Source organism: Nonomuraea rosea, from assembly GCF_039539705.1.
In the GTDB taxonomy this organism is placed as follows: domain Bacteria; phylum Actinomycetota; class Actinomycetes; order Streptosporangiales; family Streptosporangiaceae; genus Nonomuraea; species Nonomuraea rosea.
In genome coordinates this window covers 1-56811 of the sequence record NZ_BAABDQ010000038.1, presented here as the reverse complement: position 1 = coordinate 56811, position 56811 = coordinate 1, and the positions used below count along the sequence as shown (strand labels likewise).

At 69.0% G+C, this 56811-nt stretch carries 52 protein-coding genes and 1 pseudogene (1 of these 53 only partly in view); 29 read left to right on the top strand and 24 right to left on the bottom strand.

Annotated features, from left to right (window positions below; genetic code table 11):
• Positions 1-975 carry the 3' portion of an ArsR/SmtB family transcription factor gene (locus tag ABEA43_RS51630; protein WP_345573700.1) on the top strand. Its footprint begins 117 nt before the window's first position, so 975 of the gene's 1092 nt are visible here — the last part of the coding sequence; its start codon lies beyond the left edge, outside the window; the stop codon is at positions 973-975.
• Positions 976-985: 10 nt separating this feature from the next.
• Here ABEA43_RS51630 and ABEA43_RS51625 read toward each other — a convergent pair whose 3' ends face one another.
• Positions 986-1468, bottom strand: a complete 483-nt coding sequence (locus tag ABEA43_RS51625) for a ferritin-like domain-containing protein (protein WP_345573698.1) — start codon at positions 1466-1468, stop codon at positions 986-988.
• Positions 1465-1929, bottom strand: coding sequence for a hypothetical protein (locus ABEA43_RS51620; protein WP_345573695.1), 465 nt, complete (start codon positions 1927-1929; stop codon positions 1465-1467). Before ABEA43_RS51620 ends, ABEA43_RS51625 begins: the two co-directional genes overlap by 4 nt.
• A gap of 221 nt (positions 1930-2150) precedes the next feature.
• On the opposite strand from ABEA43_RS51620, the gene rimP reads away from it, so the two are divergent.
• From rimP to truB, 8 genes are all read left to right on the top strand, one after another.
• Positions 2151-2636: a ribosome maturation factor RimP gene (gene rimP, locus ABEA43_RS51615; protein ID WP_345573693.1), complete on the top strand. Its 486-nt coding sequence runs from the start codon at positions 2151-2153 to the stop codon at positions 2634-2636.
• A gap of 12 nt (positions 2637-2648) precedes the next feature.
• Complete coding sequence (gene nusA / locus ABEA43_RS51610) at positions 2649-3653, top strand: transcription termination factor NusA (protein WP_345573691.1); 1005 nt, start codon at positions 2649-2651, stop codon at positions 3651-3653.
• Positions 3637-3936: a YlxR family protein gene (locus ABEA43_RS51605; RefSeq protein ID WP_345573689.1), complete on the top strand. Its 300-nt coding sequence runs from the start codon at positions 3637-3639 to the stop codon at positions 3934-3936. Before nusA ends, ABEA43_RS51605 begins: the two co-directional genes overlap by 17 nt.
• Positions 3937-4061: 125 nt before the next feature.
• Positions 4062-7301 carry a translation initiation factor IF-2 gene (gene infB / locus ABEA43_RS51600; RefSeq protein WP_345573687.1) on the top strand — a complete coding sequence of 1080 codons (3240 nt, stop codon included), beginning with the start codon at positions 4062-4064 and terminating at the stop codon, positions 7299-7301.
• Between the two features lie 120 nt (positions 7302-7421).
• The gene (locus ABEA43_RS51595; protein ID WP_345573871.1) at positions 7422-7718 is read left to right on the top strand and encodes a DUF503 domain-containing protein; all 297 of its coding nucleotides are present in this window, start codon (positions 7422-7424) and stop codon (positions 7716-7718) included.
• 39 nt (positions 7719-7757) lie between these two features.
• Entirely contained in the window at positions 7758-8240 is a 483-nt protein-coding gene (gene rbfA / locus ABEA43_RS51590; protein WP_345573685.1) for a 30S ribosome-binding factor RbfA, read from the top strand.
• Positions 8237-9274: a DHH family phosphoesterase gene (locus ABEA43_RS51585; protein ID WP_345573683.1), complete on the top strand. Its 1038-nt coding sequence runs from the start codon at positions 8237-8239 to the stop codon at positions 9272-9274. Before rbfA ends, ABEA43_RS51585 begins: the two co-directional genes overlap by 4 nt.
• Positions 9274-10146: a tRNA pseudouridine(55) synthase TruB gene (gene truB / locus ABEA43_RS51580; protein WP_345573681.1), complete on the top strand. Its 873-nt coding sequence runs from the start codon at positions 9274-9276 to the stop codon at positions 10144-10146. The genes ABEA43_RS51585 and truB overlap by 1 nt, the downstream gene beginning before the upstream one ends.
• Before the next feature lie 16 nt (positions 10147-10162).
• On the opposite strand, the gene ABEA43_RS51575 is transcribed toward truB, so the two are convergent.
• Positions 10163-11182 carry a TRM11 family SAM-dependent methyltransferase gene (locus tag ABEA43_RS51575; RefSeq protein WP_345573679.1) on the bottom strand — a complete coding sequence of 340 codons (1020 nt, stop codon included), beginning with the start codon at positions 11180-11182 and terminating at the stop codon, positions 10163-10165.
• 138 nt (positions 11183-11320) lie between these two features.
• Between ABEA43_RS51575 and ABEA43_RS51570 the strand changes: the two genes are divergently transcribed.
• The 6 genes from ABEA43_RS51570 (at position 11321) to ABEA43_RS51545 (ending at position 18278) form a co-directional block, all read left to right on the top strand.
• The gene (locus ABEA43_RS51570; RefSeq protein WP_345573677.1) at positions 11321-12247 is read left to right on the top strand and encodes a bifunctional riboflavin kinase/FAD synthetase; all 927 of its coding nucleotides are present in this window, start codon (positions 11321-11323) and stop codon (positions 12245-12247) included.
• Positions 12248-12605: 358 nt separating this feature from the next.
• Positions 12606-12875 carry a 30S ribosomal protein S15 gene (gene rpsO / locus ABEA43_RS51565; RefSeq protein WP_345573675.1) on the top strand — a complete coding sequence of 90 codons (270 nt, stop codon included), beginning with the start codon at positions 12606-12608 and terminating at the stop codon, positions 12873-12875.
• Positions 12876-13174: 299 nt separating this feature from the next.
• Positions 13175-15514 carry a polyribonucleotide nucleotidyltransferase gene (locus ABEA43_RS51560; RefSeq protein WP_345573673.1) on the top strand — a complete coding sequence of 780 codons (2340 nt, stop codon included), beginning with the start codon at positions 13175-13177 and terminating at the stop codon, positions 15512-15514.
• Positions 15511-16821, top strand: coding sequence for a M16 family metallopeptidase (locus tag ABEA43_RS51555; RefSeq protein ID WP_345573671.1), 1311 nt, complete (start codon positions 15511-15513; stop codon positions 16819-16821). Before ABEA43_RS51560 ends, ABEA43_RS51555 begins: the two co-directional genes overlap by 4 nt.
• Before the next feature lie 89 nt (positions 16822-16910).
• On the top strand, positions 16911-17648 hold the full coding sequence (gene dapB / locus ABEA43_RS51550) for a 4-hydroxy-tetrahydrodipicolinate reductase (RefSeq protein ID WP_345573669.1): 738 nt from the start codon (positions 16911-16913) through the stop codon (positions 17646-17648).
• A gap of 156 nt (positions 17649-17804) precedes the next feature.
• Positions 17805-18278 (top strand): GNAT family N-acetyltransferase, encoded by a 474-nt coding sequence (locus ABEA43_RS51545; RefSeq protein ID WP_345573667.1) that lies wholly within the window; start codon positions 17805-17807, stop codon positions 18276-18278.
• 29 nt (positions 18279-18307) lie between these two features.
• Here the strand turns inward: ABEA43_RS51545 and ABEA43_RS51540 are convergent, their stop codons facing one another.
• Complete coding sequence (locus tag ABEA43_RS51540) at positions 18308-19057, bottom strand: AAC(3) family N-acetyltransferase (RefSeq protein WP_345573665.1); 750 nt, start codon at positions 19055-19057, stop codon at positions 18308-18310.
• A 386-nt stretch (positions 19058-19443) separates the two neighbouring features.
• Here ABEA43_RS51540 and ABEA43_RS51535 point away from each other — a divergent pair, with 386 nt between their 5' ends.
• From ABEA43_RS51535 to ABEA43_RS51515, 5 genes are read left to right on the top strand one after another with little or no spacing between them, the layout of a single operon-like run.
• Positions 19444-21057, top strand: a complete 1614-nt coding sequence (locus ABEA43_RS51535; protein WP_345573663.1) for an ABC transporter substrate-binding protein — start codon at positions 19444-19446, stop codon at positions 21055-21057.
• Positions 21057-22955, top strand: coding sequence for an alpha/beta hydrolase family protein (locus ABEA43_RS51530; protein WP_345573661.1), 1899 nt, complete (start codon positions 21057-21059; stop codon positions 22953-22955). The genes ABEA43_RS51535 and ABEA43_RS51530 overlap by 1 nt, the downstream gene beginning before the upstream one ends.
• A complete protein-coding gene (locus ABEA43_RS51525; RefSeq protein WP_345573659.1) occupies positions 22955-23908 on the top strand; it encodes an ABC transporter permease in 954 nt (317 codons plus the stop codon). Before ABEA43_RS51530 ends, ABEA43_RS51525 begins: the two co-directional genes overlap by 1 nt.
• Entirely contained in the window at positions 23905-24723 is an 819-nt protein-coding gene (locus ABEA43_RS51520) for an ABC transporter permease (protein ID WP_345573657.1), read from the top strand. Before ABEA43_RS51525 ends, ABEA43_RS51520 begins: the two co-directional genes overlap by 4 nt.
• 1 nt (position 24724) lies before the next feature.
• Positions 24725-26512 (top strand): ABC transporter ATP-binding protein, encoded by a 1788-nt coding sequence (locus ABEA43_RS51515; RefSeq protein WP_345573655.1) that lies wholly within the window; start codon positions 24725-24727, stop codon positions 26510-26512.
• 9 nt (positions 26513-26521) lie between these two features.
• Here ABEA43_RS51515 and ABEA43_RS51510 read toward each other — a convergent pair whose 3' ends face one another.
• From ABEA43_RS51510 to ABEA43_RS51480, 7 genes are all read right to left on the bottom strand, one after another.
• Entirely contained in the window at positions 26522-27115 is a 594-nt protein-coding gene (locus ABEA43_RS51510) for a helix-turn-helix domain-containing protein (RefSeq protein ID WP_345573653.1), read from the bottom strand.
• Between the two features lie 67 nt (positions 27116-27182).
• Positions 27183-27890, bottom strand: a complete 708-nt coding sequence (locus ABEA43_RS51505; protein WP_345573651.1) for a GAF and ANTAR domain-containing protein — start codon at positions 27888-27890, stop codon at positions 27183-27185.
• Between the two features lie 115 nt (positions 27891-28005).
• Positions 28006-29004, bottom strand: a complete 999-nt coding sequence (locus ABEA43_RS51500) for an adenosine deaminase (RefSeq protein ID WP_345573649.1) — start codon at positions 29002-29004, stop codon at positions 28006-28008.
• 9 nt (positions 29005-29013) lie between these two features.
• The gene (locus ABEA43_RS51495) at positions 29014-29889 is read right to left on the bottom strand and encodes a 1,4-dihydroxy-2-naphthoate polyprenyltransferase (protein WP_345573647.1); all 876 of its coding nucleotides are present in this window, start codon (positions 29887-29889) and stop codon (positions 29014-29016) included.
• Between the two features lie 12 nt (positions 29890-29901).
• Positions 29902-30510 carry a GNAT family N-acetyltransferase gene (locus ABEA43_RS51490; protein WP_345573644.1) on the bottom strand — a complete coding sequence of 203 codons (609 nt, stop codon included), beginning with the start codon at positions 30508-30510 and terminating at the stop codon, positions 29902-29904.
• A gap of 44 nt (positions 30511-30554) precedes the next feature.
• Positions 30555-31109, bottom strand: coding sequence for a CGNR zinc finger domain-containing protein (locus ABEA43_RS51485; protein WP_345573642.1), 555 nt, complete (start codon positions 31107-31109; stop codon positions 30555-30557).
• A gap of 31 nt (positions 31110-31140) precedes the next feature.
• Positions 31141-32544, bottom strand: coding sequence for an aminotransferase-like domain-containing protein (locus ABEA43_RS51480; protein ID WP_345573640.1), 1404 nt, complete (start codon positions 32542-32544; stop codon positions 31141-31143).
• Here ABEA43_RS51480 and ABEA43_RS51475 point away from each other — a divergent pair.
• Both ABEA43_RS51475 and ABEA43_RS51470 read left to right on the top strand, forming a co-directional pair.
• Positions 32543-33487, top strand: a complete 945-nt coding sequence (locus ABEA43_RS51475; protein ID WP_345573638.1) for a DMT family transporter — start codon at positions 32543-32545, stop codon at positions 33485-33487. The genes ABEA43_RS51480 and ABEA43_RS51475 overlap by 2 nt on opposite strands.
• A 43-nt stretch (positions 33488-33530) precedes the next feature.
• On the top strand, positions 33531-34553 hold the full coding sequence (locus ABEA43_RS51470) for a hypothetical protein (protein ID WP_345573635.1): 1023 nt from the start codon (positions 33531-33533) through the stop codon (positions 34551-34553).
• A gap of 140 nt (positions 34554-34693) precedes the next feature.
• On the opposite strand, the gene ABEA43_RS51465 is transcribed toward ABEA43_RS51470, so the two are convergent.
• On the bottom strand, positions 34694-35176 hold the full coding sequence (locus tag ABEA43_RS51465; RefSeq protein WP_345573633.1) for a GntR family transcriptional regulator: 483 nt from the start codon (positions 35174-35176) through the stop codon (positions 34694-34696).
• A gap of 40 nt (positions 35177-35216) precedes the next feature.
• Positions 35217-35705, bottom strand: a complete 489-nt coding sequence (locus ABEA43_RS51460; RefSeq protein ID WP_345573631.1) for a GntR family transcriptional regulator — start codon at positions 35703-35705, stop codon at positions 35217-35219.
• A gap of 107 nt (positions 35706-35812) precedes the next feature.
• Between ABEA43_RS51460 and ABEA43_RS51455 the strand changes: the two genes are divergently transcribed.
• Positions 35813-36094 (top strand): hypothetical protein, encoded by a 282-nt coding sequence (locus tag ABEA43_RS51455; RefSeq protein WP_345573629.1) that lies wholly within the window; start codon positions 35813-35815, stop codon positions 36092-36094.
• Between the two features lie 2001 nt (positions 36095-38095).
• On the opposite strand, the gene ABEA43_RS51450 is transcribed toward ABEA43_RS51455, so the two are convergent.
• The 6 genes from ABEA43_RS51450 to istA all read right to left on the bottom strand — a co-directional run bounded on the left by ABEA43_RS51450 (position 38096) and on the right by istA (position 45514).
• Positions 38096-38494, bottom strand: coding sequence for a hypothetical protein (locus ABEA43_RS51450; RefSeq protein WP_345573627.1), 399 nt, complete (start codon positions 38492-38494; stop codon positions 38096-38098).
• Between the two features lie 450 nt (positions 38495-38944).
• Positions 38945-39454, bottom strand: a complete 510-nt coding sequence (locus tag ABEA43_RS51445) for a hypothetical protein (protein ID WP_345573625.1) — start codon at positions 39452-39454, stop codon at positions 38945-38947.
• Positions 39455-39853: 399 nt separating this feature from the next.
• Complete coding sequence (radC, locus tag ABEA43_RS51440) at positions 39854-40570, bottom strand: RadC family protein (RefSeq protein ID WP_345573623.1); 717 nt, start codon at positions 40568-40570, stop codon at positions 39854-39856.
• Positions 40571-41912: 1342 nt separating this feature from the next.
• Complete coding sequence (locus tag ABEA43_RS51435) at positions 41913-42629, bottom strand: GntR family transcriptional regulator (RefSeq protein WP_345573620.1); 717 nt, start codon at positions 42627-42629, stop codon at positions 41913-41915.
• Positions 42630-43259: 630 nt separating this feature from the next.
• A complete protein-coding gene (gene istB, locus ABEA43_RS51430) occupies positions 43260-44039 on the bottom strand; it encodes an IS21-like element helper ATPase IstB (RefSeq protein ID WP_345573618.1) in 780 nt (259 codons plus the stop codon).
• The gene (gene istA, locus ABEA43_RS51425; protein ID WP_345573616.1) at positions 44036-45514 is read right to left on the bottom strand and encodes an IS21 family transposase; all 1479 of its coding nucleotides are present in this window, start codon (positions 45512-45514) and stop codon (positions 44036-44038) included. Before istA ends, istB begins: the two co-directional genes overlap by 4 nt.
• A gap of 412 nt (positions 45515-45926) precedes the next feature.
• On the opposite strand from istA, the gene ABEA43_RS51420 reads away from it, so the two are divergent.
• From ABEA43_RS51420 to ABEA43_RS51410, 3 genes are all read left to right on the top strand, one after another.
• On the top strand, positions 45927-46370 hold the full coding sequence (locus ABEA43_RS51420; protein ID WP_345573614.1) for a GNAT family N-acetyltransferase: 444 nt from the start codon (positions 45927-45929) through the stop codon (positions 46368-46370).
• A 1235-nt stretch (positions 46371-47605) separates the two neighbouring features.
• Positions 47606-48523 carry a 4-hydroxy-tetrahydrodipicolinate synthase gene (gene dapA, locus ABEA43_RS51415; protein WP_345573612.1) on the top strand — a complete coding sequence of 306 codons (918 nt, stop codon included), beginning with the start codon at positions 47606-47608 and terminating at the stop codon, positions 48521-48523.
• A gap of 54 nt (positions 48524-48577) precedes the next feature.
• Positions 48578-50263: a ribonuclease J gene (locus ABEA43_RS51410; protein WP_345573610.1), complete on the top strand. Its 1686-nt coding sequence runs from the start codon at positions 48578-48580 to the stop codon at positions 50261-50263.
• Positions 50264-50465: 202 nt separating this feature from the next.
• Here ABEA43_RS51410 and ABEA43_RS51405 read toward each other — a convergent pair whose 3' ends face one another.
• The gene (locus ABEA43_RS51405) at positions 50466-50603 is read right to left on the bottom strand and encodes a hypothetical protein (protein WP_345573608.1); all 138 of its coding nucleotides are present in this window, start codon (positions 50601-50603) and stop codon (positions 50466-50468) included.
• Positions 50604-50633: 30 nt separating this feature from the next.
• Between ABEA43_RS51405 and ABEA43_RS51400 the strand changes: the two genes are divergently transcribed.
• The gene (locus tag ABEA43_RS51400) at positions 50634-50756 is read left to right on the top strand and encodes a hypothetical protein (protein WP_345573606.1); all 123 of its coding nucleotides are present in this window, start codon (positions 50634-50636) and stop codon (positions 50754-50756) included.
• Positions 50757-51040: 284 nt separating this feature from the next.
• Here the strand turns inward: ABEA43_RS51400 and ABEA43_RS51395 are convergent, their stop codons facing one another.
• The 3 genes and pseudogenes from ABEA43_RS51395 to ABEA43_RS51385 form a co-directional block, all read right to left on the bottom strand.
• Positions 51041-51817: an ABC transporter permease gene (locus ABEA43_RS51395; RefSeq protein ID WP_345573603.1), complete on the bottom strand. Its 777-nt coding sequence runs from the start codon at positions 51815-51817 to the stop codon at positions 51041-51043.
• Positions 51814-52578, bottom strand: coding sequence for an ABC transporter permease subunit (locus ABEA43_RS51390; protein WP_345573601.1), 765 nt, complete (start codon positions 52576-52578; stop codon positions 51814-51816). The genes ABEA43_RS51395 and ABEA43_RS51390 overlap by 4 nt, the downstream gene beginning before the upstream one ends.
• A 62-nt stretch (positions 52579-52640) precedes the next feature.
• Positions 52641-53294, bottom strand: a pseudogene (locus ABEA43_RS51385) (ABC transporter ATP-binding protein); the annotation flags it as partial.
• A gap of 113 nt (positions 53295-53407) precedes the next feature.
• Here ABEA43_RS51385 and ABEA43_RS51380 point away from each other — a divergent pair.
• A complete protein-coding gene (locus tag ABEA43_RS51380; RefSeq protein ID WP_345573597.1) occupies positions 53408-55156 on the top strand; it encodes a sensor histidine kinase in 1749 nt (582 codons plus the stop codon).
• Positions 55153-55794 (top strand): response regulator, encoded by a 642-nt coding sequence (locus ABEA43_RS51375; RefSeq protein ID WP_345573595.1) that lies wholly within the window; start codon positions 55153-55155, stop codon positions 55792-55794. The genes ABEA43_RS51380 and ABEA43_RS51375 overlap by 4 nt, the downstream gene beginning before the upstream one ends.
• 84 nt (positions 55795-55878) lie before the next feature.
• On the opposite strand, the gene ABEA43_RS51370 is transcribed toward ABEA43_RS51375, so the two are convergent.
• Entirely contained in the window at positions 55879-56424 is a 546-nt protein-coding gene (locus ABEA43_RS51370; RefSeq protein WP_345573593.1) for a DUF402 domain-containing protein, read from the bottom strand.
• Positions 56425-56811 lie beyond the last annotated feature (387 nt).

Genomic DNA, 56811 nt, shown 5'->3' with positions numbered 1-56811 from the left:
GCCAGCGCCGGCTACGTCGCCAGGACGCACGCCGCCCTGGACAGCGGGCTGCTGGCCACCGCCGCGGCCTGGGCGCCGCTCTGGGGCGCCTTCCGCGCCCGCTACCTGCTCCCGGTGTCGGCCGGGCCCAGGCGGACGCTGGCCGGCGAGCTGGGCGAGGTGGCCGAGTTGCCCATCGGCGACTTCACGGCGATGACCGTGCAGGCCCTGATCGGCAAGAACGACACCGAGGTCGGCCCCGAGCTCAACGACGAGGTGCTGCACCGGCTGCGGCTGATCTCCACCAGCCGGATGGAGATCGGGGCCCGGCTGCGGGCCGACCCGGAGGGTTTCCGCGGCGAGCTGCTCGGCTTCCTCGCCGATTTCGCGGCCGTGGCCTTCGACGAGGAGTGGCCCGCGCTGCGCCCGGTGCTCGACCGCGACGCGGCGGCGCGCGAGCGCGAGCTGCGCCGGCATGGCGCCATGGCGCTCGCCGGCCTCCCCACGGCCTCCGCGCCGCCGGGCCTGGTGAGCGGCAGGTCGTTGCGCATCGTGTTCGACAAGCTGTACAACGCCACCGCCCGGGTCGACGCCGCCCGCCCCTGCCTGATCGTGCCGACCGTCCACGGCCGCCCGCACTTCGTGATCAAGCACTTCCCCGGCTACCCGGTGGTCATCCAGTACGGCGCCGACCACCGGTCCGACGACGGGAGCACGCCGACGCCGTCCCTGGAGACCGCCAGGCGCCGGCTCGCCGCCCTGCAGGACCCCACCAGGCTGCGGCTCTGCTACGCGATCCTGCGCAACCCGGTCGCCACCGCCGAGCTGGCCACGCAGCTCGGCATGACCGCGCCCCAGGTGTCCAGGCATCTGCGCAGGCTGCGGGAGGCCCAGCTCGTGCACACGCACAGGCGTGGGTCGGTCGTCTACTACCAGCTCGACGCCGAGGCCGTCGAACGCCTCGGGCCCGACCTGCTGTCCGTCCTGTACCGCTGAACGGCCTGGCCTACTCGCCGTCCCGCGTCGGGGTGGGGACGGCGGCCGACGGCGCCGCCGCCGCGACGGGCATCCCGGGGAAGGCCGCGGGCTGCGCGGGACGGAAGGCGTACGAACGGGTCACCGCCTCCTGCATCGCCAGCGCGGCATAGCGGCGCAGCGCCGCCTCCTCCGCGGCGGCCAGCTCCAGATAGGCGGCCGTCACACCGTTCTCCAGGTGCAGGGCCAGCTTGACGGCCAGCGTGGCGTTGGAGGGAAAGAACGGCAGCGCGTACGACGCGTCCGCCTCGGCCGGCTTGCCGCCCCGCGTCGTGATGAACGAGCGCAACTGGTCGCGCCGGGCCCGGTGGGCGTCGAACGCCGCGCTGATCCTGGTCCGCAGCGTTCCCGACGTCCGCGCGCCGAGCAGCCCGTACGCGAACAGCGCCGCGTGCTCGGCCGCCAGCGCCTTACGCAGCTTCTCGGCGTCCCCGTCGTTCGCCGCTTCGTTCATGAGGACCTCGGCAGGGCGACGACGTGAGCGGCCTCGCAGGCCCCGATGCTGGCGATGAGCTGTGCCACGCCGGGCGAGACGCCGGCGAGCTGGCGTGGCCGCAGCGCCGCGGCCTTGCGCTCCAGCTCCCGCAGCTTCGACACCGAGACCTTGGACGGGGAAGCGGACGCGGACGGGGATCCTGACGACGGAGCGGGCTTGGTGACGTGCTTGCGCAATTCGGCCAGATGGGCCTGGTGCCGATCCCGGAAGGGCACGAGATCATCCACGCCGGCCGAGATCAGGGAAGAATAGAGCGCGATCGTGCGTTCCTTCTCCGCGATCAGGTCTTTCAGCAGCACCGTCTCAGGGGAGTCCGCAGGCTGGGCCGGCGGTTGCGCGGGCCCGGTCCCGCTGCAGGCGGTGAGGGCCGCCGCGCTGCCCGCCAGCACGGCTCGCCGAGACAGTTGACGCGGGCGCACGGGCTCAGACCTCCAGTGACTACGGACGCAGATAGCATCGTACGGGCTAGTGTTCGCGATCGCCGTCAGGCGACGCCCGCCATTCGACCACGACGAGTGGCGCTCTTCCCGTGCCCTCGTACGGATAGGGTGTCAACTGTCGTCGCTGGCTGAGCGGTCAGACGGCGCAAGGCCAGTGGCGAGGTCCGCCCGGCTGAGACATGACAATAGGGGAGGTCGATATGGGCAGCGCATCACCCCGCGACCACCTGATGAAGCTCCTTGAGCCTGTGGTCAGCGCGGAGGGCCTCGATCTGGAGGACGTCACGGTCACCCAGGCGGGCAAGAGACGGCTGCTGCGCGTGATCGTCGATCGCGACGGCGGCGTGAGTCTCGACGACGTGGCCGACGTGAGCCAGGCCGTCTCCACGGCGCTGGACGACGACGACGTGATGGGTCAGGCGGCTTACACGCTCGAGGTCTCCTCGCCGGGTGTCGATCGTCCGCTCACCGAGCCGCGTCACTGGCGCCGTGCGGCCAAGCGGCTGGTCAAGGCAGAGATGAGAGACGGCACCGTGATCGAGGGCCGGATCGTGGCCGCGGACGAGGGCGGCGTCGACCTCGACGTCGCCGGCGCCGCGCGCAGGCTTGGTTTCGAAGACCTGACCCGGGGACGGGTGCAGGTGGAGTTCCGCCGGCTCGACGACGTCGACGGCGACGAAGGCTAAGGGGGAGCCGTCGTGGACATCGACATGAGCGTCCTGCGCAGCCTGGAGCGGGAGAAGGACATTTCCTTCGACCTGGTCGTCAAGGCGATCGAGGACGCACTGCTGATCGCGTACTTCCGCACCGACGGCGCGGCCTCCAAGGCGCGGGCCCAGCTCGACAGGAGCAGCGGCCACGTCACGATCTGGGCGGCGGAGCTGGACGAGGAGGGCGAAATCGAGCGGGAGTTCGACGACACGCCCAACAACTTCAGCCGGATCGCCGCCACCACCGCCAAGCAGGTCATCCTGCAGCAGCTGCGCGACGCCGAAGATGAGATCAACTTCGGCGAATACGCCAGCCGCGAGGGTGAGCTGGTCTCCGGCGTCATCCAGCAGGGCAAGGACCCGCGCGTGGTGCTGGTCGACCTCGGCAAGATCGAGGCCGTCCTACCGCACGCCGAGCAGGTCCCCGGCGAGGAATACGTGCACGGCGAGCGCATCCGCGCCTACGTGGTGCAGGTGAAGAAGGGTCACAAGGGCCCCTCCGTCAGCCTGTCGCGCACGCATCCCGGGCTGGTGAAGAAGCTCTTCGCGCTGGAGGTGCCCGAGATCGCCGACGGCACCGTGGAGATCGCCGCGGTGGCCCGCGAGGCGGGACACCGTACGAAGATCGCGGTCCGGTCGCGCAAGCCCGGCGTCAACGCCAAGGGCGCCTGCATCGGCCCGATGGGCTCGCGCGTGCGCAGCGTGATGGCCGAGCTGCACGGCGAGAAGATCGACATCATCGACTGGTCCGATGACCCGGGCGAGTTCGTGGGGAATGCCCTGTCTCCCGCCCGTGTTTCGCATGTTGAGGTTCTCGATCTCGACGGGCGCGTGGCGCGGGTGACCGTGCCCGACTACCAGCTCTCGCTGGCCATCGGGAAAGAAGGACAGAACGCCCGGCTCGCCGCGCGACTCACCGGATGGCGGATCGACATCCGGCCCGATACCCAAGCCGAGGATGCCGCCGGTTCCGTAGATGCGTCAACGCGGTAAGCTGGAATATGGTGGCCACGCCGCCCCACAGCGCACCTGTGTGGGCTGCAGGGTTCGCACGGCTAAGTCCGAGCTGCTCCGCCTGGTGCAGGTCGAGGATCAAGTGGTCCCTGACCTGCGAGGACGGCTTTCTGGTCGCGGTGCATCGCTGCATCCGTCCGTGAGCTGTCTGGAGCTTGCCGAGCGTCGCCGAGCTTTCCCTCGCGCGTTCCGCGTGCAGGGACCGCTTGACGTCTCGCGCGTGCGGGCGCACTTGGAAGGAGAACCACGAAATGTCATGTAGGACGCCGAGTTGATGGGCGGAGTCAGATTGCTATGAGCGCCTGATGAGCACGCGGCGATGAAGACGTCAAGGTAGCGACGGTCCGGACGGCATAGCCAGCCTCCCGGGCCGAGTAAGGGAGTGCAGTGGCGAAGGTCCGGGTATACGAGCTCGCTAAGGAGTTCGGCGTAGAGAGCAAGGTCGTCATGGCCAAGCTCCAAGAGATGGGGGAGTTCGTCCGTTCGGCGTCCTCAACCATCGAAGCGCCGGTGGTCCGCAGGCTCACCGAAGCTCTGGGCGCATCGAAGGGTGGGCCCTCTAGGGGCGGCGGTTCGTCGTCCAACAAGCCGCAGCCACCAAGGGCTGCTCCCCGGCCGGCGGAAAGCCAGGCCGGTAATGGCGCAGCGGAGGCGCCTGTCTCCTCCGCCCCACGTCCGGGTCCAGGTCCCAAGCCTGGCCCGCGTCCTGGTCCGGCAAGTCCGGCAAGTCCGGCAAGTCCGGCAAGTCCCGCGGGCGGCGGTCAGCCGCGGCCCCCGGTGGCCATGCCTCATCAGCCGCAACAGCAGCCTGAGGCCGCTCGCGGCGAGACGTCCGGGGCTCCGCAGGCGCGGTTCGAAAGCGCTGCGCCCGCACGTCCGGCTCAGGCTCCGGCTCCGGCTCAAACTCCGGCTCCGGGCCCGCGTCCCGGTCCTGCCGCTCGTCCGGGTCCCAAGCCCGGCCCCGCCGCGCCCCGTCCGGGCGCCGGTGGCGGAGAGCGCGGCGGTGACCGTGGCGAGCGTCCTGAGCGTGGCGGGGAGCGCGGCGGCGACCGTCCCGACCGCGGTGCCCAGCAGGCGCCGCGTCCCGGTGGCGGCCCGCGTCCCGGTCCCGGCCCCAAGCCGGGCCCGCGTGGTCCGCGTCCCGGTAACAACCCGTTCTCGTCCAACGCCAGCGGCATGGGCCAGTCCCGTCCGCCGCGTCCCGGCGGCAACCGCGAAGGCGGCAGCGGCCCGGGTCAGCGCGAGCGTCGCGACGGTCCGCCGCGTGACGGCGCGGCTCCGCGTCCGCCGCAGGGCAGGGGCGGCGACGCCGGTCCCCGTCCCGGTGGCCCGCGTCCGGGTCCGCCCGGTGCGGGTGGTCCTCGTCCCGGTCCTGGTGCCGGCGGTCCCCGTCCTGGTGGCCCGCGGCCCAACCCGATGATGATGCCGCAGGGTCGTCCCGCCGGTCCCGGTGGTGGCGGTGGCGGCGGTGGCGGTCGTCCTGGTGGCGGTGGCGGCGGTGGCGGTCGTCCTGGTGGCGGTGGCGGCGGTGGCCGTCCCGGTGGCGGTGGCGGCGGCGGTCGTCCCGGTGGTGGCGGCGGCGGTTTCGCCGGTCGTCCCGGCGGTGGCGGCACCGGTCAGCGCACCGGCACGGGTGGTCCCGGTGGCGGCGGCGGTTTCGCCGGTCGTCCCGGTGGCGGCGGTCGTGGTCGCGGCGGTGGCACCGCGGGAGCCTTCGGGCGTCCCGGAGGCCGTCCCGCGCGTGGCCGTAAGTCGAAGCGTCAGAGGCGCCAGGAGTTCGACAACATGTCGGCGCCGGCGATCGGCGGTGTGCAGGTCGCTCGCGGCAACGGCGCGACGATCCGTCTTCCGCGCGGTGCGTCGCTGTCCGACTTCGCCGACCGCATCGGCGCGAACCCCGCCTCGCTCGTGCAGATCATGCTGCACCTCGGCGAGATGGTGACCGCGACCCAGTCGGTCAACGAGGAGACGTTGCAGCTCCTCGGCCAGGAGCTCGACTACGACATCCAGGTCGTCAGCCCGGAGGAGGAGGACCGCGAGCTTCTCGAGGCCTTCGACATCGAGTTCGGCGAGGACGAGGGCGACGAGGGCGACCTTGCCGCGCGTCCGCCGGTCGTGACCGTCATGGGTCACGTCGACCACGGTAAGACCAAGCTGCTCGACGCCATCCGCAAGACCAACGTGGTGGCGCGCGAGGCGGGTGGCATCACCCAGCACATCGGTGCTTACCAGGTCTCCGCCGAGCACGACGGCATTGAGCGGAAGATCACCTTCATCGACACCCCGGGTCACGAGGCGTTCACCGCCATGCGTGCCCGTGGCGCCAAGTCCACCGACATCGCAGTGCTGGTGGTCGCGGCCGACGACGGTGTGAAGCCGCAGACGATCGAGGCTCTCAACCACGCCCAGGCGGCCGACGTGCCGATCGTGGTCGCGGTCAACAAGGTCGACAAGGAGGGCGCGGACCCGAACAAGGTTCGGGCCCAGCTCACCGAGTACGGCCTGGTGGCGGAGGAGTTCGGAGGTTCGACCCTCTTCGTCGACATCTCGGCGAAGAACGCCACGGGCATCGACCAGCTCCTCGAGGCGATCGTCCTGACCGCCGACGCCGAGCTCGACCTGCGGGCCAACCCGTCGATGGGCGCCCAGGGCATCGCGATCGAGGCGCACCTCGACAAGGGCCGCGGCCCTGTCGCGACCGTCCTGGTCCAGCGCGGCACGCTGCGCGTCGGCGACTCCATCGTGTGTGGCGAGGCCTACGGCCGCGTCCGCGCGATGCTCGACGACAACGGCGACGCGGTCGAAGAGGCCACGCCGTCCCGTCCGGTCCGCGTGATGGGCCTGACGGCGGTGCCGGGTGCCGGTGACAACTTCATCGTCGTCACCGACGACCGGATGGCCAGGCAGATCGCCGAGCAGCGGGCGGCGCGCAAGCGCAGCGCCGACATGGCGAGGTCGAGCCGTCGTCTCACCCTTGAGGAGCTGTTCAGCAACCTCGAGAAGGGTCGCGTCGACGAGCTCAAGCTCATCATCAAGGGCGACGTGTCCGGTTCGGTGGAGGCCCTGGAAGACGCTCTGCTCAAGATTGACGTCGGCGACGAGGTCAGGCTTCGTGTCCTGCACCGCGCGGTCGGCGCGATCACCGAGTACGACGTCAACCTGGCCGTCGCCGACGACAACGCGGTCATCATCGGCTTCAACGTCCGCCCCGAGCCTCGGGCGCGCGACCTGGCCGAGCGCGAAGGCGTCGACATCCGCTACTACTCGGTCATCTACCAGGCGATCGAGGAAATCGAAGCGGCGCTCAAGGGCATGCTCAAGCCCGAGTTCGAAGAGGTCCAGATGGGCACCGCCGAAGTCCGCGAGGTCTTCAAGGTGCCGAAGATCGGCAACGTCGCCGGTTCGCTGGTCCGCTCCGGTCTCATCGTCCGCAACAGCAAGGCCAGGATCATCCGCGATGGCGTCGTCATCGCCGACAACCTGACCGTCTCGTCCCTGCGTCGCTTCAAGGATGACGCGACCGAGGTCCGTGAGGGCTTCGAGTGCGGCATCGGGGTCGGTTACAACGACATCCGGATCGACGACGTGGTCGAGACCTTCGAGATGCGGGAGAAGCCGCGCGTGTAACACGCGGCCGGGCGCCCGGCGGGACATCCGCCGGGCGCCTCTCGCACGTCCTGGTCTGGTCCCCACCGCAGCAGACCGGCCGTGCATTCACCACACCAGGTCAAGCGGTGGTCATCAACGATGTATGTGGGTGCTCTGACCCTGGACATCCTGCTCGGCGACGTTCGATCGCTGAAGCAGAAGCGCTCTGTCGTCCGGCCGCTGATCGCCGAATTGCAGCGCCGTTATCCCAGCATCGCGGTGGCCGAGACCGGCCATCTCGACCTGCATCGCAGAGCTGAGATCGGCGTCGCGGTGGTTTCCGCCTCCGCGGGTAACTGCAAAGAGGTGCTGGACGCCTGCGAGCGGATGGTGGCGTTCCGCCCCGAGATCGAGCTGCTGTCGGCCCGGCACCGGCTCTACAACGACGAAGATTGAACGACTGCACGGCCAGGTCGTGCGTGAGGGGGAGCGAACATGGTGGATGCTGCACGAGCGCGCAAGCTCGCCGACCGCATCCAGCAGATCGTCGCCGAGATGCTGGAGCGCCGGATCAAGGACCCGCGCCTGGGCTTCGTCACCGTGACCGACACGCGGATCACGGCGGACCTGCGCGAGGCGACGGTGTTCTACACGGTGTTCGGCTCCGACGCCGAGCGGGCCGACAGCGCGGCCGCCCTGGAGAGCGCCACGGGGATCATTCGCTCCGAGGTCGGCCGCCAGACCGGCGTGCGTTTCACCCCGACGCTGACGTTCAAGCACGACCCGCTGCCCGACAGCGCGCGTCAGCTCGACGACCTGATCAACGCCGCCAGGGCGCGGGACGCCGAGGTGGCGCGCAAGGCCGAAGGCGCCGCGTACGCCGGCGAGGCCGACCCCTACAGGAAGCCCGAAGACGATCTGGACGGGGGTCCCGAGCCTGAGATCGCCGTCGAGTCCGGCAAGGACGACCAGGCGTGACGCCCGACGTACGCGACAGGGCCGAGCGCCCGTCCCGCGCGGACGCGCGTACGGCCGGGAGCCGCGCGATCCCTGAGGCGGCCTGGGATCGGGCGGTGCAGCTGATCGGCCAGGCCGACGAGATCGCGCTGTCCTGCCACGTGACGCCCGACGGCGACGCGCTCGGCTCGATGCTGGCCGTGGGCTTCGTGCTGCGGTCGATGGGCAAGCGGGTCGTGGCGTCGTTCGGCGACAGCCACTTCGCGGTGCCGCGGCTGCTGCGGTTCCTGCCCGGTCAGGAGATGCTGGTGCCGCCGGCGGACTACCCGGCGGCGCCGGACCTGATGATCACGTTCGACGCCTCGACGTTCGAGCGGCTGGGGCTGCTGCGTGAGAGCACCGCCAGGGCGCGTGAGGTCATCGTGGTCGACCATCACCCCTCCAACGAGGGGTTCGGCACGCTGAGCCTCATCGACTCCACGGCGGCGGCCACGGCCATGCTGGCCGAGCAGCTCGTCTACCGGCTCGGCGGCCGGCTCGACCGGGACATCGCCACCTGCCTGTACGCGGGCCTGGTGACCGACACGGGCTCGTTCAAGTACTCCTCGACCACGCCTGCCGTGCACCAGATGGCGGCCAGGCTCGTGGCGACGGGGCTGCGCACCGACGAGATCGCCAGGGAGCTGTGGGACCGCTCGCCGTTCGGCTACCTCAAGGTGCTGGCCGGGGCGCTCGACCGGGTGACGCTGGAGGGCGAGCTGGTGTGGACGTACGTGACGCGGGTCGACCGGGCCGCGTACGGGCTGCCGTACGCGGAGCTTGAAGGGCTCATCGACATCGTGCGGCGCACCGACGAGGCGCAGGTCGCGGTCGTGCTCAAGGAGGACGACCAGGGCGCCTGGCAGGTGTCGACCAGGTCCAAGGGCGCCGTGGACGTGGGCGCCGTGTGCGCGGCCCTGGGCGGCGGCGGCCACCACAACGCGGCCGGCTACACCTCGCACGACAGTGTGGAGGAGACCATGGCGAAGTTCAGGCGAGAGCTGGGGAAGGCTTGATGGCCGAGAGCGGTCTGATCATCGTCGACAAGGCGGGCGAGTGGACCTCCCACGACGTGGTGGCCAAGATGCGGCGCATCGCGGGGACCCGCCGCGTCGGGCACGCGGGCACGCTCGACCCGATGGCCACCGGTGTGCTGGTGGTCGGCGTGGAGAAGGCGACCCGGCTGCTCGGGCACCTGACGCTGACGGAGAAGGTCTACGAGGCCACGATCAGGCTCGGCGCGACCACGAACACCGACGACGCCGAGGGTGAGATCATCGCCACGGCGTCGGCCGCGGACGTGACGGCGGCCGAGATCCACAAGGGTGTCGCGGCGCTGACCGGGGAGATCATGCAGATCCCGCCGCAGGTGAGCGCCATCAAGGTGAACGGCGAGCGGGCCTACAAGAAGGCGCGGGCGGGCGAGGAGGTCGAGCTGGCGGCCCGGCCCGTCACCGTGCGGGTGTTCGACGTGCTCGACATCAGGGCGGCCGGCGACGTCGTGGACGTGGACGCGGTCGTGACCTGCTCCAGCGGCACCTACATCCGCGCGCTGGCCCGTGACCTGGGGGCCGGCCTCGGGGTCGGCGGGCATCTGACGCGGCTGCGGCGTACCCGGGTGGGGCCTTACGACCTGTCGCTGGCGCGCAGCGTGGAGCAGCTCGCCGAGGAGTGCGTGATCCTGCCGATCGCGGAGGCGGTGGCGGCGGCGTTCCCGCGCAGGGACGTCACGGCCGAGGAGGCCCGCGTCATCGGGCACGGCGGGCGGCTGCCCGCGGCCGGGCTCGGGAAGGGGCCGATCGGCGTGTTCGGGCCTGAGGGTGAGCTGCTGGCGCTGGTGGAGGAGCAGGGCGACACGGCCAGGCCGCTGGCCGTCTTCGTGTCCTAGCCCCCGTGATCTGGCCCTATGAGGGCTTGCGGGCGACGATGATGTCGCGGACGATCGCCTGGTCCACCCAGTGCTCGAAGTCGGGGTAGTCGAGCACCTCCAGGCCGGCGGCCGTGAGGATCTGGGCCAGCTCGGAGCTCTTGCCGCCGTAGGTGTTCCAGGCGATGCCCATCGCGCCGCCCGGCCGCAGCAGCTCGGCCCAGCCGGGGACGGCCTGCCTGAGCAGCTCCAGCGGGCTGCGTGACAGCCCCGCGCCGCCCTTGCTGCCGTGCTGGACGCCGTAGGGGGCGTCGGTCACCAGGACGTCGAACGAGCGCGGCTTGAAGAACTCCCTGCTCTTGAGCGTGTCGGCGCTGACCACGGTCAGGTGCTGGACGTCGCCTGACTTGACCGACTCCTTCGACAGGCCGAACGTGACGTTCAGCCGCCGCCCGACCAGGGCCCGCTCGCGGCGTATCGGCACGGTCTCGGCGGTGTGCTTGAAGCGTTTGTTGCGCAGCCACGTCTTGATGAAGGTGCTGTAGGCGTCGAAGTCCTTGCCGTCGACGTCGAGCCCGTAGGCGTCGTAGCCGTACATGAGGGCCTGGTTGAGTGTCGTGCCGCGCCCGCACAGCGGGTCGAACACCGACAGCCGCTCGCCCAGCCCTTTTCCGCCCGCCAGCACCGTGACGTTGAGCAGCAGCTTGGTGAAGTGCTCGTTCGTCTTGCCGGCGTATTTCTGGATGGTGATCAGGTCGCTGCTCAGCCGGTCGAGTGACGTCATGGTCAACGGCCGGAGCAGGTCGCCTTCCACCCCAAAGATTGCATAAACGGAGGAAAGGTTGGACAAAAGCGAAATATCGGGCTGGGCGAGGGGCTCCGGCGTCTCGAACGTCACGTACGGCACCCCGCCGATGACCGTCTCCTCGCTGTCCAGCGCCTTCTGGCCGAGGGCCCGCGCGCTGAAGACGGCCAGCTCGCTCTTCGTCAGGCGCACGGAGCTCTCCCCGTAGACGCGGTTGAAGGCAGGCAGGATCAGGAGCGCGTATCGAGGCATGATGACCGATCCTATCCGGCGGCGCGCGGCGGCCCGGCAGGCGCCGGTTGGAAGGAAACTCAAGTTGAGGGGAATCTCGGTTGGGGGGAATACGGAGGAGCATGGCAGGCTTGTGTCCGATTGATCCGCCACGAGCGAATGGGGCCTAGCGTGCAGGGTTCGGGAAGGTCTGTCGTCACCATCGGTGTGTACGACGGGGTCCACCGCGGACACCAGCGGGTGGTCGAGCGCGCCGTCGGCATCGCCCGCGAGCGGGATCTGCGCAGCGTGGCCGTCACGTTCGAGCCGCATCCTGACGAGGTCGTGCGCCCCGGGGCGCACCCGCATCGGCTCACGAACCCGCGGCGCAGGTCCGAGCTGCTGGCCGGGCTGGGCGTGGCCGAGATCGACGTGGTGGAGTTCACGCTGGAGCTGTCGCGGACCAGCCCGGAGGACTTCGTCCAGAGCGTGCTGGGCGAACGGCTGCGGGCGGCGGTCGTCGTGGTGGGGGAGGACTTCAGGTTCGGGCGGGACGCCGGAGGCGACGTCGACACCTTGCGGACGCTGGGCGAAAAATACGATTTCGAGGTCGAGACCGTGCCCATTCTGGACGCCATCTCCTCGACGGCGATCCGCGAGCTCCTGGTGACGGGCGACGTCGAGGGGGCAGCGGCCCGGCTCGGCCGACCGCACCGCGTGGAGGGTGTGGTCGTCCGCGGCTACCAGCGCGGCCGTCAGCTCGGTTTCCCGACCGCGAACGTCGAGACGCCGCAGCACACGGCGATCCCGGCGGACGGGGTCTACGCGGGGTGGCTGGAATGCGTGCCCGTGGCCAACCTGCCCGCTCTCTACCAGGGCGAGCGGTGGCCGGCGGCGATCTCGGTCGGCACGAACCCGACGTTCGAGGGGGTGCCGCGCACGGTCGAGGCCTACGCGCTGGACCGGGATGATCTGGAGCTGTACGGGGTGCACGTCGCGGTCGAGTTCGGGGCGCGGCTGCGCGGCAACACCCGGTTCGACTCGATCGAGGCCCTCATCGCCCAGATCCACGCCGACGTGGACGCCACCCGGCGCCTGACGAGCTGAGCCGGTGACCGGTTCTCACCACCCAGGCGGCCCAGGGGGCGCGGCGTCGCGGTGGCGCGCCACTGACCGGTCAGCGGGCGTTTCCTGGACGGAGCCGCGCCCGCGTCGGCGGGTGGCCTGCCTTGGCAGCGCGTAAAGGATGAATGGCTTTGGGGTCGCGTAAAGGATGATTTTGGGTTGGGGTGCGGCGTCAGCCGCGGGGTCCGAACACGCCACGCCGGGTGGTAGCCTTGCATGTCGGCTCTGTAGCGGCGGTGCTGCGCGCTGCCCATGACGGCCTTCACGCGGCGACTGTAGGCACGCACGGTCGTTCGCACTCTCATCTCATTCGCGCGTGTCCGTAGATTGAAGGAGAGCCGTGTCCCTCGACACCGCTGCCAAGAAGACCATCATCGGTGAATATGCGACGGCCGACGGCGACACCGGGTCGCCCGAGGTGCAGATCGCACTTCTGAGCAAGCGCATCAGCGAGCTCACCGAGCACCTGAAGACGCACAAGCACGACCACCACAGCCGTCGTGGCCTGCTTCTGCTCGTCGGTCGCCGGCGCCGCCTGCTGAAGTACCTGCAGAAGGTCGACATCCAGCGCTACCGCTCGCTGATCGAGCGGCTCGGCCTGCGCCGATAGCATGAAGGGAGCGGCGTCCGCGCCGCTCCCTTCTCATATGGGTAGAGCCATACGGGTCGGCGCGTGGCGACGTGAAACGGCCGCGCGCCTGACGTACAACTGAATATCCGAGACACACAGCCCCCGCGTCCGCTCAGCACCATGCGACCCGCGACGCCTGCGGGCCGGTCCTCGGTAGTGGCTTCCGGTAGGAATGAAAGTGATCCTCGACCGGGCGCTTCGATCGAAGACCGGCGCTGCACCTAACGAGGGTGCCGGTGAGAAAAGGGCGCGGGAGACCGACCACAAGGAGGTCCCCCGTGGAGGGTGTCCACACCGCTGAAGCCGTCATTGACAACGGCTCATTCGGCACGCGCACGATCCGGTTCGAGACCGGTCGTTTCGCGCGCCAGGCGGCCGGTTCGGCCGTCGCCTACCTCGACAGCGACACGATGGTCCTTTCTGCGACCACCGCGTCCAAGTCGCCGAAGGAAAACCTCGACTTCTTCCCGCTCACGGTCGACGTCGAGGAGCGCATGTACGCCGCGGGCCGCATCCCCGGCTCGTTCTTCCGCCGTGAGGGCCGTCCCTCCGAGGACGCCATCCTCACCTGCCGCTTGATCGACCGGCCGCTGCGCCCGTCCTTCGTCAAGGGCCTGCGCAACGAGATCCAGGTCGTCGCCACCATCATGGCGCTCAACCCCGACCACCTCTACGACGTGGTGGCCATCAACGCCGCGTCCCTGTCCACCCAGCTCGCCGGCCTGCCGTTCTCCGGCCCGATCGGCGGCGTGCGCGTCGCGCTGATCGAGGGCCAGTGGGTGGCGTTCCCGACGCACCACGAGCTGGAGCGGGCCACGTTCGACATGGTCGTCGCGGGCCGCGTGCTCGCCGACGGCGACGTCGCCATCATGATGGTCGAGGCCGAGTCCACCAAGGACACGCTCAAGCTGGTCGCCGAGGGCGCCGTCGCGCCCACCGAGGAGACCGTGGCGCAGGGCCTCGAGGCCGCCAAGCCCTTCATCAAGGTGCTGTGCGAGGCGCAGTCGCGCATCGCGCAGGTCGCCGCGAAGGACACGGCCGAATACCCGATCTTCCTGGACTACCAGGAGGACGTCTACAACGCGGTCGAGGCCGCGGTGAAGAAGGAGCTCTCCGCCGCGCTGACCATCGCGGGCAAGCAGGAGCGCGAGGGCGAGCTCGACAAGGTCAAGGCCATGGCCGCGGAGAAGGTCGTGCCCGAGTTCGAGGGGCGCGAGAAGGAGATCTCCGCCGCGTTCCGCTCGGTGATGAAGAAGCTCATGCGCGAGCGGGTCGTCAACGAGGGCCTGCGCATCGACGGCCGCGGCACCAAGGACATCCGCGCCCTGTCCGCCGAGGTCCACGTGGTGCCCCGGGTGCACGGCTCGGCGCTGTTCGAGCGCGGCGAGACCCAGATCATGGGCATCACCACCCTCAACATGCTGCGCATGGAGCAGGTCATCGACACGCTCAACCCCGAGCGGACCAAGCGCTACATGCACAACTACAACTTCCCCCCCTACTCCACCGGTGAGACCGGCCGGGTGGGCTCGCCCAAGCGCCGCGAGATCGGTCACGGCGCGCTGGCCGAGCGGGCGCTGATCCCGGTGCTGCCCGCGCGCGAGGAGTTCCCGTACGCCATCCGCCAGGTCTCCGAGGCGCTCGGCTCCAACGGCTCCACCTCGATGGGCTCGGTCTGCGCCTCCACGATGGCGCTGCTCGACGCCGGTGTGCCGCTCAAGGAGATGGTCGCGGGCATCGCGATGGGCCTGATCGGCGAGGGTGACACCTATGTCACGCTGACCGACATCCTGGGTGCCGAGGACGCCATGGGCGACATGGACTTCAAGGTCGCCGGCACGAAGGACGTCATCACCGCCCTGCAGCTCGACACCAAGCTCGACGGCATCCCCGCCTCCGTGCTGGCCGGCGCGCTCAAGCAGGCCAAGGGCGCCCGCCTGGCGATCCTCGACGTGATGCAGGAGGCGATCGACTCTCCGGCGGAGATGAACCCGACCGCGCCGCGCATCATCACCATCAAGGTCCCCGTAGACAAGATCGGCGAGGTCATCGGCCCGAAGGGCAAGATGATCAACCAGATCCAGGACGACACGGGCGCCGAGATCACCATCGAGGACGACGGCACGATCTACATCGGCGCCACCGACGGCCCGTCCGCCGAGGCGGCCCGTACGGCGATCAACGGCATCGCGAACCCGCACATGCCGGAGGTCGGCGAGCGCTACCTGGGCACGGTCGTCAAGATCGCGGCCTTCGGAGCGTTCATCTCGCTCATGCCGGGCAAGGACGGCCTGCTGCACGTCTCCCAGATCCGCAAGCTGCACGGCGGCAAGCGGATCGAGAACGTCGAGGACGTGATGAGCGTCGGCGAGAAGGTCCAGGTCGAGATCGCCGAGATCGACGGCCGCGGCAAGCTCTCCCTGGTGCCCGTCGAGGTCATCGAGAAGGAGGCCGCGGAGAAGGAGGCCAAGGGCGACGGTTCCGCCGAGGGCGGCGACGACGCTCCGCAGCAGGACGACGACGCGTCCGCCGCCTCCGAGGAGCGGTCCGAGCGGCCGCGCCGCACCCGTACCCGCGTGCGCACCACGCGCAACGAGGGGGACGAAAGGAACTCGTGACCACCACCACGCTGCACCCCGGCAAGGACGGAGCCGGGGTGGTAAGGCGCACCGTCCTCCCGGGTGGGCTGCGTGTGGTGACCGAAACCATGCCGACCGTGCGCAGCGTCGCGGTCGGCATGTGGGTCGGCATCGGTTCGCGTGACGAGGCCCCCGAGCACATGGGGGCCACGCACTTCCTCGAACACCTGCTGTTCAAGGGCACCCCCACGCGTGACGCGATGGAGATCTCCGCCTCCATCGAGGGCATCGGCGGTGAGATCAACGCCTTCACCGCCAAGGAGTACACCTGCTACTACGCGCGGGTGCTCGACGAGGACCTGCCGATCGCGGTCGACGTGCTCGCCGACGTGGTGACCAGCTCGCTGGTGACCGACGAGGACGTCGACTCCGAGCGTGGCGTGATCCTCGAAGAGATCGCCATGCACGACGACGACCCCTCTGACGTGGTGCACGAGCAGTTCGCCGCCGCGCTCTACGGTGACTCGCCGATCGGCCGGCCCATCCTGGGTACGGTCGACTCGATCAACACGCTGGGGCGTGAGCGGATCGCCGAGTACTACCACCGCTACTACCGGCCACGCCGGACGGTGGTGTCCGTGGCGGGCAACGTACGGCACGAAGAGGTCGTCGAGCTGGTCACCAGGGCGTACGAGCGGGCGGGCGCGCTGAGCGGGCCCGCCGAGTTCGCGCCGCCGCGCACCAGCGGTCCAGGCGCGGCGGCGCGTCCGGGCGTCCGGGTGCTCGATCGGCCGACCGAGCAGGCCAACCTGGTGCTCGGCACGACGGGCCTGTCCCGTACGGACGATCGCAGGTTCGCGCTCGGCGTGCTCAACGCCGCGCTGGGCGGCGGCATGTCGTCCAGGCTCTTCCAGGAGATCAGGGAGAAGCGCGGCCTGGCCTACTCCGCCTACAGCTACACCTCGGCCTACGCCGACACCGGGCAGTTCGGCATCTACGTGGGCTGCCTGCCGTCGAAGATCGACGACGTGCTCAAGATCTGCCGGGACGAGGTGTCCAGGGTGGTGGCCGAAGGCCTGAGCGCCGATGAGATCATGCGCGGCAAGGGGCAGATGCGCGGCGGGCTCGTGCTGGGCCTGGAGGACACCGGCTCGCGCATGTCCCGCATCGGCAAGAACGAGCTGGTCTACGACGAGCTGATGTCGGTGGACGAGGTGCTGGCCCGCATCGAGGCCGTCACGCCCGACGAGATCTCCGAGGTGGCCGGCGACGTGCTCAACCGGCCGCTCACGCTCGCCGTGATCGGCCCGTACGGCGACAAGGATTTCTCCGACGCCCTTCGCTGACCCGGTTGTCCGCTCTCCGCTGATTCGGCCATGACCAGGCCGAACAGTGCGAGAGCGGCCGGATTTCCGGTTGGTATAGGGTTGGCGGTGTGATCAAGGTAGGTGTGCTCGGCGCCCGCGGTCGCGTGGGGGCCGAGGTGTGCAAGGCGGTCGAGGCGGCCACCGACATGCGGCTGGTGGCCGCGCTCGACAAGGACGACTCCATCGAGGAGCTCGAAGGCGCCGAGGTGGTGGTCGACTTCACCCATCCCGACGTCGTCATGGGCAACCTCGAATGGGCGATCTCACACGGGATCCACCCCGTGGTGGGCACGACCGGGTTCGACGAGGGCCGGTTCGAGACCGTGCGCGGCTGGCTGGCCGCCAATCCCGGCGCCAACTGCCTGATCGCCCCCAACTTCGGCATCGCGGCCGTGCTCATGATGCACTTCGCGCAGCAGGCGGCCAGGCATTTCGAGTCCGTCGAGATCGTCGAGCTGCATCACCCCAACAAGGCCGACGCCCCTTCCGGCACGGCCCGCCGCACGGCGGAGCTGGTCGCCGAGGCGCGCAGCAAGGCCGGGCTCGGCCCGATGCCCGACGCCACGAGCACGGAGCTCGACGGCGCGCGCGGCGCGGACGTCGGCGGGGTGCACGTGCACGCCGTGCGCCTGTCCGGGCTGATCGCGCACCAGGAGGTGCTGCTCGGCGGCGACGGCGAGATCCTGACGATCAGGCACGACACGATGAGCAGGTCGGCGTTCGCGCCCGGCGTGCTGCTCGGCGTGCGCAGGGTGCGCGAGCTGCCCGGCCTGACCGTGGGTCTCGAACCACTGCTCGACCTCTGACCTGTAGCTCGCGGCTCGGGTGCACACGACGTGCCCACCACCGGCTGGTCGTGGGCACGTCGTGAGGAGAGGGTCCCGGCTCCGCACAGCCGGGCCTACGATCATCAACCCTAATACGATCAGCGACATCCGCCGGAAACATGAGATCGTGTCGCCATGGTGCGATGGGCTGAGGCCGACGAGCTGTCTGGGCTGGTATCCGTGGAATTGGCCGCTGATCGGCTCTTCGAGCAGGTGGGCATCGTCTTCCCGCCCGGCACCACCATGATCGAAGAAGTGGACGACCCGGGGGCCGTGCTGGTCGAAGGTGAGCCTCCTGCCGGGTTCGCGCTCGTGGGGTGGGTGGACGGCAATCTGCATCTCGACCAGCTCGCCGTGCATCCGGAGAGCATGCGCCAGGGGATCGGCGGCCGGCTGGTGACGGCGGTGATCGAGCACGCGCGGGCGGCGGGCGCGCCCGCGGTGACGCTGACGACGTATCGGGACGTGCCATGGAACGCGCCCTGGTACGCGCGGCACGGCTTCTCCGTGCTGCCCGAGGCCGAGTGGGGGCCTGAGCTGCGCGGGCTGGTGGAGCACGAGCGCGAGCTGGGCATCGAGGTCGCACCGCGCGTGGTGATGCACCGCTAGCCCGATCCGTGCGCGGGTGCGGGCGGGTGTCAGTACGTGGCAGGCGTGCGGTGGGTGGTGAGCCAGCCGGTGGCGTAGTCGACGGCGTCGGTCAGCGCGAACAGGCGGGCCTGCGCCGCCCCCACCCAGCCGAGCCGTACGTCTCCGGCCACCTCGAAGTCGGCGCCCAGCCGCCAGAAGTCGGCGTCGTCCACGTGCACGTCCACGAACTCGCACCAGGCCCGCCCGTCGCCGTCGTCCACCACGGCGCGGTAGCTGCGCTGCGGCGGGTCCGGCCGGTAGCGGTATTCGGCCAGGTGGAAGGCGGTGCATCGGTCGTAGCCGACGCCGAGCAGCAGGACGTGGGCCTTCGCGTCGTACAGCTTGGAGAGCGGCGACAGCTCGCCGAGCAGGCAGTCGCGGGCGTGCTCGCGGGTGATCTCGTCCGCCTGCGGGCCGATGGCGGCGAAGGACGTCAGGGGATGCGCGCTGCGGTACGCCTTGGGCAGGGTGCGTACGCGCTCCGGGATCCGGCCCATCAGCACGGACGGCGTGGATCCGGGATCGTAGGCGGGCATCCGGGCCCGGAAGGCGGCGACCTCCTCCGGCGTCATCCCGGCCACCGCCGCGCGGTAGAACGGTGAGGTGTCGGAATTGCCGGATGTGCCGCTGGGGACCACGAGCGTGCCGCCGTCACCGAGCAGACCGAGCAGCGCCGCGACCACGGTGTCCGCCCCGCCCTCGGTGTGCCCGAGACTGCTGAGCGAGGAGTGCAGCAGCACCGTCTGCCCGAATGTCACCCCGAGTGCCGAAAAATCGTGACTCAGTCGAGCGTAGTCGATCATCTGGCGTCGGCACCTGTCCTGACGAGGAACGCTGAAGCGCTACGGCGAATCCGCGCGCCTGACTGTCGGCGAACAATCATGGCGCAGGCGTGAGCGTACGTCCTCCAGACTCGGATTGACGAGAGCCGAGCCGTTGGGGAAGACGACGGCAGGGATCAGCCAGGAGCCGCCGGCAAGGGCCGCACCAGGGGGCGCTGTAGACCGTGATCATGTATTTCCCGGTGGATGAGTGGGTTTGACCGGTGACCGAACGACCGAATACTCTCATGTGCCAACTGGATTTCACCGGTAGACACTGCAGCTAGGCGGGTTGGCCGGTCGCGTGAAAGTAGGGTCCTGCGGTGGCCGAACTGCCTGTTTCCCGGCGCTCTCTCCTGCGCTCCGCCGCGCTCGCCGCCGTTCTGCCGGCCTTCCTGGCCGCCTGCGGCTCCGCCGGCGACACTCCGGCCGCCCCGGGGCAGAGCGGCCTGGACGTGCTGCGGGTGGCACTCCCGTCCTCCATCGGGACGCTCGACGCGGCCAAGGAGGCGGGCATCATGAACTACGTCGTCGCCCTCCTCGTCCAGGAGGCCCTGGTCGGCGTCGGCCAGGACGGCAGCCTCCAGCCGTCCCTGGCCGAGTCGTGGACCAGGAAGGACGCCAAGACCTACGTCTACGAGCTGCGCTCAGGGGTGACGTTCTCCGACGGCAGCGCGCTGACCGCCGAGGACGTCGTGGCCAGCCTCGGCCTGCACGCCAGGAAGGGCTCGACGACCGCGTTCGCCTACGCGTACGCGAACGTGGACACGATCGAGGCCACCGGGCCCGCCCAGGTGACGATCACGCTCAAGAGCCCCGACGCGTCGTTCGCCTGGACGCCCTCCCCGGGCACGCTGCTGGTGACCAGCGCGAAGTTCATCGAGGCCACGGGGGAGCGGATCGGCACGCCGGAGGGCAGGCTGCTGGGGACGGGGCCGTACAAGGTGGCGGAGTTCGCGCCGGACTCGCACGTCACCCTGGAGCGCAACGACGCCTGGTGGGGCGGTAAGGCGCCGTTCAGGCAGATCAAGATCGACTTCATCCCCGAGGAGTCCACCAGGCTGCTGGCCATGCGCGGCGACTCCGTGGACGTCGCGCTGAACGTCCCCGCCGAGCAGATCGACCAGTGGCAGACGATCCCGGACGTCCAGCTCAAGACGGCCGGTGACCGCTCGCTGGTCACGCTGGCCTTCAACACCGCCAAGAAGCCCTGGAACGACGTCCACGTGCGCAGGGCCGTCGCTCACGCCGTGGACAGGGAGGGCATCGTCAAGAGCGTGCTGCGCGGCCACGGCCAGGTCGCCGCCACGATCCCCGACCCGGCCCAGTGGGGCGGCGCGCTGACGGCCGGCGAGGTGACCGGTCTGTACGCCACCATCCCCCAATACGGCTTCGACCTGGCCAAGGCCAAGGCGGAGCTGGCGCAGTCCGCCACGCCGGAGGGGTTCAGCGACGTGCTGACGTACCCGAGCAGCGGCCCCCAGCTCGGCCGCGCGGCACTCACGCTGGCCGAGAACCTGAAAGGCCTCGGCATCACCCTGGAGGTCAAGGAGGTGCCGCTGGAGCAGTGGATCGCCGACCTCGGCAAGCACGGCTCCGGCATCTACCTGGGCTGGTACTTCGCCACCACCGGCGACCCGGCCGAGTACGTCCAGCAGCTCCTGCACGGCTCCGCCGTCGGCCAGAACGGCACGAACATCGCCGAGTACGACAACGACGAGGTGACCGGCCTGCTGGACCGGGCCAAGTCGAGCACCGACGACGCGGCCAGGGCCAAGCTGCTCGGCGAGGCGCTGGTCAAGGCCGCCGCCGACGTGCCGTACCAGCCGTTGTGGTGGGGCGAGTCGGCGACCGCGTTCGGGAAGGGCGTGACCGCCGACGGGTTCGGCCCCTACTTCTTCGTCGGCCCCTGGGCCGCGAAGGTGGCCGCACGCTGATGCGCGACCCCATCGACGTCCACGGTGCGCTGGCCGGGCTGCGGATCCCCGAGTCCGTGGCGCTGCATCCCGGGGGAGAGCGCGTCGCCTGCGTGCTGGACGGGGTGGCGCACGTCGCCGCGCTCGACGGCCGGCTGACCGCCCTGCCGGGCGAGGGGCACGCCCTGACCCGGTGGCTCCCCGACGGGCGGCTGCTGCTCGCCTCCGGCCCCGACCGGATCGACGTCCTGGATCAGGACCTGCGCCCGGCCTGGCGCGGCGCGGTGGACGGCGAGATCGAGGACCTCGTACCCGGCGCGGACGGCACCGTGCTCGTCCGGCTGGCCGATCCGGGCAGCGAGCGGGACGGCAGCCATCTGGGGCTGCGGGTGCACGACCCGAGCGACCCCTTCGTCAGGAGGCCGGGCGGGCGGCTGCGCCGGCTGGCCTGGTTCGACCCGGCGTCGCCGAGCCCAGCTGCCCGGGAGATCCCGTTGCCTGGCCTGACCGTGTGGGACGCCGACTGGCGTGACCGGCGCGTGCTCGCCGTCACCTCGGAGGACGAGACGCCCGCCGGGTACTACCGGCCCCGCCTCGACCTGATCGACGCCAAGACCGGCGGGACGCGTACGCTGCACCGCACGTCCTGGCAGCTCAACCGGCCCAGGCTGGCGCCGGGCGGGCGGGTCGCGGTGGTGGTCGAAGGGCTGTCCATCGTCTCCGGCCGGATCCTGCGCGCCGACCTGGACACCGGAGAGGTGCGCCGGCTGGGCGAGCTGGACGACGTCACCGACCTCGGGTGGCTGGACGAGGACCGGCTCTGGTTCGCCGGCTGGTCGGGCACCGGGGTGCACGGCGGGGTGCTGAGCGCCGCCGACGGGCACGTGATCGACCGGTGGACCGCGTGGGGCACGCTCGGCGGACGGGACGGGCAGCCGTCGCTGTCGGTGGACCGTACGGGCCGGGTGGCCGCCGCGTGCTGGGAGACGGCCGGGCAGCCCCCGGAGGTCGCGGTGGCCTCGCTCGCCCGGGGCGACTGGCGGCAGGTCACGGCGGTCAACGGGGGGCTGGCCGAGCTCGCCGTAGGCCAGGAGGAGCTCACGTGGACCGGCCACGACGGGCTCCCGATCTCCGGCCTCCTCCTGACGACCCCCCTCCCCGCTCAGGACACCCGGCCAGAGCGGGCTGAGAGGCCTGAGCGGGGAGGGGGGCCGCGGCCGCTGGTGGTGATCGTGCACGGCGGGCCCACCTGGCTGTGGTCCAGCTCGTTCGCCCCCGCCGAGTCCGCCCAGCTCGCCGTCCCGCTCGCACACGCCGGCGCCGCCGTCCTGCTGCCCAACCCGCGCGGCAGCAGCGGCCGCGGCCAGGACTACGCGCGGGCCGTCATCGGCCAGGTCGGCGACGCGGACCTCCAGGACGTACTCAGAGGCGTGGACCACCTTGTCGAGACCGGCCACGCCGACCCACGGCGCATCGCGATCATGGGCCTGAGCTACGGCGGCTACCTCACCGCCTGGGCCACCACCAGGACCGCCCGCTTCCGCGCCGCGATCGTCATGTCCGGCGTCAGCGACTGGCTGAGCTTCGCCACCGCCAGCAACCTCGCCGGCGGCTTCGACCCGCTCTACCACGCGGGCGCCGACCGGACGACCCAGGAAGGCAGGGAACGCCTGGCCGCCCGCTCCCCGGTCTACCACGCCGCCGAGGTCACCACGCCGACCCTGATCCTGCACGGCGACCAGGACAGGACCACCCCGCTCGGCCAGGCGGAGCAGCTCTACCGCGCGTGGACGACCGCGGGCGTACGCACTGAGCTGGTCGTTTACCCTCGGGAGGGTCACGAGCTGGTCGAGCCCGCGCACCGCACGGACGCCGCGCGGCGCGTGATCGGCTGGCTGACCGGGGGCGGGGTGTTGTGATGGGATGGGCCAGGTTCCTGCTGCGCAGGCTCGCGGGCACCGTCGTCGTCGTGCTGGTGTTGTCCGTCGGCGTGTTCGGCCTGCTCTACCTGGCCCCAGGCTCCATCCAGCAGACCCTGCTCGGCACCCGCCCGGCCACGGCGGAGACCATCGCCGCCATCCAGGCCCGCTACCACCTGAACGACCCGGTGACCGTCCAATACCTGCGCTGGTTCGGCGGCGTCCTGCACGGCGACCTGGGCACCTCCATCAGGACCGGCGTCCCCGTCGCCGACATGCTCGGCCAGCGGCTGCCGCTGACCCTCGCCCTGACCGGCTACGGCACGCTCCTGGCCGCGCTGGCCGGCCTGCCGCTTGGCGTGCTCGGCGCGCTGCGGCGGGGCCGGGCCACGGACCGGCTGGTGGTCACGGCCGGGGTCGTGGGGCTGAGCGCGCCGCCGTTCGCGGTCGGGCTGCTGCTGCTCGTGGTGTTCGCGCTCGGGCTGGGCTGGTTCCCCGTGTACGGCACGGGGGAGGGGTTCGGCGGCTCGCTGTGGCATCTCACGCTGCCCGCCGCCGCGCTGGCGGCCGGAGCGGCCGGGATGCTCGTCCGCTTCAGCAGGGCCGCGCTGGTGCGGGAGCTGGAGCAGGACTACGTGGTGTTCGCCCGCGCACGGGGGCTGAGCGGGCCCGTGGTGCTCGGCTACGCGATGCGCAACTCGCTGGTGCCGGTGCTGACCGCCGCCGGGCTGATCGTGACGGGGATGCTGGCCGGGACCGTGCTGGTGGAGGTCACGTTCGCGCTGCCGGGGCTGGGATCGCTGCTGGTGGACTCGGTGACGTTCAAGGACGTGCCCGTCGTGCAGGCGCTGGCGCTGCTGCTCACGCTGCTCATCGCCGCCGTCAACCTGCTGGTGGACGTCGGCTACTCGCTCGTGGACCCGCGCGTACGGCTCGGCGGAGGCGTCTCGTGAGAGGGCTCCGGATGCCGCTCGGCGTCGTGCCGGCGCTGGCCGTGCTCGTGGCCGTCGGGGTGGCGGCGGCGTTCGCGCCCTGGCTGGTGCCCGGCGCGACCGCGCAGGACCTCATGACCGGCATCACCGGGCCCGGCCCCGGCCACCCGCTCGGCACCGACGACCTGGGCCGCGACGTGCTGCACCTGCTGGTCGCGGGCGCCCGTACGGCTGTTCCCGGCGCGCTCGCGGTCGCGGCGGGGTCGATGCTGATCGGCAACCTCGTCGGGCTGGCCGCCGGATATTTCGGTGGCTGGGTGGACACGGTGGCCATGCGCTGGGCCGACCTGATGTTCTCGCTGCCCGCGCTGCTGGTCGCGATCGTCGTGGCCGGTGTGCTCGGCGGCGGGTACGCGCTGGCGATCGCGGTGCTGGTGGTGCTGTTCGCGCCCACGGACACGCGGGTCGTCCGCGGCGCGGCGCTGGAGCAGCGGCACCGCCCCTACGTCGAGGCCGCCCTGCTCAAGAACCTGTCCTCCTGGCGCATCATGACCAGGCACATCTGGCCGAACATCGCCTCCGTCAGCCTGGCCGGCGCGTTCGTCAACTTCGCGTACGCACTGGTGTCGCTCTCGTCCCTGTCGTTCCTCGGGCTGGGCGTGCCCGCCGGGTCGCCCGACTGGGGGCGGACGCTGGCCGACAACCGTACCCAGCTCCTGGCCAACCCGTGGGCCGTCATCGCACCCGGCCTGGCGATCATCGCCACCGCCGCCGCGCTGAACGTGGTCGGCGACTGGCTGCACGAGCGCGTCGACCGGCGCGGAAGGGCACGCTGACATGCTGCGCGCACAGGGCCTCACCGTAGGCCAGCCCGCCTCGGGGCGTACGTTGCTCTCCGACGTGTCCTTCGAGGTCGCGCCGGGGGAGTCGGTGGCGATCGTGGGCGAGTCGGGATCGGGCAAGTCGCTGACCGTGCGCGCGCTGCTCGGGCTGCTGCCGGCCGGGCTGGAGCAGTCCGGGCAGGTGGTCATCGACGGGCAGCGGGTGGACGACGACCCCCGTGCCCTGCGGCGGCTGCGCGGCGGCACGGTGTCGCTGCTCATGCAGGACCCGTTCACGCTGCTCAACCCGTTGCGCAAGGCCGGCAGGCAGATCGCGGACGGGCTGCCGGCCGACGCCGATCCGAAGAGCGAGGTGCCCAGGCTGCTGGCCGAGGTGGGGCTGGCGGCCGAGGTGGCGGGGCGATACCCGTTCCAGCTCTCCGGAGGGATGCGGCAGCGCGTCGGCCTCGCCGCGGCGCTCGCGGCGGCACCGCGGATCCTGGTGGCCGACGAGCCGACCACCGCGCTCGACGCGACCACGCAGCGGGAGGTCCTGGCGCTCATCCGGGGCGTGCAGCGGGCGCGGGACATGACGTTCCTGCTGATCACGCATGATCTGCGGCTGGCGTTCTCGATGTGCGACCGGGTGGTGGTCATGTACGCGGGGCGGATCATGGAGGTGGGGCCGGCCGGTGCGTTGCGGGAGGAGCAGCGGCATCCGTACACGCGGGCGCTGCTGGCCGCCGAGCCGCCCGCCGACCGGCGCCTGGCGGTCATCCCCGCCGTACCCGGCTCGGTGCCGGCGCACGACGCGGTGGCGGGGCGATGCGGCTTCGCCGACCGGTGCGCACACGCCGTCGCCGAATGCCGCGCGGGAACCCCCACACTCAAACCGGCACCCACCCCGCTCGGGTCCGCCCCGACCGGCCCCGCCGCGCCCGGTTATGGCGGGCGGTTGTCCGCGTGTGTCCTGGCCGGCGAGCTGCCCGCCGCGCCGCCGCCCCCGCCGGGCGTCACGGCCCCCGTACGCGCCCCGGCGGCCCCGGTGCTCGACGTCCGCGACCTGCGCAAGACGTACCCGGGGACGACCCGGCCCGCCCTGGCAGGCGTCGGCCTGACCGTCGCCCCAGGCGAGATCGTGGCCGTCGTAGGCGAGTCGGGCTCCGGCAAGACCACCCTGGCCAGGTGCGTGACCGGCCTGGAGAGGCCCGACGCGGGCACCATCCTGCTGGGCGGCGCGGACTGCTCCGACTACGCCGGGATGAGCCGCCAAGCGGTCCGCCAGGCGCGCCGTACCGCACAAATGATCTTCCAGGACCCGTACTCGACGCTCAACCCCGCCCGTACGGTCGGCGCGACCCTCAAGGAGGCCCTCGTGGCCGACGGCCGCCCGGCGGACGTCGGCGGGCTCCTGGAGCTGGTCGGCCTCGACCCCGCCCTCGCCGCCCTGCGCCCCGCGAACCTGTCGGGCGGCGAACGGCAGCGGGTGGCCATCGCCAGGGCGGTGGCCGGCGAGCCCAGGCTGCTGGTCTGCGACGAGCCCGTCTCGGCGCTGGACGTGTCCGTGCAGGCCCAGGTGCTGACGCTGCTCGCCGGGCTGCGCGAGCGGCTGTCGATGGGGCTGCTGTTCATCACCCACGACCTGGCCGTGGTCCGCCAGCTCGCCGACCGGCTCTACGTCCTGCGGGCCGGCGAGTGCGTGGAGAGCGGCCAGGTGGATCAGGTGCTCGACGACCCAGGCCACGCCTACACCAGGGAGCTGCTCGCGAGCGTCCCCGACGGAGCCGGCGGCTGGCCAGGCTGACGTACGGGGCTAGTCTTCCGAGAACGAGATCAGCGTCAGCACCCGGCACCCGGCCGCGCCCGTGACGTAGACGTGGTCCAGCTCGGCCGCGAACCGCACCGCGTCCCCCTCGCCCAGCCGCACCTCCCACGCGTCGCTCTCCACGCTCACCTCGCCGGACACCACGTAGGCGTGCTCCACGGACCCGCGCCCGTGCGCGCTCTTGGCGCTGCGCGTCATCGGCGGCAGGTCGCCCTCGGCCAGCTCGAACCGCCGCCGGTCCGGCGCCGCGAACAGGCTGCGCACGGTCGTGTCACCCACCACCTGCGGCACGCCCTCGCCCCGCCGGATCACCTCGGGCCCCGCCAGGTGGGTCCTGGTCAGCTCCGCGAACGTGAGGTCGAGCGAGGCCGCCAGCCGGGTCAGCACCTCGATCGTCGGATTGGCGACACCCCGCTCGATCTGCGAGATGAGCGCCTTGCTCACGCCGGTCAGCTCGGCCAGCTCCCGCACGCTGAACCCGCGCGCCAGCCGGGTGCGCCGCAGGTTGCCGGCGATCGCCCCCCGCACCCCCGCGGCCGGCCCCGGGGTCACCGCCACAACGGGGGTCTTCTCCTGCCGCACGACGCTGGGTCCCTTCCTCGGAAAGCTTCCCCCATCATGCCCTGCGCCGCGGGGCATCAGCGCACCGCTAGGACCGGTGACGGGTCGCGGGCTTTCCCGGCGGCTCCTCCCAGCGCGGCCGCTGCGGCGGCTCGCCGCTCACCGTCTCCACGATCGTGGCCGCGACCTGGTACAGCTTGACGTTCTTGGTCTGGGAGACGTTGCGCAGGATCTCGAAGGCCTGGTGGGAGGTGCACCGGCGCTGCGCCATGACGACGCCGAGCGCCTGGTCGATGATCGCCCGGGTGCTGAGCGCGTCCTTGAGCTGCGCCGCGATCTCCCGCATCCGGGCCGCGTCGAGCGCCGTGCGGTAGAGCAGGGAGATGTGCTCGGCGGTCACCCGCACGGCGATCCGGGTCGCGTCGGCGAACCCGCCGGCGTCGCCCGAGTAGAGGGTGAGCGCGCCGAACGGGCTCCCTTCCCACTCCAGCGGCTCCGAATGCAGGCTCAGGACCTCGGGCGAATCGGCGATGAAGCGCCGCCAGCGAGGGTCGGCCGTCAGATCGTCCGCCGACACCGCGAGCCCGCTGTCGATCGCGTCGAGGATCGGCCCCTGCCCGGCAGCCGACTGCAGCTCGTCGAACAGCTCGGCCTTCGCGTGCGAGGAGACCACCGTGCGCAGGCCGGCCTGCTCGCAGACCGCGATGCTGACCATGGGGGAGTCGGGCATCGCCCTGGACACGATGGCGACGCATTCGGTGAGTGCCCGATCGAAATCCTCGATGTCGGTGGGCACATATGACCGGTCCAACGGTTCCCTCGCGCTTGCCGGCGGCGGACCACTTGACCGCAAAGACTGGCCCTGTGGAGACTCCCAGGCTAGTCGCTCCGAGGGAGGATCGGGCATGCCTTCAGGAGAGGTATGCGTCCACCTCGGCCAGATAAGCGTCCTTCACATGCCTGGGCAGCCAGGTGATCTCGAAGGCGTTGCGCTCGAGCTGCGCCAGCTCCTCCCGGCTGAGCTGCAGCGCGTCCTGCAGGGCTTCGAGGTTTTCCTGGACGTAGCCAGCGAAATAGGCGGGATCGTCGGAGTTGACCGTCACGCGCACGCCGAGGTCCATGAGCTTGCGGATGCCCTCGGCCTTCATCGAGTCGGTGACGTAGCCGTTGGAGATCGGGCAGCAGGTCAGCCCCATGCCGCGCTCCAGCACCACCTCCACCAGCCGCTGGTCCTCAAGGATGTTGACGCCGTGGTCGATCCGGTTGACGCCGATGTCCTCGACGGCCTGGCGGATGTGCTCGACCGCGTCGTCCTGGTCGACGTCGCAGTGCATGGTCAGGAGATAGCCCTCCTGCCTGGCGCGGTCGTACACGGCGGCGAACTTGGCCGGCGGGTTGCCCTTCTCGTCGGAGTCCAGCCCGACGCCGGCGATCCACTCCTTGTACGGCAGCGACTCCAGCAGCGTGGCCATCGCGTATTCGGCCTGGAAGTCGCGCAGGAAGCACATGATGAGCTGCGCCCGCACGCCGAGCTGCGCCTCCGCGTCCATCAGCGCCCGCCGCAGCCCGCGGATCACCAGGTCGAACGGCACTCCGCGCGAGGTGTGCGCCTGCGGGTCGAAGAAGATCTCCGCGTATCGCACGTTCTGCTCTGCGGCCTTGCGCAGGTAGGCCATGGCCAGGTCGTAGAAGTCGGGCTCGGTGCGCAGCACCTGCATGCCCTCGTAATAGATCTTCAGGAAGGACGGCAGGTCGTCGAAGGTGTAGGCGGCCCGCAGCTCCTCCACGGAGGAGCAGGGGAGCTCGATCCCGTTGCGCCCGGCCAGCTCGAACTTGAGCTCGGGCTCCAGCGTGCCCTCGATGTGCAGGTGCAGCTCGCATTTGGGCAGCCCGGCGATGAAGTCCTTCATCGTCCCACCTTAGAAGATGATCGCCAGCCCCACGGCGAACAGCAGGCCGTACGCCATCTGCAGCTTGCCGGTCTGCTGCAGCACCGCGATCAGCGCGGGGCCGACCGCCTTGCCCAGGACCGTCCTGATCGGGGTGACCGCCAGCGGCAGGGCCAGCAGCACGAGCGCGGCCCACGGCGTCAGGGGGATCATCGTGATCGCCACCGCGAACGGCACGACCTGGCAGGCCACGTACAGCGCGCGAGTGCGCTCGGGCCCCAGCACCACGGCCAGCGTGCGCTTGCCCGACTCGCCGTCGGTGCCCACGTCACGCAGGTTGTTGACCACGAGCATCGAGCACGACAGCAGCCCCACCGGGATCGAGGCCAGGAACGCCGGCCAGCTCAGCGACTCCGTCTGCACGTACGCCGTGCCGACCACGGGCACAACCCCGAAGAACACGAACACGGCCAGCTCGCCCAGCCCGCGGTAGCCGTAAGGGCGCTTGCCGCCGGTGTAGAACCAGGCGGCCGCGATCGACGCGGCGCCCACCAGCAGGATCCACCATGCCTGCGTGACGACGACCAGGACGAGCCCCAGCACCGCCGCGAGCGCGAAGCAGCCGAGCGCCGCCGTCAGCACCTGCCGCGGCGTGGCCGCCCGCGAGCCCACCAGCCGCATCGGGCCGACCCGCTGGTCGTCGGTGCCGCGGATGCCGTCGCTGTAGTCGTTGGCGTAGTTGACGCCGATCTGCAGGGAAAGCGCCACGAACAGTGCCAGGATCGCCCGCCACCACACGAAGCCGCCTTCGCCGATCGCCACGCCGGTGCCCACCATGACGGGCACGATGGCGTTGGGGAGCGTGCGCGGGCGGGCGCCGGCGATCCACTGGCCGGGGGTTGCCATGTCGTTCTACCTCTAGCTGATGTCCGTGGTGAGCCTGACCATGCGGATCGGGCGGCCCATGTCGAGTACGCGTTCGGCCATGTCCTCGCCCCAGCCCGCCGACTCCAGGAAGCCGAGCACCGCGTGGTTGTCGGCGAAGACCCAGGTGACGATCTGACGGAAGCCGTCGTCGCGCAGGTAGTCGACAGTGGCGTTGAGCAGCCGGCTGCCGTGGCCTCTGCGCACGAAGTCGGGGTCGACCAGCAGGGTCAGCATCTCGGCCACCACGCTGGGGTCGAGATCGGGATCCTCGGCAGGGGAGTGTGAGGCCAGGCCGACCACGCGCTCGCCACCACGGGGGGTGGTCAGCGCCGCACTGCCGCCCGCGCCGAGCGCGGGGAAGCCCTCGGTGTCGAGGATGGTCTCCACCGCCACCAGCACCCGGTGCCTGGGGGAGGGCGGGGCGACGATCGCCTCGTCCCACTGGCGCAGCCACATCTTCTCGGCCGCCGCCCCGGTCATCTGCTCAAGTGGCCCCTCGGGCAGGAACTCCCGATAGCCGTAGCGCCAGGCGCGGATCTGCGTATTCGCAACCTGAAGCACATCCTCGCGCCGGGCCGCCCGGACGCCTACGTCTGCCATCTCGGCCCGCTCCTTCGCCTGCTGTCCATGCCACAAGGCACGAGTTACACCGTATCGGTGTTTGACCCTTGGAGACGACGCGAACCCCGCTTCCTCGCCCGGTAAGCGCGTGTCTTGGTGCGGTTGCCACATACCCGCATAGAGCACCACGAGCGGGAACGGTTCCGCGACGAATCGATGAACGCCCACTGACAGGTCGCCTCCGAGCACACCTTGAGCCGGTCCCACGGCGCCCGCACGGCCGCCACGGCGATCCCGGCCAGCCCGGCCCGCACGCCGTCCCCCGCGGGGACCAGCCGGAGCCCGTCGCCCGTCGCCTCGACTCTGAGCGGCAGCGAGGGAAGGTCGGCGCTCTCGCGCCTGAGCGCGGCCCTGAGACCTTCGCGGAGGGCGAGCGCGAGGGGGAGGTCCTCGTCGGCTGCGCTGTCGTGCGGTCCGGCGAGGCCGCGTTCGCGCAGCCAGAGGACCAGCTCGGCGGGGGAGGACAGCTCGTCGGTCTCGGCTTCGACGTCGTGGGTGTTCAGGAAGTCTCGTACGAGCTCTGCGCCCGGGAGTTTCTCCGCCTCCACACCCTGCGTCTGCTCTGCGGAGAACGGCATACCGATCACTCTACTGGGCTTCATGATCGATTCACCTCCGGGAGACGTCGGCCAGGGCCTGGGCGAGCCGGCGTACCCCTTCGTGGAGCTCCGGCAGATGCGCGGCGGCCATGTGCGTCACCCGGATGCGCGGCCCGGGTGGCTCCGACGGGTAGTACATCCGGCCGGGGCTCACCAGCGCCCCGTTCCGCCTGGCCGCCTCGACCAGCTCGCCCTCGTCGGTCTCGGCGGGCAGCCGTACCCACAGGTGCATCCCGCCGATCGGGAGCAGGTGCACCTCGGCCTCCGGCAGGCGCGCGGCCAGCGCGGCGGCGAGCGCGTCGCGCCGGATCGCGATCTCGGCGTGCACCGCCGCGAGATGCCGCCGCCAGGCGGGCGACCCGACGAACTCCAGCGCCGTCTCCTGCAGCGGACGCGCCACGAAGAACGACTCCACGCACTGGCTCGCCCGCAGCCGGTGGGCGGCGGGGCCCCTGGCGATGACGGCCGCCACTCGCATGCTCGGTGAGAGGATCTTCGTCAGCGAGCCCAGGTGCACCACGGTGCCGTGCCGGTCCAGGGACACCAGCGACGGAGGCGGCCGCTCGGTCAGGTGGCGGGCGAAGTCGTCCTCGATCACGAACGCGCCCGCCGCCCGCGCCACCTCCAGCACCTGCTCCCGCCGCTCGACCGGCAGGGTCGCCCCCGTCGGGTTCTGCAGGGTGGGCTGGCAGAGGAACACCCTGGCCCCGGTGACGGCGAACGCCTCGGCCAGCAGCTCCGGCCGTACACCGTGCCGGTCGATGGGCACGGCGACGGTACGCAGCCCCGCCGCCCGCGCCGCCGCCAGCGCTCCCGGGTACGTGGGCGTCTCGACCAGCACCGCCGTGCCCGGAGCGGCCAGCGCCCTGAACGCGTGCGTGAGCCCCGCCTGCCCGCCGCTCACGATCAGCGCGTCCGCCGCGCTCACCTCGCCCCCGGCCTGCGCCGCGAACCACCGGCGCAGCTCGACGAGCCCGGCGAGCGGCGGCATGGCCCAGGCGTCCGGCCTGCGCACGGCCCGCGCCGCCGCGGCCCCCAGCTGCTTGTCGGGCCGCAGCCCTGGGCGCAGATACCCGCCGGTCAGCGGCACCACCCCCTCGGCCGCCTGCCCCAGCAGCGTCGTGATGGGGCCCTCGTCGACCACTCGATCACCCAGGGCGACCGTCTGCCAGGACAGATCGGTCGCGTCCTGCCCGCCGAGGACACGCTGGGTGACGAACACCCCGTTGCCCGGCCTCGTCACCACCCGTCCTTCGGCGGCCAGCTGCCCGATGGCGCGGGCGACCGTCACGGGGCTGACGCCATGCGTGCGCATGATCTCCCGGCTGGACGGGAGCCGCGCCCCGGGCCCGAGGCGCGTGGCCTCTTCGCGCAGCATCGCGGCGATCTGAGCGATACTGCTATCGTTGTTCATGAAAGAAGAGAATAGTGCTACTGTCTCCCGCGGAGTAGCGCTCCCTTTTGTCCCCGCTCCGAGCGTCCGGCTTCCCAGCGCCCGGCGCGGCACGGCGCTGGCCTTCCTCGGCGTGCTGGCCTTCTCCGGCTCCTTCCCCGCCACCGTCTACGCGATGCAGGGCTTCGACCCATGGCTGGTCGCCATCGGCCGGGCGGCCCTGGCCGGCGCGATAGCCGCGGCCTGCCTCAAGGCCACCCGCCGCCCTCTTCTCCCGCCGAAACACCTGTGGCCCGCCTACGCCCTCATCTCCCTGGGCGTCGTCTTCGGCTTTCCCGTCTTCAGCGGCCTGGCCCTGGACCTGGGCGCGAGCACGGCCCACGCCGCCGTGGTCATCGCCCTGCTCCCCGCCGCCACGGCCGCCTGCGCCGTCCTGCGGGCCGGTGAACGCCCCCGCCCGCTGTTCTGGACGGCCTGTACGGCGGGCGCCGTCGCCATCACCGCCTTCACCCTCACCCAGCACGAGGAGGGCGCGACCTCCTGGTCCGACCTCCTCCTGGTCGGCGCGCTCCTGTCGGCGGCGGTCGGCTACACCGAGGGCGGCCGCCTGTCCAGGCAGACCCCGGGCTGGCAGGTCATCTCCCACGCCCTCGTGCTCTCGCTCCCGCTGACGGCTCCCGTGACCGTGTTCCTGGCCTTGACCACGCCCATCACCCCGGGCCCCCAAGCCGTCGCGGGCTTCGCCTACGTGGCCGTGGTCTCCATGTTCCTGGGCTTCATCCCCTGGTACGCGGGCCTCGCCGCCGGCGGCATCGCCAGGGCCGGCCAGACCCAGCTCACCCAGCCTCTCCTGACGCTCATCTGGGCCTGGTTCCTGATGGGGGAGCGATTCGGCGCGGCCACGGTGGTCGCCGCCCTGGCCGTACTGGTCTGTGTGGCAATCACCCAGCGCGCCCGTACTTGAAAGCCGTGACGCCGCCCCGCAGGATGAGATTGGAGGTGTCACAATGGCGGACCTCACGATCCCCGAAGGCGGCTTCTGGCCGGCCCCGGAGATCCCGCAGCCCAACATCTATCCCATGGAATGGCGCGTCGAGACGGAGAAGCTCGCGGCCATCTACGAAAAGTCCAAGCGCATGCTCTGGAACCCGGCCGACCTCCCATGGGACGGCCTGAACGCGGACGACTTCACCAGGGAGCAGCGCCTGGGCATCATGTACTGGTTCGCGGTCCTGGCCAACTTCGACGCCTCAGGACCCGCCGTGTTCGCCCGCGCCACCATCCAGGCCTTCGAGAAGCACGAAGAGGACCCGGTCAGGAAGTGCTTCTTCTCCATCACCCGTGACGAGATGAACCACGAGGAGTGCTGCCAGCGCACCATCGCCAAGCTCTGGCCCGGCGGCCCGCTCAACTGGACCCCGTCGGACGACCTCGAAACGGCCGCCCACAACAACATCGGCTGGCTCTACCACAACGGCGGCCGCTACTGGACCGGCTACACCTCGGCGGTCGGCAGATACTCGCTGCCGGTGCTGTTCACCAGCTTCATGATGGGTGAGATGGCCGCGTCGACGTTGTTCAGGGGCATGGCCTCGGGCACCGGGCATCCGGTCTTCCGCGAGATGTTCCAGCGCATCGGCCGGGACGAGTCCCGACATTTGCAGATTTGCATGACCATTCTCGAGAACGAGTGGCCGGGCCTCACGGATGACACCCGCGTCCTGATCACCCGCCAGCTCAGGGCGGGGTTCGTCTTCCTCAGCATGATCCTCTGGGAGCCGCCGGAAGGGTTCTGGGAGCTGCCGCCGTACTTCCTGGCCAACCACCGGGTCCTCATGGACCACGCCAGGCAGGCGGGGCTGGGGGTGCTGTCGTACGAGGAGCAGGCGGAGAACTGGCGGGTGGCCATGGCCAAGGTTCGTGCGATCGTCGAGCGGTGGGGGATCGCCTTCCCGGCCATTCCCGAGCTGGACCTGGAGGGGGTGCCGGTGGACTTCATCGACCCGGAGGAGATCATCCCGGTCTTCTGAACCCGTCGCGCTGTGCTGAGGAGGGGCGGCTTCGGGGGCCGCCACCTGCCGGGCCATCACTTGCTTGGCCGGCCGTTGTTCGGCGGGCCGTCACTTGTGCGAGCCGTCAGCTGCGCTGGACCGTCGGCTGCGCCGAGCCATCACTTGCTTGGCCACGACTCCTGGGGCGCGACGTAGCTCCCACGGTGCGGAACGCTGCACACCCAGCCCTGCTCCCGCAGCAGCGTCACGGCCCGGCGCACCGTCTCACGCGCGACGCCGTACTGCCGCACCAGCCCGATCTCACTCGGAATCGCCTGACGCGGAGCCAGCTCACCGGCCTTGATCCGCTTCCTGATCTCCTCAGCGATGAGCTGATAAATCGGCGTCTGCGGATCCGCAGGACGTCCTCTCGCATCGGGAGCGCTGACGAACGTGCCCTCGCCCTGGCGGGTGTGCACGAACCCCTGATTGCGCAACACGCGAATCGCCCGCCGCGCAGTCGTGCGCGCCACCTTGAACTCCCGCTGGATGCCCGCCTCGCTGATCACAAGATCTCCAGGGGAGAGCTCGGCCATTATGCGCGACTTGATGACCTCACTGATCTGGAGATAGAGGTACGTGTCGCCCTCGCGATTCAGCACCCCTCAAGGGTATACAACACAACAGAGAAAGGGAGGGGGATTAGGAACCCTGGTTTATGGGCCATTTCTCTGGACTGGTCACATATGTGCCCCGATAAGGGACGGTGAACACCCATCCCTGCTCCCGGAGATGCGCAACGGCCTGGCGTACCGTCACCTTGGCCACGCCGTATTGGCGCATCATAACTTTTTCACCGGGAATGGCCCTGTTCGGCGCGATCTCCCCGCGCTGGATACGCTGAGCGACCTCTTCCGCGATCTTCTGATAGAGCGGCAGCTTCGCGGGCGAGCGCGGAGTGCCCGGCCGGCCGACGAACGTTCCTTCGCCCTGAACCGTGTACGCCAGCCCCATTTCGCGCAGTTCCCGCGCCACTCGCCGCGCGGTCGTCCGGGCGATTTCGTAGTCCTTTTCGAGGGTGGCCTCGCTTGGTACGGGATCGCCTGCTTTGAGCTCTCCACGTTCAATCTGATCGCGGACCATGTCGGCGACCTGCTTGTAGAGAGGCACGGGCCCTTCGCGATCTAGCACGCCCGGATTATAGACCAAACCGTACATGCACTACCAAAAAGGAACGCTCGGCAGACCCATGGATACGGCCACTAGACCTGCAAAGACGGCTGGGCTATAGTGAAGCCATGAGTTGGGAAGAGGGCGACCTCCATGGTCGGCACGTATCCGCCGCAGCACTCGCGCGCACCGCCATCACCTGGACACCCGAAAGGCCGCACGGCCAAGTCCGCATCCGGGACTACACCTGCGAATGCAGGCCGGTCGTCTACGAATTGTGCCAGTCGGGTGGCGTCACATTCATCCGCAAGATGACCAGGAAAGGCAAAGAGGCGACGATCGAGGAATACATCACGAGATCCGGCGTGGAAGTGCATACCGTCTGGCGCCGCCTACTGGATCTCGCGTAGAAAGCGACCGTGCCCTTACATCTCCCTTCGAGACCCTCCGTTTCTCGGATCCCCTCGCCCGCCCGCGCACATCGGCCGCTTTCTTGCTGAGCCCCATCCCCTGGTCGCGCACTGCTGGTTGCAGATGATCGCGAGCCCGGCATTCGTCCGATGACATAGAGAAACCCCTGGTAGGCGGATTGATCACCGCATTCACTCCCATCACCTCCAAGGGCCTGAAATCCCGCCGATTCGTCGCACTCAACCCTGAACCCTGTGACTGGCCGGCACCACAAGCCGCCCCAATCGCCCTCGCTTCTCTCCGGCAAACATCGCGCACACGGCACGAACACCCAGGTCATCGCCTCACAAGGCGGGACGATCCCGTAGACCTCCGACGCACCCCCGGACCGAGACCATCACCACGGCCGAACGCGCGAACACCCAGCTGAAGAGCCGGAAGATCCTCCGCCATCGCCGTCGTCGTTCGAAATCACCGCGCCGCGCAGACGACCCGAGGACGATGAAGGCGTTCGTACCTCGGCAACCTGCCGTCGGCCCACCTCCCCCTGACCGGCACCCACCCCAGTCGATTTCGGGAACCGACCCCTCCGCAACCTCGCTGACGGCCCCCCGGCTTCCCCACAATCGCCAAAGACTCCCGGCTCAGACCTGCCGCCAACGAGCCGGGCGACATGGCTTCCGTGTACGAGGGACTTCAGGTGCTCACGGAGCCATGGCTATACGGGCTCGCAGTCACCCGACTGCACCCGTTCACTCGGACAGGCATGATTCGGGCCGTGCCTGTTCATCTCCCGGCAGGCGTCATCCCAACGCACTAGCGCCTGCCGGGCCCAACAGCCCCCGACTTCGTGGCCGGCAGCCGAACGCCCTCCGCTGAGATCCGCCAGGCCGGCCTCGGCGTCCCTGCCCCCACCGCGAGGTCCGCGACGACATGCCCGACAGCCCGTGCGCGGTGGTGCAGGCAAGGAACACGCCGATCGGACAGTCCGCGACCCGGCCCAGGGCGCCTCTGACCCTGGCCGAGCGGAAGCCCTTCTCGACCAAGCCGGTCTCATCCGCGATCAGCACGCCGCCGCCGAAGCCGCGCACGTCATCGCATACGGCGTCGGTGCCCCTGCAGTCGGCTTCCGAGATAAGCGCTTCAACACGTCAACTGCAATCCTCCCAGCTCCGTGGGTTTGGAAGAAGCTGAGGGCGTCTCCGCTCACCACCATGAGGACGCCTTTGCACGCATCAGGCGCGCTCACCCACCAGGAGGACGCCTGAGCGCGCATCAGGCCCTCGGCAGAGCAAGTCACGTTCGACCAGCGGACGACCTTCCGCCAGCCGATGACACCAGGTCGGTCGGCGCCGTACAGGTTCTCTTGTGCATCAGCCGGAAGGCGGGATCAGTCAGCCTTGATCCGGTCGGTGGGGATCGACGTCCCGTCCGGCACCAGGCAGTGCAGCCCATCCCGAATCGTCTGACACAGCGCGTTGGGCGAGCGCGTCGACACCAGCGTCGCCATCTCCTCCATGTACCGCCACACGATCGCCGCTGACACGGTGACGCCCGCCCCCGGTTCGGTCAGCCGACTTGCGACTGCCGCCCTGTCAGCTCAAGTCCCGGCCGAAGGCATGTACATGCTCGGGTGGATTCCGGCGATCATGTCGTGAAATGGTGACGGCCATCGCGTGATCCTTCGAGGGTCTATCGAGAACGAAGGAAAACAAGGCGATGGCCGCGAACAACATTGTGCTGCCTGGATGCCCTCCGTCGCAGCCGATCGGGACCAGGGACCCCGACTTGTATGCGCTCCAGCGTGAGAACAGTAGGAGAAAGATTGCCCAGACCGTGGCATGTCGCGCCTCAACTAGCCTGGACTGCGGTAAATACGCCAATGATCAGACCAATAGGGACATCGCCCTGACCTTGCCGCTGGGTCGACCTGTTTCGAAAGGCAGCCTGATTCGTAAGTGCCCGGCGTGAGCCCCCAAGATCGAGGGCTCACGCCGGTCCTAGGCACTGTCGTTCTCCAGCAACCGATCAAGCCTAAGGCCTAGCTCGATCATTTCGCACCGTAGAGAGTCCAGTTTTTGCGTCATCTCGTGCCGAGCGCATGCGAAGTTCTCGTTGGTCTGCCGTCGAAGGCCGGTGATCTCGAGACCGAGGGCCGCGAAGTCCTGGCTCATTTCCATCCGTACGTCTGCGACCTCGGCCCGCACCTCGGCGACAGCGATCGACGTCGTCAGAAGATCGGACTGGATGGCCTCCTTATGGGCGCATCTGTCCGTCGGGAGGCTCCCGTGCTGATCTCGCCCTCTCAAGTCGCCGGACGTCGCGCCCTCGGGACGGATGCTCGCTTCGAGGATTCCGACACGGAGCTGCAAGTCGAGAATTTCCGCCTCTACGTCCATGTGTCCCCCTACCTTCGCGGTAGCCGGAGGGCTTCGAGCCCTTGGTGGCTCGGCCCCACTTTCTGTGAGCACATAGTGGCAAAGAGTCCATGGCTCTGGCGATCGGACGTCAGCGTGTACGGGTGTGGTTTTATTCGTCGCGGTGTAGAGAAGATCGCCGGTGGGACGAGGTCTCTAGTAGCTGAGGGGTTCGGCGAACAAGACCATCTGCCCACACCTCGCAAACCATCCACGTATGTCGGCGGGGGGCGGAGACTCCCTGACTGACCACGAACGTATGCGCAGGAACCAGCGGCCGATCACGCCAGAGGAGCCCTTTAGATCAAAGCGGGTCTACGGCCCCTGAATGCCCAAAGTTCCTAACTCGCCACAAACTCGCGCTCTTACTCCCTACGCAAACTTCGCGGCAAGTCTTGTCTTTGCCGTGCCTTCCCTTCGACGAAGACGCGTTCACTGCTGTTCGAGCTGCACCCGCAGAGCAGCCAATCGCGCCCTCGCAACCGCCGAGACCAGGGCGATCACGGGCTCGGCGGCTTGCACCCGGGTAGCCTCGCCCAGGGCGCTGATCAGCTCCGAGGCGAGCGCCATGTCGTCCCGAACATCGGACAGCCGCAGCGGCAGCTCCCCAGCGGGAATGCTCGTGTTGCCGGAGCACGACGACGTGGCCAGCCCTTCCGCCTCCTGCGCCCCGAACACCAGATAGCGCATGCCCTCGACGAACTCGTATCCGCAGGCCGGCCCCTCCGCACGAGTCGACACATCGATCATCGCGCCGGCGCCGCCCTTGTACACGTGATCGACGCGGAGCGTGGCGGTGACCTTTCGTTCCAGCGGACGAACCCGCATCACCGTGGCAGTGAAGACAGCGTCCGCCCGCTTCATGTGGCGCTGCGGTGAGGAGCGCAGGCACTGGCAGGCCTCCGCCGTGCCGGCGGAGACCACCAGCGAGGCCGTGACCAAGACGAGTACGGCGAATATGCGCGCGATCATGTCCCTTGGCACGGATGGTGGACATGATCGGTTCAGCCGTCGACCGGCTCCAAGGGCGGATCAGGGAGGATGGGGCGGATCACCCGCCCCCACCTGGTCACTTTCGTGTGATCCCAGGCGATGCGCCTGCCCGATCCGACCCTGATCAAGTGGGCTTCGCCTGGGATCACACGTCTCCGTGGCGTGATTGTGCGCCCTCCGGGAAGCGCAGGACCACGCCACGGCGAGTAACGGCCGGCTGACGTCCATAACGGCCTACCCGCGCGATTAGATTCTCATGGTCATCCTTTGAGAAACTGCTGTTCGGTGCAATATCCAGGATCATTCCCTTTGGCGTTTGCTGAGCTCATCATTCGCGCTGGAATCGATTTACGTGGGGATTCGCCGCCAGGCCCCATCTGTGATGATCAGGTGGTCAAGAAGCCGCAACCCGACCGTGTCGGCGGCCTCGGCGAGCTGCACCGTGGCCTCAACATCGGACGGGCTCGGGTCGAGGGACCCGCCCGGATGGTTGTGTGCGACACCGAACGCCGCTCCGCCCGAGGTGAGCACTTCCCTGATCACCTCACGAATCGGAATCGCCGTATGGTCGCTCGCACCTTCCGTCAGCACCGAACGCTTCAGCACCCTGCCGCCGGTATCGCAGGCCACCACGACGAGCCGCTCCTGCTGCCGGCCTTGCAACAGCGGTGCGCAGACTTGGGCCAGGTCGGACGTGCTGGAGATCCGTTGGCGCTCGGGCGAGGCGTCCGCCCGGCGTACGAGATGAAAGGCAGCGCTCACCCGCGCGGCCTTGGCCGGGCCGAGCCCGGGCACGGCGAGTAACCGATGCGGCTCGGAGCGGCTGAGCGCATCGAGATCTCCGCAGTGCTCGATCACCTGGGTGGCCAGGTCCAGGGCGCTCGACCCCCGGAATCCCGAGCCGAGCAGCACGGCCAGCAACTCCCAATCGGCCAGCGCGGCGGCCCCGCTGGCCATGAGTCGCTCGCGCGGCCGGTCGCGCTTGGACAGGTCTTTGACTCGCATCGGCAACCTCCGCAACCGTTGTATCAACGCCCACCGACAATCTCTGACCTGCGCGTTCATGGCTGCTCTACGCGATTCCATTCGTCCTCAGACATCCGGAACGCCCCCATCACCGCGACAGCAATTGAGCGGAAGCCGCGGCCGCGGCGATCACGACGGATGCAGACAGCGCCGCTACGCGATGATCTCGTGCTGCTCGGCCGTTCCCTCTCGCTCCAGCACTCCGCGAGGCAGCTTTTCGCCTGCGGACCATTCGCAAGCACGGCCTCCCGACATTCGCATCCGCTACCGAGACGGTTTCCGCTCTTTGCTCAGGCCGGTGTATATCCGCATATTTGAGTCTGCCGACCTCATCGTGACGGCGGCCCCATGCTCTGGTGGCGAAGCAGTACGGCCCCGAGCCTGCCCACCCTGACCCAGCTCCAGATACGGGTCTGGACGGCCGCGATCAACCCCGCCGCCCCCTTGGCACTCTGCCGCCGAACGTCCCGTATGTTCCGGGCACCGACGTCGTCGGCACTGGGGCCAGATGGTGAGGGGTTCGAGGCGGGGGAGGAGGTGTTCGGGTGCGGCGCTGTCGTTCGCGGCGGCGCAGGCAGCTCGGCCGGCACCTCAGGCGCCGTGGCCGTGTGCTCGATCTTCCAGGCCCACGATTTCCGCGCCAGACGTCTGGACGGGCTCAGCGCGTCAGGCGTCGGCCCTTCTCAGGCGTCGGGCCCTCCCAGAGCGTCAGTCCGCCTCGGATGTCAGCCTGTTCCGGACGCTCGCATGCATCGGACGCTCGCATGCATCGGACGCTCGCCTGCATCGGACGCTCGCTTATGACGGGTGCTCGCTGACGTCGGGTGTTCGCCGGCTTCGAATGCCCGTCGTCTCGGCGTGCTCGCCAGCTTTGGCGGGCGCGCACTCTTCAAGACACTTGGGCTCTTGGAGACACCTGGGCTCTTCGAGCGCTTCCTCGCTCCAGGCGCTGGCATTTCTCGGCCGCCCGTACTCTTCGGCCGCCCGCACTATCGGGAGAACCGTCGTGTCCCAGGTCCGGGACACGACAGTACCGAGGCGGCATTTCTGGCGTATCGGGCGCAGGGCTCCGAGCCGTCGTACATTCCCAAGCCGCCATACTGTGGCCGGTTGGGGACGACGGCCCGAGCCCACTGTCTTGACCAGGTTGGCCGCGTATCTCGCAACGGCCGTACTACCGGAGGAACACGTACTGGGGTGCTGCGCTGAGCATCCACCCGCGCTGACCGAACGAGGTGCCGAGTGACCTCCACGCTGACCGAGCATGCGGGGGCCCCAAACGGCATGCTTGCTGGCCGAGCGAGATGGCTCCGGGCCGACGTACTGATCGGAAGGCTGTGGCTCCGGGCGAGGTATCGCGGCTCGCCCTGAGCCTCCTGGCCTAGACCGGCATGCTGTACGTGACTCGGAATCGGTCGCCTGGGATGACGATGTCGCTTGTTTCCACGGGACGATCGCCGGCCCAGTGAGTGCGTTCGACGTGCAGGACGTGGACGCCCGCCGCCAGATCGAGCGCGTCGCTCTCCGCAGGCCGGGGAACGCGCGTATGCACGCTCTCGACGACCTCGGTGATCTTTATGCCGTGCGTGTACATCCTCGCGACCAAGCTTCGTCGCTCCTCTTCCGAGTGGGCGGCGAACTCCATCGGCTCATAAGAGGTCGCGAGCTGGAGCGGTCTGCCGTCCCCTCGGAAGACGTAGTGCGTTCGGCTCAGTGTGGTGGGTCCGCTGAGACGTAGGCGCCGGGCGATGTCGGGGCCCGCTTCGATCGGTTCGCTGTGCCAGTCCCACGTCACGCGTCTGCCCTGAGCCTGCAGGTCGGCAGCGAAGGGGGCGGGGTGGTCGAGAAAGCGCCATCGGTAGAGCGATGTGAGGTCGGGGCGTTCCCTGACGTAATGACCCGAGCCCACGCGGCCGATGATGAGGCCTTCGCCCGCGAGCACTCGTAGCGCGTGCCGGGCGGCCGTTTCTCCGACCTGATACTTACGGGTCAGCTGCGCCCGAGAGGGGATGGGCGCACCGGGGGGAAGGGTGCCGTCGGTGATCTGTCGCCGAATGTCTTCGACGACACGCAGGTAGACCGGATCTGAGGTGGCCACTAGTCCATCCCTGGGGGTTCGTGTGAGGCGTTGCCCCATGTTGCCGTATTCGGCAGGTAACCGACCGTCATCGATGGACGCTGGAGCCCCAACTTTGCGATGACGGAAAATTATCGGAGAAACCCTGTAACGCTGATGTAAGGGGTGGCGATTCTCCGATAGAGGTCGTCGATGTGTGTACCCCCGAGCACATATCGGCGACCTCTTCCAATGCCTACGGCTGCTGTGCCGGTGTGAGCAGCCTAGTACCTCTTGATCGGCTGCGTTCTGTGATTGAGTGCACGCACTCTGTTCGCATCGCCCGAGTGAGGACTGATGTCCAACTCGGCCCGGCTCGTTGCCACGTCGCGCGGCTCGTTCGGCGCGTTAGGGCCAGGAGCCGACCGGCTATGGCGCGGTAGAGCTGCCGTCCGCACGCTAAGTCTGTCGGCTGATTTGGCGCAGCAGGTCGCGGAGCTCGCGTCCCCGGTGCAAGGGGCATCCCTCGGAGCCAGCCGCTGTCGCTCGTCAGCTCATCCGTCGCACCTGTCATTCGCTTCTCGGTACGGTCGTTGCCCCTCGGGCGTGTCAACGGTCGAGTGCGTGTCGCCGCTGGTGGCCAAGTCGAGGTCCCCATACCTTCGTAGTTGACTACTTCTTGGTGAGTCGTCGGCCTGTCCGGGTTCGTGCCTGTTTCATGCGGAAGGACTCGCCCTCGGTGGTCACGACGACGCTGTGATGCAGGAGCCGGTCGAGCAGGCTGACGGCGGTGGTGTGTTCGGGCAGGAAGCGTCCCCATTGGTCGAAGGGCCAGTGCGAGCCGATGCCGAGCGCGCGGCGTTCGTAGGCGGCGGCCACGAACCGGAACAACAGCTGCGCGCCGGTGTCATCCAGCGGGGCGAACCCTACTTCGTCGATGATCACCAGATCGTTGCGGAGCAGGTTCTCGATCACGCGGCCGACGGAGTTGTCGGCCAGGCCGCGGTAGAGCGTCTCGACCAGCTCGGCGGCGGTGAAGTAGCGCACTTTGTGGCCGGCGTGGACAGCAGCGACGCCGAAGGCGATGAGGCTGTGGCTCTTGCCCGTGCCCGCTGGGCCGAGGGCGCAGTAGTTCTCGGCGGCGCGGATCCACTCCAGCGAGGCCAGGTAGTCGAAACTCGGGCGCGGGATCGATGATGATCCGACGTCGAACTCCTCGATCGTCTTGATCACCGGGAAAGCGGCGGCCTTCATCCGGGTGCGGACATTGGACTCATCCCGGGCGGCCAGTTCGGCCTCCAGCAGGGTGCGCAGGAACTCCTCGGGATTCCAGCGCTGCGTCTTGGCGGTGAGCAGCAGTTCGGGGGCCAGACGGCGCATGGTGGCCAGCTTCAGCCGGCGCAGCCCCGCATCCAGGTCGCCGGGCAGCGTGGGTGTGGCGGACGCGGTCATCCGGCCTCTCCGATCCGGTCAAGGGCGTAGTCGTCCAGCGACCGCGTTGCCACGGTGGGCAGCGCCATCACCAGCGCGTCTCCGGCCGTGACCGGCTGTGGCGTGCCGGCCCCGGCCGCCAGAATGGAGCGCACGTCCTCGGCCCGCCATCGTCGGAACCGCGTCGCGCGTTCCAACGCCGCGATCAACATGGCCTGTCCGTGCGCGGCGCCGAGCGCGGCCAGCTCGACCAGATCGGCCGCCAGGCGGGTGTTGCCCGAGGCAGCCGAGCCGGTCAGCCACCCCTCGGCGGCCGGGCCGAGCGCCAGGAACGCTCTCTCACCGTCGGTGCGCGGCCGGGCAGCCCGCCGGGGCGCAGGCCTGGGGCCGCCGTAATGCTCATCGCAGATGGCGGCCTCGCCGGGAGCAACCGGCGCATGGTCGGCGACGATCTCGCCGGTGGCCAGATCGGTGACCAGCAGCCTGCCGCCTGCCTCGACGATGGCCACGCGGATGCCGACGAGCCGGTTGGGCACCGAGTAGCGGGCCGAGCCGAACCGCACGCACGACAGCTTGTCCACCTTGCGCGTGATCGGCGGCTTGCCGATCGCCGGGCGCAGCGACGGCAGCGCGCTCATCACCTCCTGCTCAGCGCTCAGCCGCTCGGCGGGAATCGCGCAGATCTCCGAATGCGGCACGCCGTTGACCTCGGCGCACCAGGTGCGGGCGGCGATGTTGGCCACCGCCAAGTCCTCGAACGGCGCTTGCGGCACCACCAGGTCCCGCTTGGCGTAGCCGACCAGGTTCTCCACGATCCCCTTCGACTCGGGATCGTTGGCCTCACACCAGTCCGGGCGCAAACCGTAGTGGGTGGCGAAACGGACATAGTCGGCGGTGGGGATGACCTTGTTGGCCACCACGCCGCCCTTCAGGCAGCCCATCCGGTCGGCCAGCACCATCTTGGGCACCGCGCCGAGCACCTCGAAGCACTCGGCGAGGAAGGCCAGGGTGGTCTCGCCGCGCTCGTTGTCGGCGAAGCGGACGAACCGGAACCGTGACCAGGCCAGCACCGCGCAGAACACATGCAGCCCGCCACCGGCGTCGCCCCAGTCGATGACCAGCATCTCACCCGGCGTCCAGACCGCCGGGCGCCGCCCGCGCGGATGCTGACGCCGCCAGGCCTGCCTGGCCTGGGCGACCAGCCGCCGGAAGTTGCGCGCCGACCCGTCGTACCCGGCGGCCTGGGCCAGCGGCAGCAGCCGCTTGGCCGAGATCTTCCCGCACGTCGCGGCCATCTTGTCGGCCACCAGCTGGGCGACCGGGTCGTAGTTGTGGTTGCGTTGCTTGCGGGGCGGCGCCTTGTCCCCGGCCAGCGCCCGCTCGATGATGCGTTTGACGGTCTTGTGCGTGGTGCCGCACATCTCAGCGGCCCCACGATAGGTGCCCACCTCACGGTAGGCGGCGATGATGTCCATGACTTCCCCCGAAGATTTCATGGCCCGGCAGACTCCCTGAGCGGTGATCAGTGACTGGCTCGACACCGTCACGATCACCGTTCAGGGGCACACCCCCGCCCCACGACACACGGACAAGCACACGAGGACGTGGGGACTTAAAACTGGCCACCAGCGGTGACCTCAACCCGGCCACCTGCGGCTACTTTTGCACGGCCACGGACAGGGCGGCTGTGGACGCGGTGGGACGGCAAGGGCTGCAGCCGACGCCGCATGGAGAAGTGGTCTCCTGTTATCGCCGCAGAGTGGTCGTGTCTCGCAGGGCCACTTTCTCCTATGGTGTGACGTGGAACCCCTCGTCGACCGTGCGTTCAGGCACGTCCCGACGCGGTAGGGGCGGCATCAGGACCGCTGGCAGGCGCCTCCTTCGGACCTCATGAGCAAGAGGAACTCCATGATCGACATCGGCACGCTCCTTCCGTCCGACCGGGACGCATGGGAGGGCTTGTTTCGCGCGTACATCGACTTCTACCAGCGCGTCGAACCGGCTGAGATGTACGAGCGGGCGTGGCAGGAGTTCATGGCGGACACCCGGGTGCACGCTCTAGGGGCAAGGGTGGACGGCCGACTTGTCGGCATCACGCATTTCTTCACGCATGCCAACACTTCGGCGCCCGATACCGACGTCTGCTACCTGCAGGACCTGTTCACTGCTTCGGAGGTGCGCGGCAGGGGCGTGGGCCGCGCGTTGATCGACGCTGTGGTCGCCTGGGCGCGGGCGCAGGGCTGTTCCCGCGTGTACTGGAACACGCACGAGTCGAACCACACTGCACGACGCTTGTACGACAAGGTGGCCGAGAACCGAGGTTTCATCAGGTATCAGATTGAACTTTCGTAACCAGCCCTTCTCCGTCGTATCCATGGATGACGACCAACTCCGCGAGCCGGGCGGGGTGGCCCAAGCCGGGTGGGGGCCGTAGAGGTCTGAGGCGAGACTGGACGTGCAAGGGCCGAGCCGAGGCCAAGCAGCAAGTCCCCGGGCCCGGGGCTGGGTGGCGAGACCCGAGGCAAGGCGGCACGGGCCGGCCTGAACCAAGGCCAGGCAGCAAGGGCTGAGTCGAGCTTTGGTCAAGGTCCGGACGGGGGGTGGAGCAGGCAGGGCCCGCCGAAGGCGCGGAGCGCTGGCCGTTCGAACAGGCCCGCCCGCACCTAAGGGAGCGGCGGCCTCCTGTATGGCTTCGACGACACCCAGGAGCGGGCCAGATTAGGGCCAGAGCTTGGACCAGGGCGGCGTAGCAAAGGGCCGGACTGAGCGAAGCGAGAAGGCCCAGGACCCCGGACCAAGGTGGCCGGGCAAGGGCCGGACTGAGCGAAGTGACACGGGCCGGGATTCTGACCAGGGTGGCGCAGCGAATGGCCGGACTGAGCGAAATGACAAGGCCAGGACTCCGGACCAGGGTGGCCTGGCAAGGGGCCGGACTGAGCGAAGCGACAGGGCCAGGACTGAGACCAGGGTGGCGCAGCAAGGGGTCGGACTGAGCGAAGCGACAGGGCCGGGACTCGGGCCAGGGTGGGGCAGCAAGGGCCGGACTGAGCGAAATGACAAGGCCGGGAGCCGGACCAGGACGGGGATGGCCAGGTCCGAATCGTGGCTGGGGCAGTGAGGTGCCTTGGCGCTGGCCGGGACCGAGTGACCTGGAAGACCGCGTGGTTGTCGTCGGCGACCCCTCGCCATGATCGGCCCGCCCGGCGTGGGAGTCCTCTTCGGCGCCCGCCCCCGATCGAGGGCCACGCTGGATAGGGCGATGCAGCAGAGGCTCGCGTTGCTGGGGTGCCGGCTGGGATGCGCTGTGATTCAGCGGTCAGCGTTGCCTTTTGGGAGCTGGTGTGGTGGATTCGGGTTAAGTGCCGGAAAGTGGTCAAAGGTCTGGGTGTCAAGGTGCTGCGGGCGGAAAATGCGATCATGCAACTGCTACGGATGCCTGAAGTGGGGCGTCGGGACCGGGCTGAGGGGTCGACCAGCGCGGGGAAGCTCGGCGAGATGCTGGCGAAAGGGGGCAAAAAGCGGCTCCAGGCAGGCAAAGCGGGGTGGCGACGTCCAATGGATTTCTGAATCCAGGTAGCGTTCGCACTATGGCATCGCCAACTGGAACCACCGACGCACCCTTCGGCCGCATGTTGACCGCGATGGTCACGCCGTTCACGTCTGACGGCGAGGTCGATTATGTAGGTGTGCGACGTCTCGCTACCTATTTGGTGGATGAGCAGCGCAACGACGGCTTGATCGTGAACGGGACGACCGGTGAGTCGCCCACCACTTCGGACGAGGAGAAGCAGCGCATCGTCAGCGCCGTCCTCGAAGCGGTCGGCGACCGCGCGACCGTCGTGGCAGGCGCGGGCACCAACGACACCCGTCACAGCGTCGAGTTGGCGAAGCAGGCGGCGCGTGCTGGTGCGCACGGGTTGCTGGTGGTGACGCCTTACTACAACAAGCCTCCGCAAGAGGGGCTGTATCGCCACTTCACCGCTGTCGCCAACGCGACCGACCTTCCCGTTATGCTTTATGACATCCCGGGACGTAGTGGCGTACCAATCAAGACTGAAACCCTGATCCGCCTGGCGCAGCACGAGCGCATCGTGGCTGTGAAGGATGCCAAGGGCGACCTGTTCGCCGGTAGCCAGGTGATGGGGGCCACCGATCTCGCCTTCTACTCGGGTGATGACCTGCTCAATCTGGCGTGGCTCTCCCTCGGGGCGGCCGGATTCGTCAGCGTTGTCGGGCATGTGGTGGGCTCCGAACTGGCCCGTATGATCCGCCTGCACAAGAACGGCGATGTCGCGCAGGCCCTGGACGTACACAGCCAGGTGGCCCCCGTGGTAGACGGGATCATGCTGCGCGCCGGTGGCGCAATCATGGCGAAGGCGGCACTGAGCATGGTGGGTGTGCCGGTAGGACCGGTGCGGCTGCCGCTCGTGGACGCAACAGAGAAGCAGATCGCCGAGCTGCGTGCTTGCCTGGTGGCCGGCGGGGTGAAGTTGACAGACGAATAGGAACGGGGAGGAACTGGGAGTTTTGAGAACACGATCTGACCGTGGGGGCCATGCATGAGCCATCCACATCCTGAGCTTGGCCCGCCGCCGGTGCTGCCTGAGGGCGGCTTGCGCATCGTCGCGCTCGGCGGATTGGGAGAGATCGGCAGGAACATGGCCGTCTTCGAATATGACGGGCGCCTGCTGATCGTCGACTGCGGGGTGTTGTTCCCCGAGCCCGACCAGCCGGGCGTCGACCTCATCCTGCCTGACTTCGAATACATCAGGGATCGGCTCGATGACATCGAAGCCGTGGTCCTGACACATGCCCACGAGGACCATATCGGGGCAGTGCCGTACCTTCTGCGGGAGCGGCGCAATATCCCGCTCATCGGATCCAAGCTCACATTGGCCTTGATCGAGGCCAAGCTCACCGAGCATAGGATCCAGCCGACCAAACTCGAGGTCATCGAGGGCGAACGGCACGTATTCGGACCCTTTGACTGCGAGTTTCTCGCAGTCAACCACTCCATCCCCGACGCGCTGGCCGTGGCCATCCGGACGCCTGCGGGCATCGTCCTGCACACCGGTGACTTCCGGATGGACCAGCTGCCGAGCGACGGCCGCCTCACCGACCTCGGCGGCTTCGCCAGGCTCGGGACCGAGGGCGTCGACCTGTTGATGTCCGACTCGACCAACGCCGAGGTCCCGGGGTTCGTCACCAGCGAGCGGGAGATTGCTCCGGTCATCGACGAGGTGATCCGCACTTCCGAGCAGCGGGTCATCGTGGCCAGCTTCGCCTCGCACGTGCACCGCATCCAGCAGGTCATGGACGCCGCTGCCCGGCACAACCGCAAGGTGGCCCTGGTCGGACGCTCGATGGTGCGCAACATGGGCGTCGCTCGCGATCTGGGATATCTCAAGGTGCCACCGGAGCTCCTCGTCGACTCGCGCGACATCGAAGAGTGGCCGCCGGAAGACGTGGTGCTCATCTGCACCGGCTCCCAGGGCGAGCCGATGGCGGCGCTGTCCAGGATGGCCAACCGCGATCATCCGATTCGCATCGCCGAGGGTGACACGGTGCTGCTGGCCTCCTCGCTGGTGCCGGGGAACGAGACCGCGGTCAACAAGGTGATCAACGGTCTGACCCGGTGGGGTGCCCGTGTCGTGCACAAGGGCAATGCCAAGGTGCACGTGTCCGGCCACGCGGCCGCGGGCGAGCTCCTCTACGTCCTGAACCTGACGCGTCCTTCGAACTTCATGCCCGTACACGGTGAGTGGCGTCACCTCCGTGCCCACGCGAAGCTGGCCGCCCTTACCGGCGTGCCCGCTGACCACATCGTGATCGCCGAGGACGGCGTCGTGGTGGACCTCGTCGACGGCCGGGCAAGGATCGTCGGCGCGGTGCACGCAGGGTATGTGTATGTGGACGGTTCGTCGGTGGGTGAGATCACTGACACCTCCTTGAAGGACCGCAGAATTCTCGGCGACGAGGGATTCATCTCAGTGGTCATCGTGGTCGACTCCAATTCGGGCAAGCTCACTGCAGGCCCGGAGATCCATGCGCGTGGATCCGGCATCGACCCCATGCAGTTCGACCAGTTCATCCCCCAGATACAGAGAGCTCTGGAGGAGAAGGCGGCGGACGGCGTGGTCGACATGCAGGAAATTCGCCGGGTGGTCCGTCGTACGGTGGGGCGCTGGGTGAGTGACACGTACCGCCGCCGGCCGATGATCATTCCGGTGGTGCTCGAGGTCTGAGCCTTCTGTCGGTACGGCAGGCGGTCTCGCCTGCCGTACCGCTGAATGCTCGAACGCGCAGCGGCTGTTCGGCGGCGTTGGATACCGGGGTACATCGCCTCTGCCACGGTGCCTGGGATGACCGAGGCGCAGGGCCGTCGTTCGGCCATGCTCGTGGTGGTTATGGTCGTGGTGGTTATGGTCTCGTCGGGTTGGGCTTGCGTCACTCGAACAGGGGTCGCGATGCCGTACGTGAGATGGTGCCGTAGCCGTAGCCGTAGCCGTAGCCGTAGCCGTAGCCGTAGCCGTAGCCGTAGCCGTAGCCGTAGCCGTTGAAGGCCGGTGATGCGGCAGCCGCCATTTGATCGACGGCGGAGCGATCGTGTCGGTCGTGGCGCTGCTGTTCGTGCTGCCCGGCATCGTCAACTATCTGCCGAGATCAGGTGCTGTGCGCGTCTTAACCGCAAGCCGGGAGAACGCGGGACGGCAAGCCAGCGGGCCGGTGGGCCGGTAAGCCAGCGGGCCGGTAAGCCAGCGGGCCTGGCGGGACGGCAAGCCGGTGGGCCGGTGGGCCGGTAAGCCAGTGGGTCGGCGTGCCAGCGGGGCAGTGGGCCGGTGGGCCGGTGGGCCGGTAAGCCAGTGGGTCGGCGTGCCAGCGGGGCAGTGGGCCGGTAAGCCGGTGGGCCGGTAAGCCAGTGGGTCGGCGTGCCAGCGGGGCAGCGGACCGGTAAGCCCGTGGGCCGGCGTGCCAGCGGGGCAGCGGTGAGACGAGTGCATCATGGGGTTGGGGCTCGCATCTCAGACATCCCTTCGGCGTACTAGCCATGCTGCGGCCAGTAGCGGGAGCGCCGCGTAGGCGATCAGTACCGCGAACGCGGCGGCTGGAGGTAGTAGCGAGCCGTACACCGAGGTGGTGATGAGGTCACCGGTGATCTCGCGGGGGAGTGCTCCAAGCATCAGCGAGCCGAGACGTTCGCTCCAGGGCTCTGGAATGTTTCCGATGATCATCGGGATCACGTAGACCAGACCGACCAGGATGGCGATCGCGGCGGCGGTGGATCGCAGGATCGCGCCCAGCCCGAGACCGAGCAGCGCGAACACCGGCACCGTGAGGCTGGTGGCGGCCAGTAGCGGGAGTCTGTCCGCGAACGCGGTGCTGTAGGCGCCCTGGAAGCGGTCACCGAGCACCCATCCAGCGACGAAATAGGTACCGAAGACTGCGGTCACGCCGACGACCAGACCCAGCGTCCCTACGATCGCGGATTTGGCGGCGAGCACGGGCCAGCGGCGCGGGACTACGGTCAGGCTTGTCCTGATCAGACCGGTCATGTGCTCCGAAGTGATGGCCAGCGTGCCCAGAATGCCCATGCACAACTGGGGCACGATGACGAGCACTTCCTCAAGGTCCGCGATCTGGGCGATGCGTTGACGCTCGACAGGCTCGCTGTCGTACATGCCTGCCGCCATTACGGCGAGTGCGAGACCGAGGAGGACGGCACCGAGGCTGAGGGCGAGGATCAGGTACGTCGAGCGGACGGATCGGACCTTCACCCATTCGGAGGCCAGTACGCTCATGCGTCTCTCCTTCTGAAGAGGTGATAACCGATGGCGAGGGCGACGAGGGGATAAGCGAGGAGAACGGCTATCGCGGCCCACGGAGGCAGGAAGCCGTCGCCCAGACGTGATGACAATCGCTCGTCTGCTATCTGCGGGACGAGGTTCGGCAGAAGCAACGTGGCCACGCGGGTGTTCCACGGTGGCGGCAGATAGTTGACGATGCCGGGCAGCACGAACAGCAGCGCCACGACCGACACGATCGCTCCCGCCGTCGATCGAATGGCGGCACCGAGGCCGAGCCCCACCAGTGCGAGTGCGGCTACCGACAACGCGGAGGCGAGCAGCATCGGCAGGTCGTCGGCGAACGAAGTGTCGTTGAAGCCCAAGTGCCGGCCGTTCGCGATCAAACGGCTTGAAGAGTAGGTGACCAGAAGGATGGAGCCGGCGGCGACGAGCGTGACCAGGCCGACGATCCCAGCCTTGGCGAGGAGTAACGTTCCGCGCTTGGGGACGGCGGTGAGGCTGGGGCGGATCATGCCCGTGGCGTACTCGGAAGTGATCGCGAGCACTCCGAGCACTGCCAAGCTGATCTGGACGAGTGGCAGAAAGCCTTGCTCGGGGGCAGCCGCCCGTAGCGAACCGCGGCTTTCGGCGAGGTTGCTCACATAGAAAGTCCAGACCGCCCCGAGGACCACCATCAGGGCGGCCGTGCCCAGGGCGTGGCGCGTGGAAGTCACTGAGCGCAGCTTGAGCCATTCAGAGGAGAGGACCGGCTTCATCGTGCTGCTCCGTATTGAACGCTGTTGGCGGTCAGGGCCATGTAGGCGTCTTCGAGCGATGGGTAGCGGGCTGTGAGCTCCGCGACAGTGGCCTCGGCGATCAGCTTGCCTCGGCCGACGATGACGATGCGCTCGGCGGTGAGGGCCATCTCGCTCATCAGATGGCTGGAGAGCAGGATCGTCCTGCCCTCCGCGGCCAGCGAACGCATGAGGTCGCGAATCCAGCGCACGCCATCGGGATCGAGGCCGTTGACCGGCTCGTCGAACATCAGCACGCCCGGATCGCCGAGCAGCGCCGACGCGATGCCGAGTCGCTGCTTCATGCCCAAGGAGAAGCCGCCCACCCTCTTTCGTGCCACGCCCGCCAGGCCGACCTGCTCGAGCACCTCGGCCACTCGCATGGGACCTATGCCATTGGTGCGAGCCAGGCAGAGCAGGTGGTTGTACGCCGTGCGGCCTCCGTGGACGGCGCTTGCGTCCAGCAGCGCGCCCACCTCGCGCATCGGCCGGCTGATCGACGTGTATCGGCGGCCGTTGACCAGGGCCTGGCCGGAGGTCGGAGCGTCGAGGCCGAGGATCAGGCGCATCGTGGTGGACTTGCCGGCGCCGTTGGGGCCGAGGAAGCCGGTCACATGGCCTGGCTGGACTGTGAAGGACAGCTCGTCCACGGCCAGGGTGTCGCCGTAGCGTTTCGTCAGGCGTTGAAGTTCGATCACGCGGTAAAGGATGCGGGACGGCGGGTCGTCGGCGCGTCGGACCACGGTTCGAATCTCAAGGTCAGACCCTGGGTTGACGTGGGCACCCGAATTCAAGGGCTACCGTTCAACGCGTGGATGACACCGACCTCCTCTTCGCGAGGCACCTGAGCCGTCACCAGCTGATCATGCTTGATCTGGTGGCGGGGCTGGGTTTCGTGTTCGTGTCCTTCACGGCGACCGCCGGTGCCACTGCGCTGCCGCCCTGGGTGCGGATAGCCCTCCCGCTGGCGCTGGGGTTTCCCCTGATCGTGCGGAGACTGTGGCCCATGCCGGTGTTCTGTTTCACGCTGGCGATCGCCATTCTGGCCGCGATGGCAGATGCCTTTGGGTTCGCTTACCTCGCGCCCGCGTACGCGCTCTATCTTGTCGCACTCTCGGGCAGGTTCGGCGCCATGGCGCCGACGTCGGCGATCGGGGCGGTGAGCGTGTTCACGATCGTGGGGCTGACGGTGGCCGGCACGCCGCGTGAGGGCGTTCCGGACTGGCTGTTGCATCTGGATCGGCCGCTTTTGGGGATCGCGGCGCTGGGTGGTGCCTGGACGATCGGCCGGGCGGTGCATGAGCGCCGGCTCTATGCGGCGCGGGATGCCGAGCGGCTGGCGGCGCAGGCTGTGACGGAGGAGCGGTTGAGAATCGCTCGCGAACTGCACGATGTGGTCACGCACAGCGTGGGATTGATCGCCGTCAAGGCTGGTGTGGCCAACCATGTGATGGCTACCAGGCCCGAAGAGGCCCACGACGCGCTGCGGGTGATCGAGACGGCGAGCAGGAGCGCGTTGGTGGAGATGCGGCATTTGCTTGGTGTGCTGCGATCGACCAACGTGCCCGACCTTGTCCCCGCACCTGGTCTCGGAGGGATCGAAGGGTTGGCGCAGCAGGCTCGGCTGGCGGGGGTTGACGTGAAGCTGGAGGTTGTGGTGGCGCCTGGACCAGAGCGTGGGTCGGGCACGTCTGGTGCTGGTGAACGCGGTCAGGAGCATGGTCCCGGCCTGCGGGAAGAGCCTGACGGTAGCTCTGGCGGTAATGGCGGGCTTGGGCGGGGTCGTGGTGGTGCGGTGGGGGTGCGGCGCGGTGATAGTGGTGACGCGGGCCTAGGTCGTGGTGGTGCGGTGGGGGTGCGGCGTGGTGATGGTACGGACGCTGATCTAGGCCGTATTGGTGCGGTGGGGGAGTGGCGTGGTGATGGCAGTGACGCAGGTCCAGGCAGCGGTGGCGAAGGTCGTCATGAGTATGAGGGCAAGCGGCGGGACGAGAGGTCTGGCGGTGGCGGCGATCTTCGGCGAGGCCGTGGGGACGAGGTGGAGGGAAGCCGTGGTGATGGCGGTGACGGGGGTCTAGGGCGCCTTGAGCAGCGGGGGTGGAATGTTGGTGGATACGGCGGGAGCGAGGGGAGTCGGCAGGAGCGCGGTGCGGCAGTGTGGGATCGGGGTGGCGATGCGCCGGAGGTCGGGCGGGATGGTGAGTCGGGCGTCGAGGGGCGCGAGGAGACGTCGGTGAAGAGGGACAAGATGCGGGCGCGGCTGCCTGATGGTGTGGAATTGTCCATCTACCGGATCGTGCAGGAGGCGCTCACCAATGTTGTCAAGCATGCGGCGCCGGCTCGCTGCCGGGTGTCCGTCGTCGCTGATGGCAGAGAGGTACGCATCGAGGTCGTCGATGACGGGCCGGGAAGGCGTACGTTGCCTGCGGTCGGCACAGGGCACGGCTTGGTCGGCATGCGGGAGCGGGTCATGATGTACGGCGGCGTGTTCGAGGCGGGTCGCCTGCCTGGAAAGGGGTTTCGGGTGCTCGCGCGGTTGCCCTACGAGGAGGCTGCGTGATCCGGGTGGTCGTTGCCGACGATCAAGCGCTGCTCAGGGGGAGTTTCCGAGTGCTGGTCGACTCCGAGCCCGACCTGGCTGTGGTGGGGGAGGCGGCGACGGGCGTGGAAGCGGTGTCCATCGTTTTGGAGCAGCGTCCTGACGTTGTGCTGATGGATGTGCGCATGCCGGAAATGGATGGCATCGAGGCCACTCGGCGAATCAAAGACGTGTCCCGGGTGCTTGTGGTGACCATGTTCGACCTTGATGCTTATGTTTATGATGCGCTCCGAGCCGGAGCGAGCGGCTTTTTGCTCAAGGACACGCCGCCGGTGGATTTGCTTGCCGCTATTCGGGTGGTCGCGGGTGGAGAGGCGTTGCTTGCTCCAACGGTTACGCGCAGATTGATTGAGGAGTTCACGCGTACTCCGGTACTGCCTCGGGTGCGAGGGCTGGAAGGCGTCACGGAGCGAGAGCGGGAAGTGCTGACCTTGATCGCGCGCGGGTTGTCGAACGGTGAGATCGCCGTTCATCTGCAGTTGAGCCTGGCGACGGTCAAGACGCATATCACTCGTTTGCTGGCCAAGCTAGAGGCCCGTGATCGGGCGCAGTTGGTTATCGCCGCGTATGAGAGTGGACTGGTTTCTGCTGCGGGATGATTGTGTGGATGAATGTAGCTGGGTGGATTACAGTTGGAGTAGTGCCGGTAGCTTGCTCACGCTGAATTTGATTAAGTTTTCTCGTTAGATTGATCTGGTTGCCATTTTCGCCCATGCCGTGTGTGTGCCGCTGAACGGTCCTTTTCTTTCGCCTACCGCGTCGAGTAGCCAGTTGGCGGTGCTTTCTGCCTGAGCGATTAGCTCGGGTGGGTAGCCGAGTAGGACTTGGTGCTCGGCGAACTCGTCCTGGTCGTCGAGGATGAGTCGTCCGTCACGCATGCGGATTACGTCAAGGTCCAGGTCCAGCATGGTCACCTCGCCGTCGCTCCACTCCGGGACGGTGGTGACGTCTACGTAGATTTCGCTCTTGTGGGGAGGGGAGTTGAATGAGGCCGTCCACCAGGCGTCGCGGGGGAACAGCATGATTGCGGTGGTCTCCCAAGTGACAGGCGGTCCTTCGCCCTTGCGCGCCACGGTTCCGCCGGGCACTTCTGCCCAGATTCCGTGCTCGTCTTCGCCCAGTAGTCGGGCCGAGTGGTTCCAGTGCAACGCTCCGCCGTACTTTCGGTACACGATCCGCACATCGGTCATGTAGGGCAATTTATCCGGGGCCGTCGGCAGAGTGTTCATGAGGGCTTGATGTTGCGCCCGGCCCGTAAGGGGCGGATCCGATCCGTGCAGCGCGGCCGATCGGCTCGGGGCGAGGGCTGCCTGCGGACCCGTGTTGGGTGCTGCTCATATGTTCCGGTGTTGGCGGGCGGATTGGGCGGTGGGCGGCGTGAGCACGGGGTTGGCGGGGGTGCTGCGTAGGCGTTCGTTCGGGTGCTGCCGGGCGGCTGGTCGATGTGCCGTAGCTGGCGTTCGGCGGGATGCGCGGCGGAGATCTGGGCCGGGGGATGCAGGTGGACTCTGCTGGGTGCCTGGGTGCCTGGGTGCCTGGGTGCCTGGGTGCCTGGGTGGTGGAGGAGGCGCGGGGGTGATCCGTGCGGGGGTGTGTCTGGCGGTGTTTCGTGCGGG

Coding starts and splice junctions, on each gene's coding strand:
- ABEA43_RS51485 (WP_345573642.1), bottom strand. CDS start 31,109: ATGCCGTTCTCCGCAGAGCAGACGCAGGGTGTGGAGGCGGAGAAACTC.
- ABEA43_RS51420 (WP_345573614.1), top strand. CDS start 45,927: ATGATCGACATCGGCACGCTCCTTCCGTCCGACCGGGACGCATGGGAG.
- ABEA43_RS51410 (WP_345573610.1), top strand. CDS start 48,578: ATGAGCCATCCACATCCTGAGCTTGGCCCGCCGCCGGTGCTGCCTGAG.
- radC (WP_345573623.1), bottom strand. CDS start 40,570: ATGAACGCGCAGGTCAGAGATTGTCGGTGGGCGTTGATACAACGGTTG.
- ABEA43_RS51490 (WP_345573644.1), bottom strand. CDS start 30,510: ATGGCAGACGTAGGCGTCCGGGCGGCCCGGCGCGAGGATGTGCTTCAG.
- ABEA43_RS51605 (WP_345573689.1), top strand. CDS start 3,637: ATGCGTCAACGCGGTAAGCTGGAATATGGTGGCCACGCCGCCCCACAG.
- ABEA43_RS51515 (WP_345573655.1), top strand. CDS start 24,725: ATGCTGCGCGCACAGGGCCTCACCGTAGGCCAGCCCGCCTCGGGGCGT.
- ABEA43_RS51470 (WP_345573635.1), top strand. CDS start 33,531: ATGGCGGACCTCACGATCCCCGAAGGCGGCTTCTGGCCGGCCCCGGAG.
- dapA (WP_345573612.1), top strand. CDS start 47,606: ATGGCATCGCCAACTGGAACCACCGACGCACCCTTCGGCCGCATGTTG.
- istB (WP_345573618.1), bottom strand. CDS start 44,039: ATGACCGCGTCCGCCACACCCACGCTGCCCGGCGACCTGGATGCGGGG.
- ABEA43_RS51625 (WP_345573698.1), bottom strand. CDS start 1,468: ATGAACGAAGCGGCGAACGACGGGGACGCCGAGAAGCTGCGTAAGGCG.
- ABEA43_RS51405 (WP_345573608.1), bottom strand. CDS start 50,603: ATGGCGGCTGCCGCATCACCGGCCTTCAACGGCTACGGCTACGGCTAC.
- ABEA43_RS51545 (WP_345573667.1), top strand. CDS start 17,805: ATGGTGCGATGGGCTGAGGCCGACGAGCTGTCTGGGCTGGTATCCGTG.
- rimP (WP_345573693.1), top strand. CDS start 2,151: ATGGGCAGCGCATCACCCCGCGACCACCTGATGAAGCTCCTTGAGCCT.
- ABEA43_RS51575 (WP_345573679.1), bottom strand. CDS start 11,182: ATGCCTCGATACGCGCTCCTGATCCTGCCTGCCTTCAACCGCGTCTAC.
- ABEA43_RS51480 (WP_345573640.1), bottom strand. CDS start 32,544: ATGAACAACGATAGCAGTATCGCTCAGATCGCCGCGATGCTGCGCGAA.
- ABEA43_RS51370 (WP_345573593.1), bottom strand. CDS start 56,424: ATGAACACTCTGCCGACGGCCCCGGATAAATTGCCCTACATGACCGAT.
- truB (WP_345573681.1), top strand. CDS start 9,274: ATGGCCGAGAGCGGTCTGATCATCGTCGACAAGGCGGGCGAGTGGACC.
- ABEA43_RS51475 (WP_345573638.1), top strand. CDS start 32,543: ATGAAAGAAGAGAATAGTGCTACTGTCTCCCGCGGAGTAGCGCTCCCT.
- ABEA43_RS51530 (WP_345573661.1), top strand. CDS start 21,057: ATGCGCGACCCCATCGACGTCCACGGTGCGCTGGCCGGGCTGCGGATC.
- istA (WP_345573616.1), bottom strand. CDS start 45,514: ATGAAATCTTCGGGGGAAGTCATGGACATCATCGCCGCCTACCGTGAG.
- ABEA43_RS51525 (WP_345573659.1), top strand. CDS start 22,955: ATGGGATGGGCCAGGTTCCTGCTGCGCAGGCTCGCGGGCACCGTCGTC.
- ABEA43_RS51390 (WP_345573601.1), bottom strand. CDS start 52,578: ATGAAGCCGGTCCTCTCCTCTGAATGGCTCAAGCTGCGCTCAGTGACT.
- ABEA43_RS51450 (WP_345573627.1), bottom strand. CDS start 38,494: ATGGACGTAGAGGCGGAAATTCTCGACTTGCAGCTCCGTGTCGGAATC.
- ABEA43_RS51395 (WP_345573603.1), bottom strand. CDS start 51,817: ATGAGCGTACTGGCCTCCGAATGGGTGAAGGTCCGATCCGTCCGCTCG.
- ABEA43_RS51455 (WP_345573629.1), top strand. CDS start 35,813: ATGAGTTGGGAAGAGGGCGACCTCCATGGTCGGCACGTATCCGCCGCA.
- ABEA43_RS51495 (WP_345573647.1), bottom strand. CDS start 29,889: ATGGCAACCCCCGGCCAGTGGATCGCCGGCGCCCGCCCGCGCACGCTC.
- ABEA43_RS51500 (WP_345573649.1), bottom strand. CDS start 29,004: ATGAAGGACTTCATCGCCGGGCTGCCCAAATGCGAGCTGCACCTGCAC.
- rbfA (WP_345573685.1), top strand. CDS start 7,758: ATGGTGGATGCTGCACGAGCGCGCAAGCTCGCCGACCGCATCCAGCAG.
- ABEA43_RS51570 (WP_345573677.1), top strand. CDS start 11,321: ATGGGGCCTAGCGTGCAGGGTTCGGGAAGGTCTGTCGTCACCATCGGT.
- ABEA43_RS51595 (WP_345573871.1), top strand. CDS start 7,422: ATGTATGTGGGTGCTCTGACCCTGGACATCCTGCTCGGCGACGTTCGA.